Origin of the sequence: Pseudofrankia asymbiotica, from assembly GCF_001983105.1 — a bacterium.
GTDB classification, from domain to species: Bacteria; Actinomycetota; Actinomycetes; order Frankiales; family Frankiaceae; genus Pseudofrankia; species Pseudofrankia asymbiotica.
Genome location: NZ_MOMC01000047.1, coordinates 57,672 through 114,566 on the forward strand (window position 1 = coordinate 57,672; position 56,895 = coordinate 114,566).

Annotated in this window: 48 protein-coding genes, 23 tRNA genes and 1 other RNA gene (2 of these 72 running past the window's edge); 30 read left to right on the forward strand and 42 right to left on the reverse strand. The window is 71.7% G+C overall.

The window, feature by feature from the left end; translation table 11 throughout:
- Together BL253_RS23100 and BL253_RS23105 are read left to right on the forward strand one after the other, a co-directional pair.
- Positions 1–324: the 3' portion of a CoA transferase gene (locus BL253_RS23100; protein ID WP_076819224.1), read on the forward strand. It extends 957 nt beyond the left edge of the window; the window shows 324 of its 1,281 coding nt (coding positions 958–1,281); its start codon lies off the left edge, out of view; it ends in the stop codon at positions 322–324.
- Entirely contained in the window at positions 321–1,358 is a 1,038-nt protein-coding gene (locus BL253_RS23105; RefSeq protein ID WP_076819225.1) for a MaoC family dehydratase, read from the forward strand. The genes BL253_RS23100 and BL253_RS23105 overlap by 4 nt, the downstream gene beginning before the upstream one ends.
- A 616-nt stretch (positions 1,359–1,974) precedes the next feature.
- Here the strand turns inward: BL253_RS23105 and BL253_RS23110 are convergent.
- Entirely contained in the window at positions 1,975–2,931 is a 957-nt protein-coding gene (locus BL253_RS23110) for an NAD-dependent epimerase/dehydratase family protein (RefSeq protein ID WP_241835037.1), read from the reverse strand.
- Positions 2,932–3,239: 308 nt separating this feature from the next.
- Between BL253_RS23110 and BL253_RS23115 the strand changes: the two genes are divergently transcribed.
- Positions 3,240–3,743: a nuclear transport factor 2 family protein gene (locus BL253_RS23115; RefSeq protein ID WP_076819227.1), complete on the forward strand. Its 504-nt coding sequence runs from the start codon at positions 3,240–3,242 to the stop codon at positions 3,741–3,743.
- A gap of 76 nt (positions 3,744–3,819) precedes the next feature.
- Here BL253_RS23115 and BL253_RS23120 read toward each other — a convergent pair whose 3' ends face one another.
- From BL253_RS23120 to BL253_RS23130, 3 genes are read right to left on the reverse strand one after another with little or no spacing between them, the layout of a single operon-like run.
- The gene (locus tag BL253_RS23120) at positions 3,820–5,763 is read right to left on the reverse strand and encodes a branched-chain amino acid ABC transporter ATP-binding protein/permease (RefSeq protein WP_076819228.1); all 1,944 of its coding nucleotides are present in this window, start codon (positions 5,761–5,763) and stop codon (positions 3,820–3,822) included.
- Positions 5,756–6,631: a branched-chain amino acid ABC transporter permease gene (locus BL253_RS23125; protein WP_076819229.1), complete on the reverse strand. Its 876-nt coding sequence runs from the start codon at positions 6,629–6,631 to the stop codon at positions 5,756–5,758. Before BL253_RS23125 ends, BL253_RS23120 begins: the two co-directional genes overlap by 8 nt.
- 48 nt (positions 6,632–6,679) lie before the next feature.
- Entirely contained in the window at positions 6,680–7,747 is a 1,068-nt protein-coding gene (locus BL253_RS23130; protein ID WP_076819230.1) for an ABC transporter substrate-binding protein, read from the reverse strand.
- Here BL253_RS23130 and BL253_RS23135 point away from each other — a divergent pair.
- Both BL253_RS23135 and BL253_RS23140 read left to right on the forward strand, forming a co-directional pair.
- On the forward strand, positions 7,719–8,066 hold the full coding sequence (locus BL253_RS23135) for a hypothetical protein (RefSeq protein ID WP_131831552.1): 348 nt from the start codon (positions 7,719–7,721) through the stop codon (positions 8,064–8,066). The genes BL253_RS23130 and BL253_RS23135 overlap by 29 nt on opposite strands.
- A 193-nt stretch (positions 8,067–8,259) precedes the next feature.
- Positions 8,260–10,278, forward strand: coding sequence for a phosphocholine-specific phospholipase C (locus tag BL253_RS23140; protein ID WP_076819232.1), 2,019 nt, complete (start codon positions 8,260–8,262; stop codon positions 10,276–10,278).
- A 212-nt stretch (positions 10,279–10,490) separates the two neighbouring features.
- On the opposite strand, the gene BL253_RS23145 is transcribed toward BL253_RS23140, so the two are convergent.
- The 24 genes from BL253_RS23145 to BL253_RS23260 form a co-directional block, all read right to left on the reverse strand.
- A tRNA-Ser gene (locus BL253_RS23145) sits at positions 10,491–10,578 on the reverse strand.
- Between the two features lie 13 nt (positions 10,579–10,591).
- Positions 10,592–10,668 (reverse strand) — tRNA-Leu (locus BL253_RS23150).
- A gap of 151 nt (positions 10,669–10,819) precedes the next feature.
- Positions 10,820–10,899: transfer RNA gene (locus tag BL253_RS23155), tRNA-Tyr, on the reverse strand.
- A 56-nt stretch (positions 10,900–10,955) separates the two neighbouring features.
- A tRNA-Arg gene (locus BL253_RS23160) sits at positions 10,956–11,028 on the reverse strand.
- 62 nt (positions 11,029–11,090) lie between these two features.
- A tRNA-Val gene (locus tag BL253_RS23165) sits at positions 11,091–11,163 on the reverse strand.
- A gap of 1 nt (position 11,164) precedes the next feature.
- Positions 11,165–11,240, reverse strand: a tRNA-Asp gene (locus BL253_RS23170).
- 27 nt (positions 11,241–11,267) lie between these two features.
- Positions 11,268–11,339 (reverse strand) — tRNA-Ala (locus BL253_RS23175).
- 6 nt (positions 11,340–11,345) lie between these two features.
- Positions 11,346–11,423, reverse strand: a tRNA-His gene (locus tag BL253_RS23180).
- Between the two features lie 11 nt (positions 11,424–11,434).
- A tRNA-Ala gene (locus BL253_RS23185) sits at positions 11,435–11,507 on the reverse strand.
- A 34-nt stretch (positions 11,508–11,541) separates the two neighbouring features.
- Positions 11,542–11,617: transfer RNA gene (locus BL253_RS23190), tRNA-Met, on the reverse strand.
- A gap of 1 nt (position 11,618) precedes the next feature.
- A tRNA-Lys gene (locus tag BL253_RS23195) sits at positions 11,619–11,691 on the reverse strand.
- 198 nt (positions 11,692–11,889) lie between these two features.
- Positions 11,890–11,964, reverse strand: a tRNA-Glu gene (locus BL253_RS23200).
- A gap of 4 nt (positions 11,965–11,968) precedes the next feature.
- Positions 11,969–12,042: transfer RNA gene (locus BL253_RS23205), tRNA-Leu, on the reverse strand.
- 102 nt (positions 12,043–12,144) lie between these two features.
- Positions 12,145–12,218: transfer RNA gene (locus BL253_RS23210), tRNA-Ile, on the reverse strand.
- Positions 12,219–12,240: 22 nt separating this feature from the next.
- Positions 12,241–12,311 (reverse strand) — tRNA-Gln (locus BL253_RS23215).
- A 14-nt stretch (positions 12,312–12,325) separates the two neighbouring features.
- Positions 12,326–12,397 (reverse strand) — tRNA-Phe (locus BL253_RS23220).
- A gap of 1 nt (position 12,398) precedes the next feature.
- Positions 12,399–12,474: transfer RNA gene (locus tag BL253_RS23225), tRNA-Gly, on the reverse strand.
- 11 nt (positions 12,475–12,485) lie between these two features.
- Positions 12,486–12,557 (reverse strand) — tRNA-Thr (locus BL253_RS23230).
- Between the two features lie 64 nt (positions 12,558–12,621).
- Positions 12,622–12,697 (reverse strand) — tRNA-Thr (locus BL253_RS23235).
- A gap of 104 nt (positions 12,698–12,801) precedes the next feature.
- Positions 12,802–12,872, reverse strand: a tRNA-Gly gene (locus BL253_RS23240).
- A gap of 24 nt (positions 12,873–12,896) precedes the next feature.
- Positions 12,897–12,972: transfer RNA gene (locus BL253_RS23245), tRNA-Arg, on the reverse strand.
- A gap of 54 nt (positions 12,973–13,026) precedes the next feature.
- Positions 13,027–13,098 (reverse strand) — tRNA-Pro (locus BL253_RS23250).
- A 119-nt stretch (positions 13,099–13,217) separates the two neighbouring features.
- Positions 13,218–13,289: transfer RNA gene (locus tag BL253_RS23255), tRNA-Trp, on the reverse strand.
- Between the two features lie 456 nt (positions 13,290–13,745).
- On the reverse strand, positions 13,746–14,306 hold the full coding sequence (locus tag BL253_RS23260) for a MarR family winged helix-turn-helix transcriptional regulator (protein ID WP_076819233.1): 561 nt from the start codon (positions 14,304–14,306) through the stop codon (positions 13,746–13,748).
- A gap of 649 nt (positions 14,307–14,955) precedes the next feature.
- Here BL253_RS23260 and BL253_RS42400 point away from each other — a divergent pair.
- Both BL253_RS42400 and BL253_RS23265 read left to right on the forward strand, forming a co-directional pair.
- Positions 14,956–15,117 carry a hypothetical protein gene (locus BL253_RS42400; RefSeq protein WP_158230401.1) on the forward strand — a complete coding sequence of 54 codons (162 nt, stop codon included), beginning with the start codon at positions 14,956–14,958 and terminating at the stop codon, positions 15,115–15,117.
- Positions 15,114–16,004: an undecaprenyl-diphosphate phosphatase gene (locus BL253_RS23265; RefSeq protein ID WP_076819234.1), complete on the forward strand. Its 891-nt coding sequence runs from the start codon at positions 15,114–15,116 to the stop codon at positions 16,002–16,004. Before BL253_RS42400 ends, BL253_RS23265 begins: the two co-directional genes overlap by 4 nt.
- A gap of 79 nt (positions 16,005–16,083) precedes the next feature.
- On the opposite strand, the gene BL253_RS23270 is transcribed toward BL253_RS23265, so the two are convergent.
- The 4 genes from BL253_RS23270 to BL253_RS23285 all read right to left on the reverse strand — a co-directional run bounded on the left by BL253_RS23270 (position 16,084) and on the right by BL253_RS23285 (position 20,326).
- Positions 16,084–17,244, reverse strand: a complete 1,161-nt coding sequence (locus tag BL253_RS23270) for a serine/threonine-protein kinase (RefSeq protein ID WP_076819235.1) — start codon at positions 17,242–17,244, stop codon at positions 16,084–16,086.
- 174 nt (positions 17,245–17,418) lie between these two features.
- Positions 17,419–18,474, reverse strand: a complete 1,056-nt coding sequence (locus BL253_RS23275; protein WP_338013741.1) for a helix-turn-helix transcriptional regulator — start codon at positions 18,472–18,474, stop codon at positions 17,419–17,421.
- A 268-nt stretch (positions 18,475–18,742) separates the two neighbouring features.
- The gene (locus BL253_RS23280; RefSeq protein ID WP_076819237.1) at positions 18,743–19,420 is read right to left on the reverse strand and encodes a TetR/AcrR family transcriptional regulator; all 678 of its coding nucleotides are present in this window, start codon (positions 19,418–19,420) and stop codon (positions 18,743–18,745) included.
- Positions 19,421–19,549: 129 nt separating this feature from the next.
- Positions 19,550–20,326 carry a pirin family protein gene (locus BL253_RS23285; RefSeq protein ID WP_076819238.1) on the reverse strand — a complete coding sequence of 259 codons (777 nt, stop codon included), beginning with the start codon at positions 20,324–20,326 and terminating at the stop codon, positions 19,550–19,552.
- Positions 20,327–20,559: 233 nt separating this feature from the next.
- Here BL253_RS23285 and BL253_RS23290 point away from each other — a divergent pair, with 233 nt between their 5' ends.
- Entirely contained in the window at positions 20,560–21,435 is an 876-nt protein-coding gene (locus tag BL253_RS23290; RefSeq protein WP_096336067.1) for a TIGR02452 family protein, read from the forward strand.
- Between the two features lie 28 nt (positions 21,436–21,463).
- Here BL253_RS23290 and BL253_RS23295 read toward each other — a convergent pair whose 3' ends face one another.
- The 4 genes from BL253_RS23295 to BL253_RS23310 all read right to left on the reverse strand — a co-directional run bounded on the left by BL253_RS23295 (position 21,464) and on the right by BL253_RS23310 (position 25,335).
- Positions 21,464–22,606 (reverse strand): hypothetical protein, encoded by a 1,143-nt coding sequence (locus BL253_RS23295; RefSeq protein WP_076819240.1) that lies wholly within the window; start codon positions 22,604–22,606, stop codon positions 21,464–21,466.
- A complete protein-coding gene (locus BL253_RS23300; RefSeq protein ID WP_076819272.1) occupies positions 22,603–23,430 on the reverse strand; it encodes a DUF6084 family protein in 828 nt (275 codons plus the stop codon). The genes BL253_RS23295 and BL253_RS23300 overlap by 4 nt, the downstream gene beginning before the upstream one ends.
- Before the next feature lie 103 nt (positions 23,431–23,533).
- Positions 23,534–24,199 (reverse strand): GNAT family N-acetyltransferase, encoded by a 666-nt coding sequence (locus BL253_RS23305; RefSeq protein ID WP_241835038.1) that lies wholly within the window; start codon positions 24,197–24,199, stop codon positions 23,534–23,536.
- A gap of 134 nt (positions 24,200–24,333) precedes the next feature.
- Positions 24,334–25,335: a Sir2 family NAD-dependent protein deacetylase gene (locus tag BL253_RS23310; protein ID WP_241835041.1), complete on the reverse strand. Its 1,002-nt coding sequence runs from the start codon at positions 25,333–25,335 to the stop codon at positions 24,334–24,336.
- Positions 25,336–26,092: 757 nt separating this feature from the next.
- Here BL253_RS23310 and BL253_RS23315 point away from each other — a divergent pair.
- From BL253_RS23315 to BL253_RS23375, 12 genes are all read left to right on the forward strand, one after another.
- Positions 26,093–28,729 (forward strand): cation-translocating P-type ATPase, encoded by a 2,637-nt coding sequence (locus tag BL253_RS23315; RefSeq protein WP_081438596.1) that lies wholly within the window; start codon positions 26,093–26,095, stop codon positions 28,727–28,729.
- 144 nt (positions 28,730–28,873) lie between these two features.
- A complete protein-coding gene (locus tag BL253_RS23320; RefSeq protein WP_076819273.1) occupies positions 28,874–29,227 on the forward strand; it encodes a hypothetical protein in 354 nt (117 codons plus the stop codon).
- A 115-nt stretch (positions 29,228–29,342) separates the two neighbouring features.
- Positions 29,343–29,822, forward strand: coding sequence for a hypothetical protein (locus BL253_RS23325; protein WP_076819243.1), 480 nt, complete (start codon positions 29,343–29,345; stop codon positions 29,820–29,822).
- Positions 29,823–30,134: 312 nt separating this feature from the next.
- A complete protein-coding gene (locus BL253_RS23335) occupies positions 30,135–31,052 on the forward strand; it encodes a fumarylacetoacetate hydrolase family protein (protein WP_076819245.1) in 918 nt (305 codons plus the stop codon).
- Between the two features lie 647 nt (positions 31,053–31,699).
- Entirely contained in the window at positions 31,700–32,002 is a 303-nt protein-coding gene (locus BL253_RS23340) for a hypothetical protein (protein WP_076819246.1), read from the forward strand.
- A gap of 526 nt (positions 32,003–32,528) precedes the next feature.
- Positions 32,529–33,650 carry a thiamine pyrophosphate-dependent enzyme gene (locus BL253_RS23345; protein ID WP_076819274.1) on the forward strand — a complete coding sequence of 374 codons (1,122 nt, stop codon included), beginning with the start codon at positions 32,529–32,531 and terminating at the stop codon, positions 33,648–33,650.
- Positions 33,647–34,696 (forward strand): alpha-ketoacid dehydrogenase subunit beta, encoded by a 1,050-nt coding sequence (locus tag BL253_RS23350; protein WP_076819247.1) that lies wholly within the window; start codon positions 33,647–33,649, stop codon positions 34,694–34,696. The genes BL253_RS23345 and BL253_RS23350 overlap by 4 nt, the downstream gene beginning before the upstream one ends.
- 63 nt (positions 34,697–34,759) lie before the next feature.
- Positions 34,760–36,250 (forward strand): dihydrolipoamide acetyltransferase family protein, encoded by a 1,491-nt coding sequence (locus tag BL253_RS23355; RefSeq protein WP_076819248.1) that lies wholly within the window; start codon positions 34,760–34,762, stop codon positions 36,248–36,250.
- Between the two features lie 554 nt (positions 36,251–36,804).
- Positions 36,805–37,752 (forward strand): hypothetical protein, encoded by a 948-nt coding sequence (locus tag BL253_RS23360; protein WP_076819249.1) that lies wholly within the window; start codon positions 36,805–36,807, stop codon positions 37,750–37,752.
- A gap of 206 nt (positions 37,753–37,958) precedes the next feature.
- Positions 37,959–38,375: RNase P RNA component class A (gene rnpB, locus BL253_RS23365), an RNA gene on the forward strand.
- A 527-nt stretch (positions 38,376–38,902) separates the two neighbouring features.
- Positions 38,903–39,061 carry a hypothetical protein gene (locus tag BL253_RS23370; RefSeq protein WP_338013740.1) on the forward strand — a complete coding sequence of 53 codons (159 nt, stop codon included), beginning with the start codon at positions 38,903–38,905 and terminating at the stop codon, positions 39,059–39,061.
- A 79-nt stretch (positions 39,062–39,140) separates the two neighbouring features.
- Positions 39,141–39,716, forward strand: coding sequence for a TetR/AcrR family transcriptional regulator (locus BL253_RS23375; RefSeq protein ID WP_076819275.1), 576 nt, complete (start codon positions 39,141–39,143; stop codon positions 39,714–39,716).
- 5 nt (positions 39,717–39,721) lie between these two features.
- Here BL253_RS23375 and BL253_RS23380 read toward each other — a convergent pair whose 3' ends face one another.
- The 4 genes from BL253_RS23380 to BL253_RS23395 all read right to left on the reverse strand — a co-directional run bounded on the left by BL253_RS23380 (position 39,722) and on the right by BL253_RS23395 (position 45,759).
- Positions 39,722–41,017, reverse strand: coding sequence for a GDSL-type esterase/lipase family protein (locus BL253_RS23380; protein ID WP_241835039.1), 1,296 nt, complete (start codon positions 41,015–41,017; stop codon positions 39,722–39,724).
- Positions 41,018–41,523: 506 nt separating this feature from the next.
- Positions 41,524–43,089, reverse strand: a complete 1,566-nt coding sequence (locus BL253_RS23385; RefSeq protein WP_076819252.1) for an alpha/beta hydrolase domain-containing protein — start codon at positions 43,087–43,089, stop codon at positions 41,524–41,526.
- Positions 43,090–43,617: 528 nt separating this feature from the next.
- Positions 43,618–44,418 (reverse strand): class II aldolase/adducin family protein, encoded by an 801-nt coding sequence (locus tag BL253_RS23390; protein ID WP_076819253.1) that lies wholly within the window; start codon positions 44,416–44,418, stop codon positions 43,618–43,620.
- 138 nt (positions 44,419–44,556) lie between these two features.
- Positions 44,557–45,759 carry a cytochrome P450 gene (locus BL253_RS23395; protein WP_076819254.1) on the reverse strand — a complete coding sequence of 401 codons (1,203 nt, stop codon included), beginning with the start codon at positions 45,757–45,759 and terminating at the stop codon, positions 44,557–44,559.
- 181 nt (positions 45,760–45,940) lie between these two features.
- Between BL253_RS23395 and BL253_RS42405 the strand changes: the two genes are divergently transcribed.
- On the forward strand, positions 45,941–46,318 hold the full coding sequence (locus BL253_RS42405) for a VOC family protein (RefSeq protein ID WP_076819255.1): 378 nt from the start codon (positions 45,941–45,943) through the stop codon (positions 46,316–46,318).
- Between the two features lie 121 nt (positions 46,319–46,439).
- On the opposite strand, the gene BL253_RS44845 is transcribed toward BL253_RS42405, so the two are convergent.
- Entirely contained in the window at positions 46,440–47,069 is a 630-nt protein-coding gene (locus BL253_RS44845; protein WP_076819256.1) for an acyl-CoA-like ligand-binding transcription factor, read from the reverse strand.
- A 277-nt stretch (positions 47,070–47,346) separates the two neighbouring features.
- Between BL253_RS44845 and BL253_RS23410 the strand changes: the two genes are divergently transcribed.
- The 9 genes from BL253_RS23410 (at position 47,347) to BL253_RS23450 (ending at position 55,907) form a co-directional block, all read left to right on the forward strand.
- Positions 47,347–48,717, forward strand: a complete 1,371-nt coding sequence (locus BL253_RS23410; protein WP_076819257.1) for an amidohydrolase family protein — start codon at positions 47,347–47,349, stop codon at positions 48,715–48,717.
- 25 nt (positions 48,718–48,742) lie between these two features.
- Positions 48,743–49,600 (forward strand): phytanoyl-CoA dioxygenase family protein, encoded by an 858-nt coding sequence (locus tag BL253_RS23415; RefSeq protein ID WP_076819258.1) that lies wholly within the window; start codon positions 48,743–48,745, stop codon positions 49,598–49,600.
- An 11-nt stretch (positions 49,601–49,611) separates the two neighbouring features.
- Entirely contained in the window at positions 49,612–50,145 is a 534-nt protein-coding gene (locus BL253_RS23420) for a VOC family protein (RefSeq protein WP_081438597.1), read from the forward strand.
- Positions 50,146–50,170: 25 nt separating this feature from the next.
- Positions 50,171–51,841 (forward strand): class I adenylate-forming enzyme family protein, encoded by a 1,671-nt coding sequence (locus BL253_RS23425; RefSeq protein ID WP_081438598.1) that lies wholly within the window; start codon positions 50,171–50,173, stop codon positions 51,839–51,841.
- Between the two features lie 27 nt (positions 51,842–51,868).
- Positions 51,869–52,855: an enoyl-CoA hydratase/isomerase family protein gene (locus tag BL253_RS23430; protein ID WP_076819259.1), complete on the forward strand. Its 987-nt coding sequence runs from the start codon at positions 51,869–51,871 to the stop codon at positions 52,853–52,855.
- A 1-nt stretch (position 52,856) separates the two neighbouring features.
- Positions 52,857–54,173 carry an amidohydrolase family protein gene (locus tag BL253_RS23435; RefSeq protein WP_076819260.1) on the forward strand — a complete coding sequence of 439 codons (1,317 nt, stop codon included), beginning with the start codon at positions 52,857–52,859 and terminating at the stop codon, positions 54,171–54,173.
- A 5-nt stretch (positions 54,174–54,178) separates the two neighbouring features.
- Positions 54,179–54,931 carry an SDR family oxidoreductase gene (locus BL253_RS23440; RefSeq protein WP_076819261.1) on the forward strand — a complete coding sequence of 251 codons (753 nt, stop codon included), beginning with the start codon at positions 54,179–54,181 and terminating at the stop codon, positions 54,929–54,931.
- A 123-nt stretch (positions 54,932–55,054) separates the two neighbouring features.
- Positions 55,055–55,468 carry a VOC family protein gene (locus BL253_RS23445; protein ID WP_076819262.1) on the forward strand — a complete coding sequence of 138 codons (414 nt, stop codon included), beginning with the start codon at positions 55,055–55,057 and terminating at the stop codon, positions 55,466–55,468.
- Positions 55,469–55,472: 4 nt separating this feature from the next.
- The gene (locus tag BL253_RS23450; RefSeq protein WP_198946369.1) at positions 55,473–55,907 is read left to right on the forward strand and encodes a nuclear transport factor 2 family protein; all 435 of its coding nucleotides are present in this window, start codon (positions 55,473–55,475) and stop codon (positions 55,905–55,907) included.
- Between the two features lie 92 nt (positions 55,908–55,999).
- On the opposite strand, the gene BL253_RS23455 is transcribed toward BL253_RS23450, so the two are convergent.
- Positions 56,000–56,895, reverse strand: partial view of an aromatic ring-hydroxylating oxygenase subunit alpha gene (locus BL253_RS23455; protein WP_081438599.1) — the 3' portion only. The gene runs 475 nt beyond the window's last position; 896 of the gene's 1,371 nt are visible here — the last part of the coding sequence; its start codon lies off the right edge, out of view — the gene reads right to left on this strand; the stop codon is at positions 56,000–56,002.

Here is a 56,895-nt window from a genome sequence, read left to right on the forward strand (position 1 = left end):
CTGTGGGGCCGCTACCGGGGGATGACCGACGTCGTCGCCGCGCATGCCCGCGGGGTTCACCCGGTGCTCGCCCACGTGCTGGTGCCGGCGGACGACGCGCCGCGGCGCGAGGTGCCCTCGCAGGGCGTGCCGTCGATCACCGCGCGTTCGCCGATGCGCTGGGACGGCACCTACGGCGCGCCCGGCGAGGCGCCCAGGCTAGGCGCGGACACGGCGGCCGTGCTCGCCGAGGTGCTCGGGCTGAGCGACACCGAGATCGGCGGGCTCGCCCAGAAGGGCGTCATCGCCGCGACCGGCGGCGCGAATGGCGGGGAGGGCCGATGACGACCGGGACGGCGCTGGGGACGCAGGTCGCCGAGGGGCCGTACTTCGACGAGCTGACGGTGGGTCAGGTGTTCCGCTCGGCGCCGGGGGTGACGCTGACCAGCGGGCTGGTCGACGCGCACCGGGCGATCGTCGGCGGCCGGCTCGCGCTCGCGCTGGACGCGGCGCTGTGCGCGGGCGTCACCGGCACCGCCGCGGCCGCGACGCCGCTCGTGCCGCCGAACGTCGTCTGGGACGTCGCCATCGGCCAGTCCACGGTGGTCACCCACCACGTCAAGGCCAACCTGTTCTACCGGGGGCTGGTGTTCCGGCGCACGCCCCGGGTCGGCGACACGCTGCGCACCACCACCGAGGTCGTGGCGCTGCGGCAGAACAAACCGCGTCCCGGCCGGCGGCCGACGGGCCTCGCGGTCCTGCGGATCACGACCGTCGACCAGCACGGCGACGGCGTGCTCGACTTCTGGCGCTGCGCGATGCTGCCCCTGCGGGACCCGGACCGGGCCACCGGCCACCGTGACGACACCGAGACCGTCGGCGCCCAGCCGACCCCGGCCGAGCTCGCCGCGGTCGTCGACGGCTGGGACCTGGGGCCCTTCGCCGGCCTGGTCGCCGGCCCGCGGTTCGCGGACCTCACCGTCGGGCAGGCCTGGCGCGTCGGCGGCGGCGACGTCGTCTCCAGCGCCCCGGAGCTGGCCCGGCTCACCCTCAACGTCGCCCAGGTGCACCACGACAGCGCCGCCGCCGGCGGGCGTCGCCTCGTCTACGGCGGCCACACCATCGGCATCGCGTTCGCCCAGGTCACCCGCGCCCTGCCGTCCCTGGTCACGGTCGCCGGCTGGGAGGGCTGCGACCACACCGGGCCGGTCCACGAGGGCGACACGCTGCGCGGCGAGGTCACCGTCGAGGCGCTCACCCCGCTCGCCGCCGGCGGCGGCCTGGCCCGGCTGCGCTGCCTGGTCCGTGCCGACGCCGATGACGCCGAAGCTCCCGCCCGCGACGTCCTCGACTGGCGCTTCTTCGCCGTCTTCCCCTGACACGGGCCGGGGACGGCGTTCCTCCGGAGACGCCGGTGAATCCCGGCGAGACTGAGGTGGTGGTCATCGCGGGAGGCGGATAGCCTGCCGGAGGAAGATATCCGCTCGCACTTCAGCTCGGTCTGGAGGAACGGTGGGAAAATCCGTTCGACGGGCGATCCGCGGAAGCTGCGAATACCTTGCCGGTGTTCTGGTCGCCGCGCTCTACCACGGCCGTCCTCGGTCATATACCGCGACGCGGGCTCAATACGGGTCGAGCGGGCGGGTGCCGCCGTCGGCGAGAAAGCCCCATGACGGCCCGGTGGCGCCGCGCCGTGAAGTGGACGAGATGACCCATATCTGAGCGGACGACCACGCATGGGGAACGAGAGAGATCGCTCCCGCTCCCGGCGGCGAGGCCACCACCGCCTCCCGCGGACGTTCGTCCGGCGATCCGTGAGAGCTGGATCATCATTTTCGTGTTGTCGTCGTCGTGGATCGGGCCAGATCGCGACGACGACAACACGGTCGTGGTGATCATGTGTGGCTGTGGTTGGGGAACGCGGCGCCGCGCCGATGAACCTGCGCCATCGAACCGGCGGTGGTCAAGCGCTGGTGGTCAAGCGCTGGTGGCGAGTCAGAGGCCGGTCTCGACGATTGTTCGGCGAATTCCCTCCGGCAGGGGGGTGGGAAGCCAGCCGAGTTCCTTCTGCGCCTTGGACGAGTCGGGCGTGGCGTTCCACAGCAGGTACTGGAGCTGGCAGCGGGCGATCGGCGGCGGCCTGCGGGTGATTCTCGCGACCRCCTCACCCGCCGCGGCCATCACGGCCATCACCGGCGCGGGGATGGCGCCTATCGGCGCCCGACCGCGGCCGCCGACCTCGACCACCGTCCGGGTGAGGCGGGCCACGGTCGCGTGCTCGTCGCAGAAGATATACCGCTCACCCGGCCTTCCGTGTTCCGCGGCGAGCAGGTGCCCCTGCGCGAGGCCCTCGGTGAAGACGACTCCGAACCCTCCGGGCGGGACGGCCGGAAGCAGACCGCGAAGCACCGGCCGGAACATCTGCGTCTCCATCGAGGCGTATCCGGTCGGGCCCAGGCCRTACACGGTCGCCGAATTGGCGAAGACGACCTCCATCCCGCCAGCCGCCGCCAGCACCGCCTGTTCGGCCCGCTGCTTCGAGCGCTGGTAGGGCGTTCCCTTGTCCCGGGTCGCGAGGTCCGTCTCGTCGAAGACGCCGTCTCGCGGCGCGTCGAACACGTTGATCGTGCTGGTGTGCACCATGCGCGGAACCCCGGCCGACGCGGCGGCTCGGGCGAGATTCGCCGATCCCTCGACGTTGACCCGGTCGAAGAGTGACGGATCCGCCAGCCACTGTTCAGGAACACCCATCGCGTTGTATATGACCTCGCGGCCGGCGCATGCGTCCRCCAACGTGGACGGGTCCGACACATCCCCTGGGACCAGCTCGATTCCAGAAGGAAGCTCCGCGCTGGCGCGGACGACGTCCCGGACGAGCGCACGTACGTCATGACCGGCGGCCAGCGCGGCCCTGGCCACGGCGCCGCCGACCTTGCCCGTGGCTCCGGTCACCAGTACTCGCACGCCGGCGACTCTATAGCGGGACCGGTGACCCGGCGGCACGCCTCGCGCGCAGGGTAATCGGCCGGTCTGGCAGGCCTCTTCGGCAACGGCTACCGTGGCTGCCGAGCGGTGCCAGCGAGATCGTTTCGTGGGAAGAGCGCATTCGCGAGAAGAACACGGATGGTTCGTGAGAAGAACGCAGAACTGTCGTCCGACAGTGACGCAGTGGTCTCATCGGCGGTCGTTCCCGCGGCCGGTCCTCATGCCCCGGTCCCGGTGGCTGGTGAGCCACCGAAGCCGACCATGAGGGAGAAGGCATGGACATCCATACTCTGGGTGAGATCGAGCAGATCAAGCAGCTCAAGGCGCGCTACCTGCGGCTGGTCGACGAGAAGAGATGGGACGAGTGGGCCGACGTCTTCACGGAGGACTTCCACGGACGGCTGGGTGACGTTCCCGAGGTGGAGCTCAACAGCCGCGACGAGTTCATCGCCTTCATCCGGCGGGCGATCGGGGCCGCGGTCACCGTTCACCACGGCCATATGCCGGAGATCGAGGTCGTAGGGCCGGAAAAGGCCCGCGGGATCTGGGCGATGTACGACTACGTGAAGTTCGTCGGCCCGGAGGGAGATCTCGAGCTGGACGGCTACGGGCACTACCACGAGGAATACCGGAAGTGCGAGGACGGCCGGTGGCGGATCTCCTCGCTGCGTCTCACCCGCATCATCGGAATGGTCGAGCAGCTGGAGCGGAAGCTGCCGGGGCCCGCCATCCCGGCCAGCCGGGACGCGTCGGGCAGGCAGGAGCTCGCCCGTTCCTGACGGCGCCGCGACGCCGTTCCTGACGGCGCGGCCGCACCGCCCCTGACGGCGCGGCCACGCCGGCCCGGTGGCTCGCTCAGGTGAGGTACGCGGCGACGAGCTCGGGGGTGCCGCGGAGGTCGGCGGCGGTGCCGGTGAGCGCGAGCCGGCCGGAACGCAGGACGTAGGCCCGGTCGCACAGCTCGAAGGCCCGGGCGGAGTCCTGCTCGACGAGCAGCAGCGGCACGCGCTCCCGGATCCGGGCGAGTGCCGCGTAGACCGCGTCGACGACCATCGGGGCCAGGCCCAGCGACGGCTCGTCGAGCAGCACCACCCGGGGCTCGGCCACGAGCACCCGGGCGAGCTCCAGCCGCCGGCGCCAGCCGTAGGCGAGCTGGTCGGCCGGTGTGTCCGCGAGCGCCGCGAGGCCCACCCGGGCCAGGGCCGCCCCGGCCTGTCCGGCGCGGGCCCGCTCGGTCCGCAGCATCGCGGGGCGGCGGGTGAGCGCGCCGCCGAGGCCGCACAGGCGCCGGTCCGCGACCGCCAGCATCACGTTCTCCACGCAGGTCAGGCCGTCGACGACCTGCGGGGTCTGGAAGGTGCGCCCGACCCCGGCGGCGCGGACCCGGTCCGGGCTGCGCCAGGCGACCGGCTCGCCGCCCACCGACAGGCCGCCGGCCGCCGGGACGAGCCCGGTCAGGGCGTTGAGCAGCGTCGACTTGCCGGAGCCGTTCGGCCCGACAAGCCCGACGATCTCCCCGGGGCGCACGTCGAGCCGGGCCCCGGCGACGGCCCGGACCCCGCCGAACCGGACATCTACGTCCCGGGCCGCCAGGGCGGCGGGGACCGGCGCCAGGGCCCCGGACACGGCGGTGGGCGCCGGGACCGGTGGCGGCCCAGGCAAGCCGGGCGGGTCCGGCGGGTCCGGCGGGTCCGGCGGGTCCGGCGGGTCCGGCGGGTCCGGCGGGACGGCCGTGGCCGCGTCGAGAGCGCGGGTCGTGCCGCCGCCGCGACCGCGGCCGCGGCGGCGGGCATGGGCGCGTGCCGCGTGGGTGAGGCGGCCGGCGACCCCGATGAGGCCGTCGGGCACGGCGATGATGATGACGACGAGCAGTGCGCCGTAGACGAGGTCCTGGTAGCGGCCGACGAAGCGGAGCCGCTCCGGGACCTGGACGACGAACAGGGCACCGACCAGCGGCCCCCACATCGACCCCATCCCGCCGAACAGCAGCGCCAGGAACAGGTTGATCGCCAGCTGCAGCGAGAACGTCTCCGGGAAGATCGCCGCCGACCGGTGCGCGAGCAGCGCCCCGGCCACCCCGGCGAACGCGGAGCCGACGGTGAACAGCAGCACCCGTCGCCGCGTGACCGAGACCCCGGACATCGTCGCCACGACCGGGTTGTCCCGCACCGCGATCGCCTCGCGCCGCAGCGGCGAGCGTTCCACCAGCGCGACGACGACCAGCGCGATCGTGAGCGCCGCGACCAGCAGAGGCAGGAGCTGCCCGTCGGTCGCCAACGTGTGGCCGAAGACCTCCGGGCGGGCGATGTTGAGCCGCTCACCGCCCTGGCCGCCGACCGCCGACCACTGGCGGAAGACGACGGTGACCAGGTAGCCGATGGCGAGCGTCGCGATCGCGTAGGCGAACTTCTCCGTGCGGCTGATCAGCAGCGCCAGCGCGGCGGCGCACAGGGCGGACACGACCACGGCGGCGCCGATGCCCGCGAGGAACCCGGCGTGGATCGCCACGGCCACCGACGTGTACCCGCCGATCGCCATGAACGCGGCCTGCGAGAACGCGAACTGGCCGGAGAGGCCGAAGACCAGGTAGAAGCCGAGTGTCGAGACGGCTAGCACGCACCAGGCGCCGAGCAGACCGTAGCCGTACTGCCCGCGGGTCAGCAGCCCGGCGAGGGTGGTCGCGGCGATGACCGCGGCGACGGTGCCCAGTTGGTGTCGCCGGTACGGCACCGGCAGCCCGCCACCGGCCCCGCCGGAGCCCGCACCCTCAGTCGCGGCGGTCGCGGTCGGTTCAGACACGGCGGCCCACCTGCTCTCCGAACAGGCCGCGAGGCCGGATCGCCAGCACCGCGAGCATCAGGACGAAGGGGTAGGCCTCCCGGTAGCCGGGGGCTACGTAGCGGCCGACGACGTACTGGGCGAACCCGATCGCGACCGCGCCGAGCAGCACCGCCCCGATCCGGCCGAGCCCGACGAGCACGGCCGCGGCGAACGCGAACAGCATCGGGCCGAAGCCGAGATCGACCGTCAGCGCCTGCGTTGGGGCGACGAGCACCCCGGCAAGGCCCGCGAGCGCGGCCGACAGGCCGAAGGCCAGCATCGAGGTGCGCGTGACCCGCACGCCGACGAGCGAGGCCGCGGCCCGGTCGGCGGCCAGCGCCCGCACCGAACGGCCGAACGGCGAGTGGCCGACGAGCAGCAGGACCGCCGCGACGACCACGACCGTCGTCCCGATGACCAGCAGGTTCTGGTATGGGACGCGGGCACCGGCGAGCCGCCAGACGTCGCCGTGGAACGGGTCCGGGGCGAACTTGGGACTGGTGTCCTGCCAGATCGCGAGTGTCGCGCGAATGACCAGCGCGGCGCCGAGCGTCGCGATGACCACCGTGTGCTCCGAGCGCTGCCGGATCGGCGCGTAGGCGAACCGTTCCAGGACGATGCCGATCGCGAACATCGCCACGACGGCGATCAGCCAGCTGGACAGCAGCGTCAGCTCCAGGTCGTGGTACGCCCAGTAGGAGAGGTAGGCGCCCAGGGTGACCAGGTCACCCTGGGCGAAGTTGACCACCCCGGTCGCCCGGTAGATCAACAGGAAGCCGAGCGCGATCAGCGCGATGACGGACCCCTGCGTCAGCGCACTCGCGACAGCCGTGACGAACCCGCTCACCGTCCGCGCCTCTCTCTCCTCCGGTCCCTCTCCTGCGGCCGGGGCGGATCAGTCCGCGTAGACCTTCTGGGTCTTGAAGACGCCGTTCTGGTAACGGCCCATCACGACCTGGCTGGTCAGGAAGCCGTCCTTGTTGGCGTAGCTGGCGTCGCAGATGCCGGCGAAGCCGGACAGCGACTTCAGACCGTCACGGATCGCCGCCGGGTCGGCGGAGCCGGCCTTCTCGATCACCTCGCGCAGGAGGAGCACCGAGTCGTAGAGCTCGGCGGAGCCGTACGACGGCGCGTAGCCGTACTTCGCCTTGAAACGGTCGAACCAGGCGCCCACCTGCGGCCGGCTCGGGTCGTCCTGCGGGTTGCAGTCGACGGCGCCGTAGACGTTGTCCAGCAGCGCCGGGTCGCCGACACCTGTCGCGAACGACGAGAAGCCGACGCTGCCGGGGCCGATGTGCGGGACGTCGCGCAGGCCCTGCTGGGCGAACGTCTTCACGGTCAGCGCCAGCGTGTTCGGCGTGCCCCAGTCGATGACGGCCTGCGCCCCCGCCTGCGCCATCGAGGACACCTCGCCGGTGAGGTCGGTGGCGTTGTAGGCGAAGCTCTTGTCCGACACCAGCGGGGTGGCGGCGAGGCCCGCCTTCACCCCGGTCGAGCCCTGCTGGCCGAACGCGGTGTCGACCCGCAGCAGGCCGAGCTTCTTCGCGCCCAGCACCGAGGTCGCGAACTCGGTGGCCCGCCGCGCGGAGGTGTCGTTGCGCGGCCGGGTGCCGAACATCCAGGGGCTGCCGCTCGGCCCGTCGGTGGCCAGGCGCCCGTCGGTGGAGTTCTGCAGGATCGGGACGCCGGCCTGGTTGATCCGGGCGAGCAGCGCCAGCGCCGTCGTCGACGACACCGGGCCGAGCAGCGCGGTCGGCTTCCGCTCCAGCGCCAGGTTGAACGAGTTGTCGACGTCCTGTCCGGTGGGGGAGGTGTCGACCGCGGCGAACTCGACCGGGTGCCCGCCGATCCCGCCGACCGTGTTGATGTCCTCGACGGCCATCCGGGCGCCGTCGTTGAAGTCGTTGATCGCGTTCGGGTCCCTGGAGTTCGTCTTGTCCCCGATCAGCGCGACCAGCTTCACCGGCGCCGGGAGCGTGAACTCCTTCGACGGCGCGATCGCCGCCGCGGTGCTCCCGGGCGAGGCGGACGACGCCGGGGCGTTGTCGTCGTCCCCGGTGTCGCGCGAGCAGCCGACGGCGACGAGCAGCGTGGCCGCGGTCGCCAGCGAGACCGCCGTCAGGCGGCGCGCCCGCGGCGTGGGCCGTAAGGACGGCTCGGATCTGGTCGTGGCGGGCGTAACAGCCGTCCAGCCCGGCCCGCGGGCCGGGCTCGGCCGGTCGAGCGGCGGAGTTCTGACATGTCGCCTCCGAGCATCGGCGGTGGACCGAATATCCGGTTAGGCGGCGAATCTAGCGCCAACCTGACGACTCGTCAGGTTTTTCGCTCGGCGGCGGCGGCTGACCTGCGGCTGCCGGCACGCGCCGACAGGTCGTGGATGCACCTCAGGTCTTCGTTTGTTCGTCATCTGTCGGATGCCGGCCGTGGGGAGAGGCGCGCCAGTCTGGGGCACCCCACCCTCGACAAGGAGCATCCGTGGTAGACATCGATCGCCGCAGGTTCCTGAGCCTGGCCGGCGGGACGGCCGCCCTGGTCGCGCTCGACCAGAGCATCGCGCGCGCGGCCGCGATCCCCGCGAACCGCCGGACCGGAACCATCAAGGACGTCGAGCACATCGTCGTCCTGATGCAGGAGAACCGGTCCTTCGATCACTACTTCGGCGCGCTGCGCGGCGTCCGCGGCTTCGGCGAGCCGCACCCCGCGATCCTCCCCGGCGGCAAGCCGGTCTGGAACCAGCCCAACGGCACGGGCGAGCTGCTCCCGTTCCACCCGGACGCCGACGACCTCGGCGCCGCCTTCCTCACCGGCCTCCCGCACGCCTGGAGTGACGGCCACCAGGCCCTCAACAACGGCGTCTACAACCAGTGGGTTCCGGCCAAGGGCACGGCCACCATGGCCTACCTGCAGCGCCAGGACGCGGCCTTCCACTACGCGCTCGCGGACGCCTTCACCATCTGCGACGCCTACTACTGCTCGTTCGTCGGCAACACCGACCCGAACCGCTACTACATGTGGACGGGCTGGACCGGCAACGACGGCAAGGGCGGCGGCCCGGTCCTCTACAACGACGAGCTCGGCTACGACTGGAAGACCTACCCGGAGCGGCTCGAGGCCGCCAGGATCAGCTGGAAGGTCTACCAGGACGAGGGCAACGGCCTCGACGCCGCCGGCTTCTGGGGCTGGACCAGCGACCCCTACATCGGCAACTACGGCGACACGTCGCTGCTCTACTTCAACGCCTACCGCAACGCCCAGCCCGGCAGCCCGCTCTACGAGAAGGCGCGCGTCGGCACCAGGGCCGCGGCCGGCCAGGACTACTTCGAGCTGCTGCGCGCCGACGTCAAGGCGAACAAGCTCCCCAGCATCAGCTACGTCACCGCGCCCGAGGCGTTCAGCRAGCACTCGAACTGGCCGTCGAACTACGGTGCCTGGTACATCGCCAAGGTCCTCGACGCGCTGACCAGCAACCCCGACGTGTGGAGCAAGACCGTCCTGCTCGTCACCTACGACGAGAACGACGGCTTCTTCGACCACCTCGTCCCGCCGCACCCGAACAGCGAGCTGATCCCGGGCGCGAGCACCGTGAAGACGGACAACGAGATCTACCGCGGCCCGCTCGGCAACGGCCACTACGGCCTCGGCCCGCGGGTCCCGATGTACGTCGTCTCACCGTGGAGCGTCGGCGGCTGGGTGTCCTCGGAGACGTTCGACCACACGTCGATCATCCAGTTCATGGAGAAGCGCTTCGGCGTCAGGGAGCCAAACATCACCCCGTGGCGGCGGGCGATCTGCGGCGACCTGACCTCCGCCTTCGACTTCTCGAAGGACCAGACCAGCAAGCCGAAGCTCCCCGACACCAGCTCGTGGGCGCCGAAGGACCGCGACCGGCACCCCACCTACAACCCGGCGGTGCCGGCGACCGGCACCATGCCGAAGCAGGAGCGCGGGCACAAGCCGGCCCGGCCGACGCCGTACGACCTCTCCGTCCACGAGACCTCGAAGGCGGGCGCTCCCACTCTCGAGATCGAGTTCGAGAACGACGGCCGCCTCGGCGCGCACTTCCAGGCCCGCCTGCTCGCGCCCGCCGGCGTGCCGCACAGCTACACCGTCGGCGCGGGCGACAAGCTCAGGGCGTCGTGGCCGGTCGCCGGTGACTACGACGTCCACATCCACGGCCCCAACGGCTTCTTCCGCCGCTTCGCGGGCACCGTGGGCAAGGACAAGGTCTACGTCGAGGTGCGCCAGGTGGGCAACACCCCCGTCCTGCAGGTGTCCGTCGACGCGCCGAAGGACGTCACCGTCGACGTGCGCAGCGTCTACGACGACCAGGGCGCACGCGGCACCGGGAACCGGAAGGTCAAGATCGACACCAAGGACTTCGGCGGCTGGTACGACGTCACGGTGACCGTGTCGGGCACGAAGTGGGTGCGCACCTTCGCCGGCCACCTGGAGACCACCAAGCCGTCGACGAGCGACCCGCAGCTGGGCGGCTGAACCGGATAGCCGAAACGCGACAGCCGAGACCGGGTGGCTCCGAGGCCGGGGTCGTTGAACCCGGTGGCTGGGAGACCTGGTAACCGGGAGAAACCGGTAGGCGGGACAGCGGCCGTGGGGCCCGCGTGCGTGCGCGCGGGCCCCGCGACACGTGGTACGGGACAACCCCACAGCGGACACGGCGCGGCCAGCCCGGGCGGGCCGGGCGGGCATGGCGGAGGGTGGAGGATTCGAACCTCCGCGGGCAGAACCCGACCTGCGCTTAGCGGGCGCGTCCCTTACCGACTCGGGCAACCCTCCATCGTTCGGAAACTGGTACCCACGGAGGGAATCGAACCCCCAACAATCCGGCTCTGAACCGGACGCCTCTTCCAGTTGGGCTACGTGGGCATGAAAACGGGCGTGCGCGGCCGGCGGCCCCTCGTCGGCCGGCGGCGTGAATGTGGTGCCTGGTGGGGCCTGGGGCTCGGCCCGGGGTGACATGGCGCGGGAGTCCGGGAGCAAACCCGAAGGGTCCGCGACCGGGAAGATCCAGATCGTGTGCTGGCGGAGAGATTTGAACTCCCACAGCCGAGGCGGCGGCTTTACAGGCCGTTGGGCTCACCAGTGCCCAGCGCCAGCGGGATGCCGCGGGACCGCGCCCCGCGTTTTCACCGGGTATACGGCCCGGGCCGTMGTCCGCGCAGTAGGACTCGAACCTACAACCTCAGCCGTCGGAGGGCTGCGTTCTCTCCTTTGAACTATGCGCGGTCGGACCGTGCGCGGTTGGGCCGTGCACGGTCGGTAGCGCCTGGCCGTCGTGGCCGGYACGGTGCCCAGGGAGGGGATCGAACCCCCGACCTTCTGCTTGTAAGGCAGCCGCTCTCCCTGCTGAGCTACCCGGGCGTGGCGCTGGTGAGGGGACTCGAACCCCCGATGTCCTCCCTGACAAGGAGGTGCCCTGGCCGCTGGGCGACACCAGCATCGTGGAACTCACCACCGTGGAACCGTGGAACTGGGGAGATTCGAACTCCCGGCCCGCGGTCTGCCGAACCGCCGCTCTACCACTGAGCTACAGCCCCGAGAAATGGTGTGACCGGAGGGACTCGAACCCTCTCATGRCCAGGTTCACAACCTGGTGCCTCGACCGCTTCGGCATCGGTCACCATGCGCCGAGTGGAGCCTCGGGGATTCGAACCCCGCGCCTTCTCCGTGCGAAGGAGACGCTCTGCCCAATGAGCTAAGACCCCTTGATGCGCCGCCGCGCGAACCGCGTGCGGCCAGTAGCGGGGGTGGGATTCGAACCCACGATTCCGGGATTATGAGCCCCGTGAGGACGGCCGAACTCCTCTACCCCGCCGTGCCCGTGGAAGGCCTCGGACCTTCGCCATGCCGCTTAAGAGGCGGCCGCTCTGCCGACTGAGCTACACGGGCGACACAGCCGTTCCTGGTGCCGCGTGCCCGGCCTGTGGCCGCCACGAGGCGGGCTGGCCGGCCGGGTCGCGCGGAAGGCCGGGTCGCGCGGAAGACGGAGGACTCGAACCCCAACGGCTTTCGCCGCCCATCCGTTTTCGGGACGGTGGCCACCCCGACGGTGACTTCATCTTCCAGAGGGCCGCGGGTGCGGCCCAGTGCTCCGTGCGGGACTTGAACCCGCAGTCTCCGGATTGAGAGTCCGGCGAGTTGATCCGCTTACTCCAACGGAGCAGAGTGCCGCTCGGAGGAGTCGAACCTCCACTGGCCGCGATCTCGGCGCGGTGCCTCTGCCCGTTGGGCTAGAGCGGCGTGATGGCCCGTGGGCTGGTACCAGAGCCCTTGACCCTGCCTGCCGGTAGCGAGCGGGTGCAGGGGCGCCGCGGGCCGCGACGCGTCGGAAAGTATTACAGGTGGTCGCCCGAGGACTTGAACCTCGCGCCTTCCGCGTATCAGGCGGATGCTCTGACCTGATGAGCTAGACGACCGCGCGGAGCGGATGTGAGAAGGCTGAGGTGAAAGGACTCGAACCTGTATTTCCGGGTCCAGAGYCCGGCGGCCTGCCATTGGCCGACACCTCATCGCGCGTACCTCGTGGGTCCGGAAGGTATCGAGCCTTCCTCTCCCGCTCTTCAGGCGGGCGCTGATCCCTCTCAGCTACAGACCCCTGGAGTGGACGGCCGGGTTCGAACCGGCGACCTTCACCATGGCAAGGTGATGTGCTRCCAACTGCACCACGCCCACACGAACAACCGAGCCCAAGGGCGGATTCGAACCGCCGACCTTCCCCGTACCAGGGGGACGCACTACCGCTGTGCAACAAGGGCGCGCCATGCCACCGCGAGGGCCGGGGAGAGGCGAAAAGAGTACCTTCGCCTCTCGGCCCGGGCCTGGAGCCGCCGGGCGGATTCGAACCGCCGACCTGCCGCTTACGAGGCGGCCGCTCTGCCAGCTGAGCTACGGAGGCACACCGCGGGGGTCCGGACATCGGCCTCCGGCCCTCACCGGCCCGATCGCCTGGGTCCCCCGACAGCCTGGGGAGCGGGTCCTGTCACCAGGCCCCGCTCCTCGAGCGGTCACGGAGAATCGAACTCCGGTCTCATGCTTGGAAGGCACTCGCTCTGCCACTGAGCTACGACCGCGTGCCGCGGAGCCGATGGCCCCGCTGGTACCCCTCACAGGAGTCGAACCTGTGACCTCCCGGGTCGCGACCGGGCGCTCTCTCCTCTGAGCTAGAGGGGTGTGTCGCCGGGTGCCCGGAGGACCGCGATGGCGGCCTCGGGCGCGGCGGCGTCGTCGGGACGGCCGGACTCGAACCGACGTGGGCCTGATCCCAAATCAGGTGGGCAACCTCTACCCCACGTCCCGTTTCGGTGGCCCGAGGCGAGGCGCCTCGGGCCACCGGTATGCCAGGGATGGCGCCCTGGCGTGTGTGTCCGCTGTGGAGTTGTCAATCTTGCGAGCGCTTCCCGAAAAGGGCGCGCGAGCAGGGACGGAGGGACTCGAACCCCCAACGAACGGTTTTGGAGGCCGCCGCTCTACCTTTGAGCTACATCCCCGGGGAATGGCGAGGCAGGACTTGTCTGACGGAAAAGAGAAGACCGCCTCGCGGGCGGCTGCCCGGGGCGGTCGGAGTCCAGTGACCTGTCAGGTCAGGACGTCCGTCCCGGGCTTTCGCCGCTGTGCCACAGGAGCGTGGCCGAATATGAGCGATGACCTCGGAAAATATCGGCCTGGGAGAGCTGGGACGTGCGTGTCGGTCGCATGTCGCGGGCCTCCTCTGCTCGGTTCTTCCGTTTGTCGATCGTCGCTCGCCGTGATGCTGTTGCTGGGTGCCGCGCTGTTCGGTGCTCCGGCGCCCCGTTCGAGCGCCTGGAACCAGGATGCCGTGCGAGCGGAATTGTCTCAAGGGGTTTTTCGCGCGGGTACTAGCAAGGGGGAAGGGCCGCTCGGTCTCGTGGGGCCCAGCCCGCCGAGACGCGGGAGACCTGGCCTGGGGCAGCGGGTCCAGCGGGTCAGCGGCCGGCCGGGGGCGGTGGCGGGCCGTCAAGGCCGGCGACGAGGCGCCCGAGCGCGGGGAGGGCGGCGCGGATGCGGCCCTGGTCGACGTCGGTGAGGCGCGCGAGCACGTCGACGACGGCGGTGTGCAGGTCGCGCTCGACGCCCTCGACCTCCGCACGGGCCGTCTCGGACAGGTGGAGGCGGGCGACGCGGCGGTCGTGCGGGTCACCGCGCCGCTCCACCAGGCCGGCGCCGACCAGGTCCGTGATCAGGGTGCTCAGGTTGTGCGGGCGCATCGACAGCGCCTCGGCGGCCTGCCGCACCGACATGCCAGGCTGGCCGGCGAGCAGGCGCAGCAGCTGGACGTGGCGCGGGCGCAGCTTCTCGAACACCGTCGGGGTCGCGGTCGGCTTCTCGGCGCCGACGACCCGCCACAGCAGCCGCGCGGCCTCGACGACCTCGCCGGCGAGCTCCTCGGTGCGCCCGTCGCGGGCCGCGGTGACCGACAGGACGGTCTCGCGCGCGACCCGGTACCGGCCGTTGGACGTGGCCCCGCGCGCGGTCGAGGCGGTCATGTCGGTCGCCCGTGGTCGGGCCGGCTCGGGGCCGCGGGGCGCGGGGACCCGGACGAACGGTGTGTTCTGGACAAGCGGGAGTGTCGCGCGCGGCCTCGTCGGGCCGCCGTCGGCCGGTGGGGAGCCGGGCAGGGGGGCGGTGGCGCCGGAGCCGGGACGGGCGCCGGACCCGGGAGCACCGGACCCGGGAATGCCAGGCATGGGAGCGTGGGAAGGCTGGGGGTGGCGACGGGCGGGAAGGTGGACTGCTCGTCCCGGAGAGGTTCCTTGAGGAGTCCGCACATCACGAAGCCTGTTCTACCGGAGTTTCCTCATCGTTCAGCCCAAGTTTCCTGAACGTACCGAGAGTCATAGGTCCTACCGGTGAGGCACCGACACCAGCCGCTACCGCCCGGTCGGCGGCGGCACAGCCTGGTGCCGCGCCCAAAAGCCCGGGTACGACGGTAGTCGCCAGCGCCGCGACGCGCGATGCCAGGCCGGGACGGGCCGCAGCCGAGGTAGCTCCGTTGAGGCTCAGACTAGCTCTTCCAGGGCAACAGGTCTGAAACAAGACTCATCTCCGGCGTGGTGGAGCGGACGGGTGTGCCCGTCATGGGCGGGCGTGGGCTGAGTGCCGGCCGGTCGGTGACGTCGGCTACTGTGAGGCGTCGTGACCAGGTACGGAACACCTCTGGGCGGCCTGCCCGAGGGCCACGGCGCCCTTGCCACAGACGCCATCCACGTCGGTACCTTCGGCGACGTCCCCGCCCCGCCCGCCCGCGAGGCCGGCCGGCCGGGCGCGGCCCGCCACTCCAGCGTGGCGGCCGCGTGAACTGGTTCCAGGGGGGCGTCCTCGGCCTGGTCCAGGGGCTCACCGAGTTCCTGCCCGTCTCGTCCAGTGCGCACCTGCGCATCCTGCCGGCGCTGGCGGGCTGGCCGGACCCGGGCGCGGCGTTCACCGCGGTGAGTCAGATCGGCACCGAGACCGCGGTCATGCTGTACTTCCGCAAGGACATCGCGAAGATCGTCTCGAGCTGGGCGCGGTCCCTGCGGAACCCGAAGTACCGCGGCACCCAGGAAGCCCGGATGGGCTGGCTGATCATCATCGGGTCGATCCCGATCTCCGTCCTCGGCGTGACGCTGAAGGACACGATCGAGGGCCCCTTCCGGGACCTGCGGCTGATCGCGACGACGCTCATCGTGCTCGGCCTCGTCCTCGGCGCCGCCGACTGGTACGCGGCGCAGGCGGGCAGGCAGGGCCGGCACGCCTTCCCCCGCCGGCGCAAGACCGTCGAGGACCTGACCACCCGGGACGGCCTGATCTACGGGCTGGCCCAGTCGCTGGCGCTGGTGCCCGGCGTGTCCCGCTCGGGCGCGACGGTCAGCGGCGGCCTGTTCCTCGGCTACACCCGGGAGGCGGCGGCCCGCTACTCCTTCCTGCTCGCGATCCCGGCGGTGCTGGCCTCCGGGCTGTTCGAGCTGAAGTCGGTCGCGGACGGCTCCGACGGCGACGTGGCCTGGGGGCCGACGATCCTCGCCACCGTGATCGCCTTCGTCGTCGGCTACGCGGCGATCGCCTGGTTCCTGCGTTACATCTCGACGAAGAGCTTCGCCCCGTTCGTCGTCTACCGCATCGCCCTCGGCGTGCTCCTGATCGCCCTGATCGCCTCCGGCCACCTCGACGCCCACGCCGGCGCCGACGCGGCCACGTCCGGCTGACCTCTCGGGTACCGCTGGGCCCGGGCTCGGGCTCGAACTCGGACGGCGCTGAGGCCCGACGCGGTTCTCCGTGACGGGCTCAGGCCCTGGGTGGCCACAGGCCGCGCAGCAGCCGGGTCCAGGGCCGAGCACCGGGCTCGGGCGGCGGGGGCGTGCGCGGAACGCGGACCGGCGGGCCCGACGGCGGCATCTGGTAACCATGGGGCGGTGCCGGGTACCTGTTAGCCGGTGCCGGTGCCGGTGCCGGTGCCGGTGCCGGTGGGACGGCCGGCGTTGGTGTCGGGAAGGGGTTCGGGGGAAGTGGGAGAAGCGCGGAGCCCGCGGGCAGGCGCAGCGTGGCCTCGCCGGTCGGGGCGGGCGCGGTGGCGTCGGTCAGCCAGAGGAGGAGCTCGCGGGCGGTGGGGCGGTCGGCCGGGTTCTTCGCCATCGCGCGGGCGACGACCTGGCGCAACGCGGGGGGCAGGCCAGCCAGGTCGGGCGCCTCGCACACGACCCGGCGCAGCAGCTCGGTGATGCCCGGCTCCCCGAACGGGAGGCGGCCGGAGGCGGCGTAGATGACGTTGCCGCCCCAGGCGTGCACGTCCGTGGCGGTGGTGGACGGCTGGTCGAGGGCCTGCTCGGGCGACATGAACACCGGCGTGCCCAGTTTGCCGACGGTGATGGCGGTGGCGTCCGTCAGCGGGCGGCAGACCCCGAAGTCGATGACCCGCGCCCCGGACGAGGAGAGCATGATGTTGCCGGGCTTGAGGTCCCGGTGGATGACCCCGGCGGCGTGGATCGCCGTCAGCGCCGAGGCGACCGCGACGGCGAACCGCTCCAGTTCCGCCGGCGCCAGCGGCCCCCATCCGGTCACCGCGGTGGCGAGGGTCGGGCCGTCGATGAACTCCGTCACCAGGTAGGGCCGCGGGCCCGAGACGTCGACGTCGAGCACCTCCGCCGTGCAGAACCGGGCGACCTTGCGCGCGGCGTGCGCCTCCCGCCGGAACCGTTCCCGGAACGCCGGCACCCGCGCCAGGTCCTCGTCGATGACCTTCACGGCGACCAGCGGCGCGGCCTCCCAGCCGGCGCCGCCGCCGCGGCCGTAAGCCGGGCCGCTCGAGCCCGGCTCGGCGCCGCCGACGCGACGGGCGAGGTAGACCGTGCCCATGCCGCCCTTGCCGAGCACGCCGAGCACGCGGTACGGCCCGACCTGGCCCGGGTCGTCCGGGCCTGGCGGCGCCACGTCCGGCAGGCCCACCACGCACACTCCTACCCGAGGGCGCGGCGCGGTCCCATCCCGCCGCGACCCGCGTCGCGAATCTCCCCGTAGGGCAGGCTATCCCGAGGGCCATCCCGGGGCCGGTCCAGCCCGCCGCTCACCACGGCCGCGTCCGCCGGGCACCGACGGCTCTCGTCCGCGCAGGCCCCGCACCGGTCACCGCGGCGGCGGCTCGGAGGTGAAGAGACGGCCGGCGGCGCGGACGTGCTCGGCGAGCTCCGGCGGGCCGAGCACCTCGAACGGCGCGCCGATGCGGGCGAGCAGCAGCATCGCCCAGGCGGGGTCGTCGGCGCCCATCCGCAGCCGGCACGGGCCCGCGTCGTGCCGTTCCCCGCCGGCTTCCTGGTCGCCGCTCCCACGCCCGGCGACGGCGTCCCGCTCGAGGCGGCCCCGCCCGGAGGTGCCTGCCGGCTCGGTGGCCGCTGCCCGCCGCGCGGGATCCCAGGGCTCGACGACGGCCCAGCGGCCGGCCACCCGGGCCACCTCGTCGACGGGCGCCCAGACCAGCACCTCCGCCTGCTGGCGCGCCGGGGCCGACCGGACCGCGGCGCGCACGAACGCGGCGGCGTCGCCGCCGGGCAGCGGGCGCGGGCGGAACCGGGCACCGGAGACCAGCGGCTCGGCGATCCGGTCGAGCCGGAACGTGCGCCAGTCTGACCGGTCGACGTCGAAGCCGACCAGGTACCAGCGCCCGGACAGCGAGACCATCCGGTGCGGCTCGACGTGGCGGTGGGTCGCGGCGCCCTCGCGGTCGATGTAGCCGAAGCGCAGCCGCTCCTCCGCCCGCGCCGCCAGCGCGATCGCGGTCAGCATCCCGGCGTCGACGGGCGGCCCGCCGACCGGCACCGGCACCGTGTACGCGCCGAGCGCGTCGGCCCGGTGCCGCAGCCGGCGCGGGATCACCTGCGCCACCTTGGCCAGCGCCCGAACCGCCGCCTCCTCGATCCCCGCGACCGGCCCGGCGACGGCGGCCCGAAGCCCGACGACGATCGCGACCGCCTCGTCGTCGTCGAGCAGCAGCGGCGGCACCGCGGCGCCGGCCCGCAGCTGGTAGCCGCCGGCGACGCCCCGGCTGGCGAGCACGGGGTAGCCCAACTCCCGCAGCCGGTCGACGTCGCGGCGCAGCGTCCGGGCGCTCACCTGGAGCCGGTCGGCCAGCTCCACCCCCGCCCAGTACCGGTGGGTCTGCAGCAGCGAGAGCAGCCGCAGCATCCGCGCGCTCGGTGAGGCCCGCTCGCCGGGGCTCCCGCCGCGGCCGCCCGCCGCGGCTTCAGCCTCAGCCTCGGCCTCGTCGAAGGCGTCACCGATGACCTCGTCGGGCAGCTCGCTCGCCATGCCCACCAGAATGCCCCTGGTTGCGGCCAGATCCTGGCCGCAAAGGGCCGCTCCTGCCCGGGAGGCGCCGCTGGGCGGCAGGGGGCACCACCCTGCAGGGTGGCTGGATGGGCGACGCGGGCTGGCCGGAGACGGTCCGGGCAGGTCAGCGGCCGTGCAGGCGGTCGCAGGCCATGACCTGCGTGATCTGGCCCGGGGCGAGCGCGGGCCGCGGCAGCTGGCTCGGCGCCTCGCGGGCGGTGCGCAGGCCGTCGACCACGAGCGCGAGGAAACGGCGCCACGACTCGGGGGCGACGTCGCGGGTGAAGTCGGCGACGGCGGTCAGCATGAGCTGGATCAGGGCGACGTCGGTGCCGGCGACGTCGGGGCGCAGCGCGCCGGCGTCCTGCGCCCGTTCCACCAGAGCCATGAACACCGGGCCGATGCGGTCGCGGTCCGCCGCGATGCGGGCCCGCCCGTGCGCGGTGCTGAAGACCAGCTCCTTCAGCCCCCGGTCGGCGACCTGGYGGGCGGTCGCCTGGTCGAGGAAGGCGACCAGGCCCAGCCACGGGTCCTCGGCGCGCAGGCACTCCTCGGCGAGCTCGACCAGCTTGCCGATCCGGTCCTCGAACAGGGCGTCGATGAGCAGTTCCTTGGTCGGGAACCGCCGGTAGAACGTGCCGATACCGACGCCCGCGCGCCGGGCGATCTCGTCGGTGGTGACATCGAGGCCCTGCTCGGCGAACGCCGTGGCCGCGCCCTCGAGGATCCGCCGCCGGTTGCGCTCGGCGTCGCGCCGCAGCGGCCGGTCGGTGGCCGTCGCCCGCGTCGCCTGCTCCGTCACGTACTGATCGTAGACGCCGGCCCGTCGCGGGGCCCAGGAACCGACGGGCTCGCCTTCCGGCGGAAAGCGGGCCGGAAGGCGAGCCCGCCCGACGTGGCGGGCCGCGGCCGGGTCCGCATCGAGCCGTGATCAGCCGCGGACGGTGGCGTGCATCTCCCAGACGAGGATCTCGCTGGGCTCGGTCGCGGTGACCGTGTTGCCGCCCGTGGCCGTGAAGCGGGCCGCGTCGCCGGTGGCCAGCGCGCCCTCGCCCTCCAGCGTCACCGAGCCGCGGGGCACGAACAGGTGCAGGTACGGCGCGTCGGGCAGGGTGACCGACCCGCCGGGCGCCAGGCGCGCCGCGTGCAGCGCGGCGTACCGGTTGCCGATCCGGATGGCGGCGGCGTCCTTGTCCCGCTCCATGCCGGAGGCCACCGGTACCAGGCCGCCGGCGAGCAGCTCACCGTCGATCTCCAGCTGCTCGTAGCCGGGCTCGATCCCCGCCGTGTCCGGGACGACCCACATCTGGACGAAGTGCACCGGGTCGGTGTGCTCACCCTCGCCGGTGAGGCGCCAGGAGTCGTTCTTCTCCGAGTGCAGGATCCCGGTGCCGGCGCTCATCCGCTGGGCCAGGCCCGGGTAGATGACGCCCGAGTGCCCGGTCGAGTCCTGGTGGACGAGGCCACCGTCCAGCACCCAGGTGACGATCTCCATGTCCCGGTGGGGGTGGGTGTCGAAGCCGGTGCCCGGGGCGACGACGTCGTCGTTGTTCACGAGCAGCAGGCCGTGGTGGGTGTTGTCCGGCGCGTAGTGGTGGCCGAAGGAGAAGGAGTGCTTCGAGTCGAGCCACGACATCCTCGTGGCGTACCGGTCCGGTGCGCGCCGGATGTCGACGCTCGCCTCGCGGGTCGTGGTCACAGCGGCCATGGTGGCCTGTCCTCTCTTGGCCCGGTCTCCCGGCCTGTTCTCCGGTGCGGCCGGCCCAGATAGTTGCTTGTGCAACCATCAAGCGTCGGCCCCGGTCCGTCATTCCCGCGAGCCCGGGCCGGTGGCGGCGACCTAAGCTTCCCGGCATCCGTATCTCTTCGCGCAAGCCTGGACAACGGCCACCGGGCTGGCGGGCTGGCCGGATGGACAGACTGGACCGACAGGGGCGGCGCGTGCGGGAGCGGTTGCGGAAGATCGCGGCGGAGACGGTCGGGATCGTCGACGCCGGCGGGTACACGGCGAGCGACGGGCGACGGGTCGACATCTCCCAGCGGGTGTCGCGGGCCGTCGAGGGCACCGTCCTGTACGGGCCAGAGCCGGTCGACGTCGTCCCGCCCGCGGGCGGGACGACGCCAGACCCGGCGCCGAGGCCGGCGTCAGGCCGGACACGACCGCCGGGCCGCGTCGAGGTCACGGGGGAGACCACCTTCGGGGCGGCCCGGCGGATGGTGGCCGCCGGCCCCGGGCCGGTGGCGGCGCTGAACTTCGCCTCGGCCCGCTGGCCGGGCGGAGGCTTCCTCACGGGTGCCAGGGCTCAGGAGGAGTACCTGTGCCGGCTGTCCGCGTTGTACGCCTGCCTGGTCGGCGTCGACGACTACTACCAGCCGCACAACGCCGCCGGCACGTCGCTCTACAGCGACCGGGTGCTGCACTCGCCGGCCGTCCCAGTCTTCCGCGCCGACGACTTCAGCCTGCTCCCGGAGCCGGTCGACGTCGGCATCCTCACCGCGGCGGCGCCGTACGCGACGGGGATCGCCCGCGACGAGCCGCACCTGCTGCCGCTGCTTCCCCAGACCTTCCGGTCCCGCTGCCGGCAGGTCCTCGCGGTCGCCGCGCGCCATGGATACCGCCGGCTGGTCCTCGGCGCGTGGGGCTGTGGCGCCTTCGGGAACGACCCCGGCGTCGTGGCCGCCGCCTTCGCCGAGCTGCTGCTGCCCGGCGGCACGTTCGCGGAGCACTTCGACGAGATCGTCTTCGCGATCCTCCGGCAGTACGACTCCGAGTCCGCCACCAGCGACATCTTCGCCTCGGCCCTGCGCCTGACCTGACCGTGCCGCCTGGGCCGCGCCCCCGCCGTCACACCCGCGGCGACGGGCCAGGCGGGCGCGCGGCCAGTGGCCCACCGAGCCTGGTGGTGTCGATGGACGGCGTGAGGGGATCGGGGCGTGGGTGGTCGGGGAGCACGACCGGGGCCGCCAGGACCGTGTCGTCGTGGCAGGGACCGTCGCCGATCAGGACCGGCCAGGCGCCCTCGTTGTGGCAGCACGCGGCGTAGGTCACGGCCCACCAGGGCGGGTCGGTCAGCGAGAGAAACCGCCAGCCCGGCGCGCAGAACACCAGGTGCGCGGCGATCAGCGACCGCCGCAGCGCCTGGCCTCGCGCGGCGGCGCGGTCGGTCACGCCGGGCGCCGTGAGGCCGTCGGCCGCGGTGCCCGGTGACCATCTCGAGGTGTTCCGGAGCTCGGCGGACAGTCGGGCCGCCCGGAACGGGCCCGGGAGCCACCGGGCGGACAGGCGCAGCTCGGCGTCGAGCCGAGGCCAGGCGCGGACCACCCGTCCCCGCGCGATGGGCGGCTCCTCCGCCGAAGGCGGCGCGGACGGCCCGGACGGCCCGGACGGCCCGGACGGCCTGGACGGCGTGGACGGCGTGGACAGGGCGCCGGCGCGCCACTGCCCACCGGGCGGCGGCGCCCCGGACGGGGCCGCGGTGGGCTGGACCTCCCGGCCCGCCGGCGCCACCACCGGGATCGTCCACAGCGCCGGATCGGGGTCCGGGTCCGCGGACCCGACCAGCAGGTCGGCCAGCGGGATGAGCGCGTCCTCCTCGCAGGCCGCCGCCTCCTGCGAGGCCCCCGGCTCGTCGTGCGGGTCGCGGACGGTGTCCACCGGGGCGAGGCCACCGCGTCGGCTGACCCACTCCGACCGGTCGACGAGCCGCAGGAACCGGACCCGCACCCGCAGGACGCCCAGGTCGGTCTGGCGGTCCGGATCGGTGATCAGGCCGGCACCGCCGCCGGGCTCGTGCTCCAGCAGGCACTCCGCGTGGCAGGAGGAGTGCTCACCGCCGCCGGCGGCGAACGCGGGCGGGACGAGGACACCGAACGGGCCGCACGCCTGGTGCGCCATCACCCCCGAGAGGCGCGGGTAGAGCTGGTGGCCCCGGTAGAGCACGGCGTCGGCCACCGCGCGGGCCATCTCGACGCCGGTCCGCGCGTTCATGACCGCACCGTCCCTCGGCCCATCGCCACAGCTGGATCCAGGGCGGCCGACGCCGACGCCGATGCCGGCATCGGCGCCGTCCTCGCCCTCGCGCCGTCGGCCGCGTGACCCCGCCGGCCAGCCGTGGGCGCCGTGCCGGTGGCCGGGCCTGGCGAGTCGGCGATCACCTGGTCGCCGGGGCCCGGACCCGTCGTGGCACCGGCGGCGGCGAGCAGGGCGAGGATCGCGTCGTCCCAGGAGGAGAGGGCGTTCGTCACCTTGTAGCGGGCGACGGCGTCGACGGTGTCGCGACGCAGCCGCATCCAGGCCTCGCCGGGGAAGTACGCGTCCATCAGCTGCCGCCAGACCGCCACCGGCAGCCGGTAGCGCGCCTCGAGGTGCCAGGGCACGGGCTCGACCCGCGGCCCCGCCAGCGTCGAGTGGAACACCGTGCCGCTGAACAGCAACGACAGCGGGATCACCCCGTCCCGCAGCGTGTGGAAGTACTTCCCGGCGGCGACCTCCAGGTCATAGCTCACCGGTATGTGCAGCTCGGCCCCGACACTGCCGACGAACGAGCCGACCGTGGCCGACACCGTCGCGACCGGGAACGTGCGCATCGAGCGCGACCACCGCGGCAGGCCGCCGAAGACGGCCCACAGCTGCTCCCGCTCGTCGTCGCGGTAGCCACGCCCCGCCGGCTCGACCCGGACCTGGCAGCGCAGCGCGATCGCCTGGATCGAGGCTCCGGTCGTCTCGGCGATCCGCAGCCTGGCCACCAGGGTCGGGCTCGCCCCGCAGGGCATCGGCGCGATGTCCATACAGTTGAACGCGAACTCGGCCACTTCCGTCACCCCTACCAGGTGATGCCCGGCCTGGCCGCCGATAACGTCCCGGTCCTGGCCGGCCCCCGGCGGCCGTCCCGCGCGAGCTCAACCGGTGACGGGCTCAGCCGGTGGGCTCTCCCGCGGCGGTGACCGGCTGGGAGGCGGTGAGTGGCTTGCGCAGGACGGTGAAGGCGAGGTCGTCGCGGCGGGGGAGGCCGAAGCGCTCGTCGCCGTAGGGGAAAGGCTTCGTGTCGCCGGTCGGCCGGTAGCCGCGGCGGACGTACCAGGCGATCAGCTCGGTGCGCTGGGAGATCACGTACATCTCCATCCGGTCGGCGTCCCAGACCTCGCGGGCGCGCCGCTCCGCCTCGGCGAGCACCGCCGAGCCGAGCCCGCCGGCCTGCCTGGTCGGGCGCACGGCGAACATGCCGAAGTAGCCGGTCGAGCCATGCCGTTCCAGCTGGCAACAGGCGATGATCCGCAGGCCGGACTCCGCCCCGGCGTGGTTCCCGTCGCCGTCGCCGTCCGCGACGGCATGGACGCCTTCGGCGTCGCCCGGGGCCTCCTCCGCCACCAGGATCATCCCGTCGGCTCCCGCCACGATCTCGACGATCGCCTCGGCGTCGGTGCGCTGGCCGCCGAGCAGGTCGGCCTCGGTGGTCCACCCCGCCCGGCTGGGCTCCCCCCGGTAGGCCGACGTGATGAGTGCCAGCAGCTCCGGCACGTCATCGAGCGTCGCCGCCCGGAACCGCACGTCAGCCCGCCCCGCCGCTCCATTCGTCCGCACGCCCCTCATCCTCGCAGTGCCCGCCGGCTCTCCGGCGGGATCGGGGTCGGCCGGGGTCGGCCGGGGCGGCGGTGTCGGGCGGGGCGGCGGTGTCGGGCGGTGGCGGGCCCGTGTGTGGCCGCGGGCGACGGCCCTCAGGCGGAGACGGCGAGTTCGGCGGCCAGGGGCGGGAGGATGTCGCCGAGGGGGGCGTCGACGAGGAGAGCGGCGCGGGTGTCGGCGCGGGTGGGGCCCTGGTTGACGATGGCGACCGGAATGCCCAGCTGGCCGGCCCGCAGCACGAAGCGATAGCCGGACATCACGGTCAGCGACGATCCAAGTACCAAAAGGAGTCGGGAGCGCTCGACGACGTCCATCGCGGCCGTCACCCGGTCGCGCGGGACCGTCGCGCCGAAGAAGACGACGTCGGGCTCCAGCCTGCCGACGCCGCAGTGCCGGCAGCCGACCATGACAAACCGGGCGATCTCGGCCTCGGCCAGGGCGACGTCACCGTCCGGGTTGACCCGCCCCGCTGGCGTGAGCGCCGCACCGGGCGCGGCAGGCGCCTCGACGCCCTCCGCGGCGATCGCCGGCAGGCCGTCTCCGCCGTCCGTGCCGCCGTCCGTGCCGCCGTCCGTGCCGTCGGTCGGGTCGGGCTCCTCGGCGCCGGACACGCCGGCGTCGACGGCCTCGGGGCGGAAGTCGGGGTTGGCGGCGGCGAGGCGCGCCTCAAGCTCGGCCCGCGGGCTGACGTCGCCGCAGTCGGAGCAGAGCACCCGGGCGAGGCTGCCGTGCAGCTCGATGACGGAGCGCGCGCCGCCGGCCTGGTGCAGACCGTCGACGTTCTGGGTGACGAGGCCGGCGAGGAGGCCGGCCTCCTCGAGCGCCGCGACCGCGGTGTGCCCGGCGTTGGGGCGCGCGTCGACGATGTGCCGCCAGCCGGCGTGGCCCCGGGCCCAGTACCGCCGCCGGGCCGCCGGGTCACCGGTGAACTGCTGGTAGGTCATCGGGCTGTGGTTGCGTCGCAACGCCCCGCTCGGGCCGCGATAGTCCGGGATCCCCGACTCGGTCGACATGCCGGCGCCCGTCAGCACGGCGAGGCCGCCACCTCCGTCGCTGGCACCGCGGGCGTCCCCCGTGCCACCGGCGGCGGAGATGGCGTCCAGGAGAGCCGCCACGCCGGCCGCCGCGTCCCTGATCACCGGCAGGTCCGGCGGCCGCGGGCCGAGATCGGCGGTGCGTGCGAACGGCTTGACTCGATAGGCCAGTGGGGCCTCGCTCACGGCCAGCCCTTCGGTTGCCATGGTCCTATGGTGCCGGCACGAAGGACAGTCGCACCCTGCTGGCGGCTTGTGGCGCTGACATCAGGCCAGCATCACGGTAACTATGACGGTACGGAAGCTATGACGGCTCGGACCGAGCGAGCTCCGGCGACGCCACGCCGGGCCCGCCGCCGTGAGCACCGTCGAGGATGTGCCCGGCGACGCCATCGCCGGGCACCTCGCCGCCACCGCCGTGGCACGGACGGCGGTGGCGGCGAGTTCTGATGGATCGCGGCCGACGCGGAGCAGGGCTCCAGGATCATGCGCGTCTCCGGTGGGGGGCGGCGGCATGGATCCCCGGTGGCATGGATCCCGGGTGCGCGACCTTGGGGGCGCGGCCTTCCGGGTGAGACCTACCTCACGGCGGGGCGCCGGTACCGCCCGCGTCCCGCGCGGCGCGTCGGCCTCTCGTCCTCCATTGCGCGCCCGGCGGGCGTGCCATGGGCGCCCGCCGGGCGGAGACGCCCAGGGGCCAGGGCTGCGTCACCGGCCGGTCGAACTCCTCGCATACGGTTGGCGATGTACACGCAGAGTGCCGGTCGCTCCGCCGCGCCGCGGCCACGCGTCCGACCGAGCGAGGGGAAAGCGAAGCATGGAGCAGCGGGTCGACGCCGACCCGGCGACGCCCGGTCCGGCCGGTGCCGACGCCGGTGCCGACGCCCCCGCGCACACCCCGGCTGGCGGCGTCCTCGTGTTCTCCTCGGGCGGGCTGACCGCCGCGGAGGTCGCGAGCCGGGTCGCCGCCGGCCAGGTCAACGACGTGCCGACCAGGACGAGCCGAACCGTCCGCGAGATCCTCGTCGCGAACGTGTTCACCCGGATCAACCTGATCATCGGTGTGCTGTTCGCGCTGATCTGCGTCGTCGGGCCCATCCAGGACGGCCTGTTCGCCGGGGTGATCCTCGCGAACTCGGTCATCGGCATCATCCAGGAGCTGCGCGCCAAGCGGACCCTCGACCGGCTCGCCGTCATCGGCGAGGCCCGCACCATGGTCCGCCGCGACGGCCAGGCCAGGGAGCTCCCTCCCGGCGAGATCGTCCTCGACGACGTGATCGAGGTCGGGCCAGGCGACAAGGTGGTCGTCGACGGCACGGTCGCCGAGGCCGACGGCCTGGAGGTCGATGAGTCGCTGCTCACAGGCGAGGCCGACCCGGTCCACAAGCGCCCCGGCGACCCGGTGATGTCCGGAAGCTTCGTGGTCGCCGGCTCCGGCGCGTTCGTCGCGGCGAAGGTCGGCGCCGAGGCCTACGCCGCGCAGCTCGCCGCCGAGGCCAGCCGGTTCACGCTGGTGAACTCCGAGCTGCGCAACGGCATCAACAGGATCCTGCGGATCGTCACCTACCTGATCATCCCGGCCGGGATCGCGCTGGTCATCAGCCAGCTCACGATCGACGACAACGACCTGGCCGAGGCGATCCGGCGGATGGTGGCCGGACTGGTCAGCATGGTGCCGGAAGGGCTGGTGCTGCTGACGTCGCTGGCGTTCGCGGCCGGCGTCGTGCGGCTCGGGTCGCGCAACTGCCTGGTGCAGGAGCTGCCCGCGATCGAGGGGCTCGCCCGGGTCAGCGTCGTCTGCCTGGACAAGACCGGCACCCTGACCGAGCCGGCGATGGACGTCCTCGAGGTCCGCCTCCTGGACGCGTACGCGGCCGACACGTCCGCGGACGGCGACGGCGATGGCGACAGCGATGGCGAGGCCGGTGCCGGTGGGCGGGTGCCCGCGGTGCTCGGCGCGCTGGGCGCGGCCGACCGGCGGCCGAACGCGAGCCTGCAGGCCATCATCGACGCCTACCCGGCACCCGAGGGCTGGCGGCCGGTGGACGCCGCGCCGTTCTCGTCCGCCCGCAAGTGGTCCGGGGCGAGCTTCGTCGAACCGGACGGCACGGAGTCGACCTGGCTGCTCGGCGCGCCCGACGTGCTGCTCGAGGCCGGCCACCCCGCGCTCGCGGACGCCGACGCGTTCGGCGAGCGCGGCCTGCGGGTGCTGCTGCTCGCCCGCTCCGACCGTTCCCTCGTGGACGCGCTCGCCGGCGGCGTGGGCGGTGCAAACGGTGCGGGCGGCCTCGCCGGCGCGGTGGAGCCGGCCGCGCTGGTCGTCATCGCCCAGCGGCTGCGCGCCGACGCGCCTGACACGCTGCGTTACTTCGCGGAGCAGAACGTCGCCACCAAGGTCATCTCCGGCGACAACGCGCTGTCGGTCGGCGCGGTGGCCCGCGAGCTCGGCCTGCCGGGCGCCGAGAATCCCGTCGACGCCCGCACCCTGCCCGAAGACCGGGCCGAGCTCGGCGCCGAGCTCGAGACGCACACCATCTTCGGCCGGGTCACCCCGCACCAGAAGCGCGAGATGGTCGGCGCGCTGCAGGCCCGAGGCCATGCGGTCGCGATGACCGGCGACGGCGTCAACGACGTCCTCGCCCTCAAGGACGCGGACATCGGCGTCGCGATGGGCTCCGGCAGCCCCGCGACCCGCGCCGTCGCCCAGATCGTCCTGCTCGACAACAGCTTCGCGGCGCTTCCGTCCGTCGTCGCCGAAGGCCGCCGCGTCATCGGCAACATCGAGCGGGTCGCGAACATCTTCCTGGACAAGACGGTGTACTCGGTGCTGCTGGCGATCGTCGTCGTCGCGGCCCAGGTTCCGTACCCGTTCCTGCCTCGGCACCTGACGCTGATCAGCTCGCTGACGATCGGCATCCCGTCGTTCTTCCTGGCGCTGGCGCCGAACCACGAGCGGGCCCGGCCGGGCTTCGTCTCCCGGGTGCTGCGCTTCGCCATCCCCGTCGGCGTGCTGTCGGGCCTGGCGACCATCGCGACGTACTTCCTGGCGCGCGAGGTCTTCTACGATCACGACCTGCGGGCCGAGACCTCCCTGTCGACGTTCACACTGTTCCTCGTCTCGATCTGGGCGCTCGCCATGATCGCCCGGCCTTACACCTGGTGGCGGATCCTGCTGGTCGCCGCCATGGGCGCGCTGTTCGGCGTGGTGCTGGTCGTCCCCTACCTGCAGGACTTCTTCCAGCTCTCCCTGGTCGGTACCACCGGCCCGCTGATCGCCCTCGGCATCGCCGCGGCGACGGCCGTCCTCATGGAGATCGCCTGGTTCCTCTTCCGACCCCCGCACGGCTCGGACCCGATGGCCGCCACCGGTGCCGAGGCCGTCCCGTCCGCCGGATCCAGGAGGATTCCGTCTCCGTCGACCAGTGAGCCAGCCGGCTCGCCGCCGGTCAGCTGAGCCGTTGGGCCCTCGGTGGCGCTGGCCGCCAGGCGGGCTCCACTGGAGAGCCTCCATGCCCGGCGTGCCCGAGGGCGCGTGCCGGGGCGCGGCGTGGGTGGATAGGATCGCGTTCTACGGCATGTAGTAGAGATGGGCGGCACGATGGTCAGGGTCATCGCGGTGGCGGTCGCGGTCGCGGCGCTGCTGCTCGCGGCCTGGGTGTTCCTCCTCGCCTGGCGCAGCCGCCCGATCGGACGGGCGGTGCTCGCCGGGGCCGGGGTCGTCGAGGCGCTGATCCTCGCGCAGGTGATCGGCGCGATCGCGCTGGTCGCCCGGGGTGAACGCGCGGACGAGCCGCTGACGTTCGTGCTGTACTTGATCGCGTCCGTGGTGGCGCTGCCTCTCGGGGCCTGGTGGGCCGTGGGGGAGCGCTCCCGGTCCGGGACGGCGGTGCTCGGGGTCGCGGCGCTGGTGGTCGCGGTGATGGTGCAGCGCCTGCAGCAGACCTGGTCCTGACGGAGACGACGACGGGCACCCGGACCGGGCCGTGGGGCGCGCGAGGCCTCGCCGGCGCCGGGCGTCCTTCGGCCGGAGACCCGGGCGGGCCAGACAGGTACGGCGGGAGGACAGGATGACCACCGAGACGGCGGCGGCGGCGGCCACGGCGGGCGGTACGCCCCCGGAGGGCACGCCGGGCGCGCGGCGGACGGCGAGCGGGCCGGGCCGGCTGCTGGTCGCCGTGTACGCGGTGTTCGCGGTCGCGGCGACGTCACGAGCGCTCGTACAGATCATCACGAAGTTCCACGAGGCACCGGTCGCCTACCTGCTGTCCGCGCTCGCGGGCGTCGTGTACATCCTGGCGACGATCGGGCTCACCCGCTCCTCGGCCGTCGGCCGGCGCCTGGCGACCGCCGCCTGCGCCACGGAGCTCGTCGGCGTGCTCACCGTCGGCACGCTGAGCGTCGTCGACCGCGACCTGTTCCCCGACGAGGCGGTCTGGTCGGTCTACGGCCAGGGCTACTTCTTCCTGCCGGTCGTGCTGCCGGCGCTCGGCCTGTGGTGGCTACGCCGCACCGCCCGTCCCACGCCCCCGGCCGGCCGACCTGCCTGAAGGCGAGCCCGGGCGACCGCGTGGCCTCGTCGACGCCGCCGMCCGCGGTCCCGCAAGGCCATCCCGTCTGGCGTGATCGCCGGTTGTGCCTTCTGGTGGTCGTGGAACGCCGAGCAGCTGCACCACCGGAGGGACGACCACCGGAGGGACGACCACCGGAGGGACGACCACCGGAGGGCCGACCACCGGAGGGCCGAGGTCGCGATCATGCGCGCGGCGTGACGGGGGCAGCCTCGCGTGTGGCGGCGTCGCGTCGGTCGGGTCGTCGTCGGTCGGGTTGTGTGACGGGGTTCGTGAAGTGAGGGGGTCGCGATGCGGTTCGTGGGGTTCCGGGAGGGCGGCAGGGCACTCGTCGGCGTCCTGACCCAGACCAGCGGCGGCGCGCCAGGGGCGGCGACGCCGGCGGCGGGCGTGCCGGCGGTGATCGGGCTCGCGCCGGTCGAGGAGTTCTACGCCGATCTGGCCCGCTGGCGGGACCGGGCCGCGGAGGCGCTCGCGCTGCCGGGGACCGCGGCGCGGCCCGCGCGTGAGCTGACGCTGGTCCCGCCGGTCCCACCGGCGGCGCGGGTGCTGTGCGTCGGGCTGAACTACCGGGCGCACGCGGCCGAGACGGGCCTGCCGCTGCCGAAGTACCCGGCCATCTTCGGCCGGTGGACGGTGTCGCTCACCGTCGACGGGACGCCGGCTCCGGTGCCGGCGGGGGAGCGCGGGCTGGACTGGGAGGGGGAGCTGGGCGTCGTCGTCGGCGCGACGCTCGCCGACGCCGACGAGGCGACCGCGCTCGCCGGCGTGCTCGGCTACGCCGCGTTCAACGACCTGTCCGCCCGGCGGGCCCAGGGGCGTTCGCCGCAGTGGACTCTCGGCAAGAACTCCGACCACAGCGGGCCCCTCGGCCCGGTCGTCACCGCCGACGAGGTCGGCGACCCTGCCGACGGGCTGCGGGTCGTCACCCGGATGCGCACCCGCGCGGACGACGGCTCGGTGGTCGAGGAGGTCGTCCAGGACGGCGACACCAGTGACATGATCTTCAGTGTCGGTCAGGTGCTGTCCTTCATCAGCCAGACGATCACCCTGCACCCCGGCGACCTGCTGGTCACCGGCACCCCCGCCGGCGTCGGGTACATCCGCAGGCCGGCCCGCTACCTGGTACCCGGCGACTGGGTGGAGGTCGAGATCGAGCGGGTCGGCCGGGTCGCCACCCCGATCGTCGACGCCACCGGTCGCGGCTGACAGCCGCGCCGACGTGTCCCGGCTGACCGGGGCGGCTGACCGGGGCGCCGATCGGCCCGGTTGATCGGCTCGGTTGATCGGCTCGGTTGGCTTCCGCGGGCGGTCGCGCGCGGTTGTCGAGCGCGTCCGGTCACCGTGGTCCCGTTCGCCCGCCCCCCGGCCGCCCCGGTTTCCCGTGGGCGTGCCTCGTGACTATGACCGCGGTCGGGTACCTGATGACCCGAAGTCCGGGCGGTGGCGACCCGCCCGACGGCGCCCGCGGGCATGGCGGACGGCCGTGAAGACCGGGTACTTGTTCCCGGGAATGCTGTCAAGCACCGGTGCCCGCCGATTCCGTGTCGCCTCCCGGCCGCCTCCGCCGTCATTTGTGGGCGCATTTTCTTCGGAGGATCGGGTGGTATGGGGGATATATTCCAGGGCCCTCGCGCCTTTCGCCCCGATGTAGGAATGAATCGGCCGCAAATCCGGCCGCGGACCGTACATGGCGAAACGGTGGGACGCTCCCTGATCCTTTTTTCGACTCGACGAAATCTAGCTACGCTGCGTCACGCAGTCATTCCGATGTCGTATTCCGCGGCTGGCCGAAGACCGTGCGAGAGATATCCCGCGCGGCTGGAGGCCGCCAGGTGATTTGGGGGACCGGTTAGATGAAGAAGTCGATTGGTCGACGCGCGGCCACCATCGCCGTCACCGGGGCTGTCGCCGTGGTTCTTGGTTTCGGTCCGGGAGTCGCTGCAGCGCAGGCCTGCGACTGGGGCTGGGGCGACAAGAAGGACGGCGGCTGGGACAGGGGCAAGGACGGCGGCTGGGGCAAGGACGGCGGCTGGGGCAAGGACCGTAAGGACGGTTGGGGTAAGGACGGTAAGGACGGCTGGGGCAAGGACGGTTGGGGCAAGGACCGCAAGGACGGCGGCTGGGGCAAGGACGGCAAGGACGACTGGGGTTGGTAGTCGCCCGCTGTCCGGCTCACTGGCCGGCTCCTGCCGGGACCATGCCGAAAAGCTGATGCTCCGGCGGTCCTGAAAGGCTGGGGCGGCGCTCCCTGTCCGGGCGCCGCCCCTCTTTCGCGTGTCGCGGATTCGCGTGTGGCTCCGGGCCTCGCGCGACTATGCCCGGTTCCGCCCCGCACGCCGGCCAACATCCACGCGGGACCCGTCCTTCCTCGACAGGCTGTCGCGAGTGGCCAGCGGTCGGTTACCGAGTCATGGGTGACAAGTGATCGGTAACGGTGAAGGGTGGGGCGGTGAGGTCGGGTGGCGGGCCGGGCGCGGCACGGCGACCTGGTCGCGGACCACGCGGGCGCCCGAGCCTCCCACCAGCCGCCGCCTCCCGGTAATAACGTAGCGTATCCAGGCGGACCCCTACAGTAGTTATCGGGCGTACAACTATATCGGTATTCGATTACCGAAAGTGGTCGAAATATGGTGAGGCTGTAATTGCGGTGGTCACGGTCAGCTCTGAGAGGGAGTGCGCTACGTGAGTTCGGGTGATTCGTCCGACGACTACGGCGTACGGCTGCTGAATCCCGACGGGTCAGCATGTGAGCATGTGGATTTCCCCGCACTGCTCGGCGTCGAGGAGCTGAAAGGCTGCTATGGGGCGATGCTGCGGACCCGCCACCTAGACGAGGCGGCGACCGCGCTGCAGCGCCAGGGTGAGCTCGCGCTGTGGATCCCGCTGCGCGGCCAGGAGGCGGCCCAGATCGGCTCCGTGCGCGCGGCCACGCCCACCGACTTCATCTTCCCGAGCTACCGGGAGCACGCCGTCGCCTGGGACCGGGGCCTGCCCGCGGTCGAGGTGATGCGGCTGCTGCGCGGGATCACCCACGGCGGCTGGGACCCGGCCGCCCACAACCTGGCCAACTACGCGCTCGTGCTCGCCTCGCAGACGCTGCACGCCGTCGGCTATGCCCTCGGCCTCCAGCTCGACGCCCGGCTTGACCCCCGGTACGACGCCCAGGCCGGCGCGCCGGCCGGGCCGGAGCCGGCGGCGGTGATCGCGTACCTCGGCGACGGCGCGATGAGCCAGGGCGACGCCAACGAGGCGTTCGTCTGGGCCGCGAGCTTCAACGCCCCGGTGGTCTTCTTCTGCCAGAACAACCAGTGGGCGATCTCCACCCCGGCGGCGCGCCAGTCGAGGGTGCCGCTGGCCGCCCGGGCCGCCGGGTTCGGTTTCCCGGGCGTGCGGGTCGACGGCAACGACGTCGTCGCCGTGCATTCGGTCACGTCGTCCGCGCTGGCGCGGGCTCGCGCGGGCGAGGGCCCCACACTGATCGAGGCCTATACCTACCGGATGGGACCGCACACCACCTCCGACGACCCGACCCGATACCAGCCGACCGGCGAGGTCGACCACTGGCGGGCGCTCGATCCGATCGACCGGGTCGAGCGGGCGCTGGCCCCGGTCTGCGACGCCGCCTGGTTCGACGGGCAGCGGGCCGAGGCCGCGGCCGCGGCCGCCCGGCTGCGGACCGCGACGCTCGCGCTGCCGGACCCGGCGCCGGACGCGTTCTTCGACGAGGTGCTGGTGACCGAGACGGAGGAGGCCCGCGCCCAGCGCGCCAGCTTCCGCGAGTACCGGGAGTCGTTCCAGGTATGACGACCACGCACACGCCGCGGCCAAGCACGCTCCTGGTTCCCGAGGCCAGGCCCGCCGCCGAGCCGGCGCCGGCGTCCGTCCCGCTGGCCAGGGCGCTCGGCGCCGGGCTGCGGGACGCGATGGCGGCGGACCCGAAGGTGGTCCTGCTGGGCGAGGACGTCGGCCGGCTCGGCGGCGTCTTCAGAGTCACCGACGGGCTGCAGGAGGAGTTCGGCGAGGCGCGGGTGATCGACAGCCCGCTCTCGGAGAGCGGCATCGTCGGCGCCGCGATCGGGCTCGCGATGCGCGGCTACCGGCCCGTCTGCGAGATCCAGTTCGACGGCTTCGTCTACCCCGCGTTCGACCAGATCGTCACCCAGCTCTCCCGGCTGCACCAGCGTTCCGCCGGCCACCTGCGGATGGCGGTGACGATCAGGATTCCCTACGGCGGCGGGATCCACGCCGTCGAGCACCACAGCGAGTCCCCGGAGGCGTACTTCGCGCACACCCCGGGGCTGCGGCTGCTGACCCCGTCGACGTCCGCCGACGCCTACCTGCTGCTGCGCCAGGCGATCGCCTGCGACGACCCGGTGATCTTCTTCGAGCCGAAGCGGCGTTACTGGGAGCGCGGCCCGCTGACCGCCCCCGAGGACCCGCCGCCACCGATGGAACGCGCCCGGGTCGCCCGGCCCGGCACCGACGTCACGCTCATCGCCTACGGGCCGACGGTGCGCACCTGCCTGGACGCGGCGAGCGCCGCCGCGGCCGACGGCCGCTCCGTCGAGGTCGTCGACCTGCGCTCGCTCGCCCCGCTGGACTGGCCGACGCTGGCCGACTCGGTGCGCCGCACCGGCCGGGCCGTCGTCGTGCACGAGGCGGTGGTGACGGCGGGGCTCGGCGCCGAGATCGCGGCGCGGCTGACCGAGGAGTGCTTCTACCACCTGGAGGCGCCGGTCGGCCGGGTCGGCGGGTACCACGCCCCGTACCCGGCCGCCCGGCTGGAGCAGGAGTACCTGCCCGACCTCGACCGGGTGCTCGACGCGGTGGACCGGGCCTTCAGGTACTGACCCGCGCGCGGGCGCGTTCAGGCGCCTGACGCACGCGACCGCCCGACAGGTGAAAGAGGCCAGATGTACGACCAGTTCCACCTGCCAGACCTCGGCGAGGGCCTCGCCGAGGCGGAGATCGTGCACTGGCTGGTGCGGCCCGGGCAGACCGTGGAGCTCAACCAGCCCCTCGTCGAGGTGGAGACGGCCAAGGCCGCGGTGGAGATCCCGTCGCCGTTCGCGGGCGTGGTCCACGCCCTGCACTGCGCCGAGGGTGACCTGGTGCCCGTCGGCTCGGCGCTGCTCACCGTGGCCACGGCCGAGGCCCCGGCCCCGGCGGGGATCGAGCCTGACGACGCGCCGCCGGCACTGGTCGTCGGCCACGCGCCGGTCGAGCCCGCCGCGGGCGAGTCCCCGCGCCGCCGCCCGCGCCGACCGCTTCACCAGCCGCCCGCCACGGTCGCCGCCGCGGCCCCCGGGACCACCGCCGACCAGCCGCCGTCCTGGCCCGTCGCCACATCCAGCGCCGCGCTGTCGGACCTCGCGCCGCTGGTGAGGGCCCGGCCCGCGCCGGCGCTGAGCACGGCGCCGGCGGCGAACGGGTCGGCGGCTCCGGCGCGGGCGCGGGTGCTGGCCACCCCGCCCGTCCGCAAGCTCGCCCGCGACCTCGGCGTCGACCTCGCCGCCGTCCGGCCGACCGGCCCCGCCGGGACGATCGCCCGCGCCGACGTCACCGCGGCCGCCCGGCTCGGCGCGCCGGCGAGCCGCCCGGGTGCCGGCGAGGCACCGCCCCAGCGGGCGGGCCACGGCGGGGCCGAGCGGCCCTTGGCCAGGCCTGGTGAGCGGATCCCGGTGCGCGGCGTCGCCCGGCAGATGGCGCTCGCCATGGAACGCAGCGCCTTCACGGTTCCGCAGGCGACCGTGCACCGCACCGTCGACGTCACCGCGATGCTCGCGCTGGTCGCCCGGTGGCGGGCGGAGAACGAGGCGGCCGCGCGTCCTGGCGTGGCTCTCACGGCACCGGCCGTACCAAGGGTGACGGCGTTGGCGTTCATCGCGCGCGCCGTCGTCGCGGCGCTCGCGGCGCACCCACTGGCGAACGCGCGCTGGCTGACGTCCGCCGACGGGTCCAGCGAGATCGAGGTGTTCGCGACCGTCAACCTCGGGGTGGCCGTGGCCTCCGACCGCGGACTGATCGTGCCGATCATCCCGGACGCGGGCAGGCTCTCGCTGCCCGCGCTCGCGGGCGAGCTCGCCGAGCTCGTCTCCCAGGCACGCGCCGGCCAGACCCCGCCGGCCAGGATGGTCGGCGCCACGATCACCGTGTCCAACGTCGGCGTCTTCGGCGTCGACTCCGCCGCCGGGCTGGTCCGCGAGGGCGAGGCGGCGCTCGTCGTGCTGGGCGCCATCCGGGAGACCCCGGCCGTCTGGGAGGGCCAGGTCCAGGTCCGCCAGGTGATGACGATCTCGGTGTCGTTCGACCACCGGATCCTGGACGGTGAGGCGGCCTCCCGGTACCTCGGCGAGATCGCCGCCGCGCTCGCCGACCCGCCGCGTCTGCTCCTGCTCGGCTAGTCCGCACGTTCGGCCGGGTCCGAGTGGCGAAAATCTCGTCCCGGCCGGACCGGGCGCGCCGCGGGCTCGCGCGACGTCGTCGCGCGGCGCGCCCACCCGGGCAGGCGCGCGGGCCCCGGTGCGGGCTGACCGCGAGCGCCCGGCGGGCCCCCCGATGGCCCTTCCGGGGGTGCGCTCACCTGGGACTGGCTAGGACGTATAGGCATTTCTCGGCGGTCCAGGCCGGGCAACGCCCGGCCTGGCTGTCGCGTCCAACGTGGCATCGGTCGTGACATGGGTCATGACATCGGTGCGCGGGCCATGCGACTCGCGGCGCTGACCCAGACGGCCCGCGTCGGCGCGGACCGTGGGGGAGTGGGCTCGCGGTGGGCTGCGATGGTTAACCCCGTGGATCTGCCCAGGTTGGTCCCGCCTAGGATCGCCCCGGGCGAGTCGACCTGAGTCGTCCCCGGCGGCGGGCTGTCCCCGCCCGGCACCGGCCTCGCTGCCGGCGTGGGCGCTCCGAGCGACCGGGCGGCACGCGGCGCGGGACCCGACATACGGAGGAACACCAGGTGGACGTGTTGCCGGACATCCTGCTCACGGTCGCGATCTCGCTTGCGGCGGGCGCGCTCGGGGCGTTGGCCATCCGGCTGTGGGAACGGCCCGGCGGCGCGCCGATGACGCGGCCCCGCCAGTCGACGCTTTTCGGGCTCGCGGCCGACGACGAGATCCTCCTCGCGGTCGCCTCGCTCGCGCCCAACGGGATGATCGCCCGCGACGACGTGCTCGCGGTCGCCGAGATCTCCTCGATCATCTACGGGGCGGACGCCCGGCCCAAGGTCACCCCCGGCGGCGCGGTGCAGGACAGCATCGGCCGGCGCACCGAGTTCTGCGTCGGCGACCCGCGCTCGAACCCGCGGATGGCCGCCCACCTGTCCCGCTACCTGCCCGGAGTGACGTTCTCCCCGCCCACGCCGCCGGCCCCGCCGCGGCAGGCCCCGGCGCTCGCCAGCGTCGGCGCCTCGGCGTCCGCCTCCTCCTCATCCGCCTCCTCCGCCGCCGCTCCCGAAGGCGCCGCCAACGGGACGGCGCAGGACGCGACCAACCCGTCAGGCCCGATGATCGTGCCCGCCCGCCCGCCGCGGGAGAGCCGGGTCATCGCGGTCACCGTGCCGAACGGGCGGGAAGGCCGGCGGCTGCGCGGCGAGAAGGGCGACGGGGCCGAGAAGACGACCAGGGAGTTCGCCGGCCGGCCGGGCGAGCACGAGTTCGCGCTGCTCGCCCGGGTCGCCGCCGGTCCTGCGCGCCGGCCGCTGTTCATCCTCGCCGGGCAGACGGCCACCGCGAACCTCGCCGCGGCCTACTACCTGCGCAGCCGCGCCGAGGAGCTCACCACCGAGTTCTCCAACAGGCCGTCGTTCTGCCTGATCCTGCGCGTCGACGCGGCCACCGTCTACGGACACGAACTGGTCGAGCGCGAGGCCGACATCAGCGCCGCGATCGTCCCCCCGACGTTCTAGTACGGCCGCGGCCCGCGGCAGGAAAGGTCGGCCCGCCGCGGCGCGGGTTCCGGGACGCCAGTTCCGGCGGTCAGGGGCCACATTCGCGACGCCGTCCAGACGACGGTGCCCCGAGGCGGCGCTGGGCTCGTCCGCCCGAGCCGGGCGGCCGTTTGGGCAAGATCCGTTTGGGCAAGATCCGTCGAGCGGGTAGAGTCCGGTACGGACGAGTCGGCCGGGCGGTCGCGTCGGGGCCGGTGCGAGCCGGTACCCGCCGAGGAAAGTCCGGACTCCACAGGGCGGGGTGGTGGGTAACACCCACCCGGGGTGACCCGCGGGACAGTGCCACAGAAAACAGACCGCCGGTACCGGGGCCGCGAGGCGCCGGGCACCGGTAAGGGTGAAACGGTGCGGTAAGAGCGCACCAGCGCCCGGGGTGACCCGGGCGGCTTGGTAAACCCCACCCGGAGCAAGGCCAAAAGGTGGGTGGCCGCGAGGCCTCCCGCTGCGCGTGCGTTCGAGGGCGGCCCGCCCGAGCACGCGGGTAGACCGCACGAGGCCGTCGGCAACGGCGGCCCTAGAGAGATGACCGCCGACCGGCCACGCGCCGGTCACAAAATCCGGCTTACAGGCCGACTCGTCCCCAAAACCCTTGCAGCGCAGCAACTCCGCTCTCGTGATCATGGCCCTGGCCTGTTCTGGCCTGTTCTGGAAACGATCACTCTTCTGTGGATCTTGTTTTCGGAAGCTCCTGGAGACCGTTGGCGCTGGATCGACGGTGACTTTTTGCAGCCAAAGCCGTGGTTGCACTCTGTAGCCGGTTGGTCGTGCGGGTGATCTTGGCGTGTCGGGCTCGCGTGGGTCGGAGGGCTCGCTTAGAGGTGCTGGCGCATCCGAGGGCCGGCCTGCTGTGCACTCATCGGCCCCGCCCTGGCGGAGGTGCCACCTCGCTGCGGTCTCGGCCGCAGCGAGTGCCTGGCGTGCTCTCAGCGGCCTTCCTGGCTCGCTTCCCATGGAACGGGCGAACCGGCTTCCGGTACGCGGCGCCCGCCGTGGCCCGGGCGTTGGCGGGCGGCGGTCGGTCCCTTGCTCGACGACATGGCCTGTCACGAGGCGGGACGGTGTCCCGTTGGACATCGGCGGCCCCGCCACCAATGCCTACCCGCGGGYGATGACTGAATACGCCCCTGAGCTGYGGCCCCCGGACCAGGAGCTCGCCTTCGTCACCTACATCCTCACCGGCCTGGTTCTCTACGGCCTGAACAGGGCGGGCGACTGCCCGACCCGCGCTCAGTTCATCGATACCCGCAGCTGGCGGCTGAAGAGGTGAACCAGTAACGGACAGGTGCGACAAACCATGTCGAGACCTATCATAGTGAAACGTTACGAAGGGATGGCGGCCGGTGTCGATGTCACGGCGTACCGACGCCCAGCGCAACAGGGAGGCCCTCCTCAGGGCAGCGGACGTCGCGTTCACCGACGATTCCGCGCGGTYGGTGCAGCTCCAGGAAGTCGCGCAGCGGGCTGGGCTCGGGCGGGCGACCGTGTACCGCCACTTCCGCGATCAGCGGGCGATGGCTGTTGCCGTCGCCGAGGATTACTTCGAACTCCTCAGACGTACCGTCCACGCGTCAGAGCAGGAAAGCGGCTCCTTTCGGGATGTTCTCCACCTGGTGCTGGTGACGCAGACGTCCATGCGCCCGCTYGTCGCGCAGTTCCGCAGGCTGCCGGACCACGAACAGCGGCGCTACTTCGAGCGGCTGACCGCGATCCTGGCCCCGCCGTTCCTGCGCGCGCAGGCTGCGGGCCAGCTCCGTCCGGACCTTGAGCTGGCTGACCTCGAGCTCATCCTCACCGTGGTCGACTCCGCCGCCAACGCGGATCTCGGCGACGCCGACCATGGCATGGCGCTGCGGCGGCTGGTCGCGGTTCTCCTCGACGGCCTGTTCAGGGAATGTAGCTCTCCGGCTGGGTCGGAACAGTAGTCCGGTCAGTCGCAGGTGGTGGCCGCGAGCAGGTCGAGAGGGATGGTGTCGGCCATCTTCTGGTAGCCGGCGAGGCTGGGGTGGAGGTTGTCCGGCGAGGCATAGGCGGGCAGGAGCTGGGATGGGTGCGCGGGGTCGCGTAGGGCGGTGTCGAAGTCGACGATGCCGTCGRCGAGCGTCTGGCCCCGGATCCAGGTGTTGACCTGCTGGCGGTATCTCTCGCTGTTGGGGGCGACGAGTGTTCCGTCGACGATGGCGTTCGCCGCGGGTGTGATCGTTCCCAGCCAGATCCTGAGGCCGGCGTCGTGTGCCTTGGTGATCAGCTGGGTGTAGCCGTTCTGGAGTTGCTGGGGTGTGACGTTGATGCCGAGGCCGAGGTCGTTGATGCCCTCGAGGACGAGGATGCCCTTGACGCCGGGGATGTTCAGGGCGTCGGTCTGGAAGCGTGACACGCCGCTGGGTCCGGTGATGAGTCCGAGGCTTCCGAGCAGCTGGTTGGAACCGATGCCGGCGTTGACCACCGAGATGGCCAGTCCGGATGTGGCGACTCTGCGTTGCAGGTCGTCGGGGTAGCGGGCGTTCTTGTCGGCGACGGTCCGGTCCGCCGGGATGCTCAGGGGGCTTCCGCCGACGAAGCCGTCGGTGATGGAGTCGCCGAAGGCGACCACCGATCGGGCTTTGGCCATGACGTCGAGTCCGTTGACGTAGAACCAGCTGAGCGTGGTCTGGGTGAATCCGGAGGCGCTGGTCTGGGTGGTGAGGTCGCCGGCGTTCGGTTTGGTGTAGTAGGAGGTCGCGTTCGCGTTCCAGTGCCTGGTCGGCGGGCTGGTGGTCGCCGGCAGGTACATGCTGATCGACAGCGGTGTGAACGCGTCGAAGGTCAGCGCGACGGGGTCGCTGACGGCGTCCTGGCCGGTGGGCACCGTGACGGAGGTGGCGCCGCCGAAGGTCACCGTCGCCGGGGTGCCGGTCGAGGCGGCGCTCTGTTGGGGTGCGGCCGTGACGTGGGCGAAGGTCAGCGGGCTGGTGCCGAAGCGGTTGCTCAGGTGGATCCGTGCGGATGATCCGCCCAGATGCGGTGTGATCACCGTCCGCAGGGTCTGTTTGGCCAGTTTTTCGGGGATGGTTCCGAGGGACGGGTCGAAGAACGACGATCCGTCGGTGGGACTGGCGGTCCAGCTGGCCACCCACCGGTCGGTCGCGCAGATGTTCGTCTCGGCGGCGGCCGCCGAGACGGCGCCGAGGACCGAGGAGACCACCGCCAGTCCCGTGCCCGCCGCCGCCAGAACCACGGCCGCCACGCAGGCCGCCGCCTTTCGTGACTTCACACGCATTGTCCGGTCTCCTTCTCGCGCATGCCGTGTTCATGGCCGAGGGCGCGCCGAAAGCCGTGCGGAGATGCAATCCGGCTAGCTGTGGGACGTGGGCGTCGGAAGGATGGGTCCGAGGTCGCCCGMAGCGCATCGCGTATATCCGCATGGTCCGTAGATTGTACGGTTCGGGACGGTATCTCCCAATCGGAGTTCCGGTCAAGTAGACCGTCTTTCCAACGTTCCAAGAAACGAGACCTGGCGGTTCCAGGAATCTCGGAACGGGGTCAGGGGAAATCGCGAACCCAAGAATCTCCGCGTGCCGCGCCAACCACCAGCCGCCGCGGCGGCTGTCCGCGGGCGTGACAATGCTGGCCGTCAGCCCGGTGCCGTCCCGCGCGGTAATCCTCAGCTCGGACGGAGACCCGGTGGACCGTGGCGGTGGACCGCGCCACGGTCCACCGCCACGACGCCCACCCACGGGCCGGCGAGATGGGTCAGTTCTGGATCGCGGATGGTTCGGCGTAGGCGGTCATCGCCGCGCGGTCCTCGGGCAGGACGAAGCCGGCCTTGATCGCGGCGGTGGTCGCGGCGTCGTAACGCCGTTGGTAGTCGGCCTTGTTCGGGTAGAGCTGGGTGAGCCGGCTGGCGGACAGCGCCCTGGTCGAGCCGAGAAGCAGGCAGATCACCGACGAGTTCGGCCCAGGGGCGCCCGACAGCACCGCGATGGGGACCTCCACCGGTGGTGTGCGGATGCCGCCGAGGGCGATGCCGTCGGCGTCCCGGCGGATCTGTGGCGTGCCGGTCGTGTCGACCTCGAAACGTGGCGCGACGACCGGTGCCGTCCCGGTCGAGACCCAGCGCAGGAGCGCGCGCAGCGCCGCCTTCGCGACGACGTGCATCGGACCGTCGTTGACCGGCAGGCCGCAGTCCATCGCGCCGGCGTTCGGGCCGAGCAGGTGCGCGTCGGCGTGCGCGGTGCCGGCGACCTCCCAGTCCCGGAAACGGTCGCTGTCGGGCTGCCGGGCGGGGAAGGCGTCGAGGATCCCGGTGATGTCGGACTCGGTCTGGATGTTCATCACCGGCGCGTCCTGGTCGGTGCGCAGGATGGCCGGGACACCGCCCAGCGATCCCGCGAGGTCGGCATGCTCGCCCGGCGCGGCCAGCGGCAGGCCCGCTTTGCCCCGGCTGTGTATCAGGAAGCCATCGAACTCGTGGGTCAGCGGCTGGACCCCGTTGTAGTAGGTGACCATCGCGAAGGCGGACTGCGACTCGCCCGCCGCGACCAGCCGCTTCGGCTTCTCACCGCCAGTCCCCGCGCCCGCGCCGACGGCGCGGGCGACCTGGGTGAAGATGTCGAACGCGAAGCCGTCGCCCGGGTGCTCCAGCGACCCGTACCGCGCCGGGTCGATCGTCTTCAGGCCCTTGCCGGCGGTTCCCTCACCGCCGGGCGCCACGACGGCGACCGGGCCGCCCGAAACACCGATCGACTGTGCGGACACCCCCACCCAGATGTCGCCGGCCCGCATGATCTCCTCGTGGAGGGTGGTCCACTCCGGGTCGGCGTCGACGCCGCCGCTGACGTTCAGCCATTCAAGGATGACCGTGCCGCTGAACCTCTTCGGGTCGGCCGGCCGGCGGACCAGCGCCCTGGTCCGGTAAGGAGCGCTCCCGTCGGACACGAACGACCACCGGCCGTCTCCGGTGAGCGGTCCGTCGGGCTGGTAGGACGTCGCGGTCCCCGCCGCCGCGAACTCCTGCTCGACGTATCCGCCGGCGCCCACGTTCTCGGGCACCCCCGCGGCCACGAAGACGCCCTTCCCACCCGTCAGCGGGGAGAAGGACGCCACCGGGCCGGCCACCCGCGGCACCGTCCTGGTGACCGCCGCCGGGCCGGTCGCCGTCGGCGTCGACCTGGCGTCGCCGCCTCCGCCGCCGCAGGCGGAGACCAGCCCGACCACGGCGACACAGGCCAGTGCGGCCAGGCTCGTCCCGCGTCGCCCGCGTAATCTCCAGCCCGCCGGGGGTTCGCCAGGTCGCCAGCGCGGTCGGGAAATGCCCATGGCTGTTCTCCTCATGGTTCGGGTGCGTAGGCCGAACTCCGCAGTGTCCGGACCATTCTGGGAGATCCACGCCACAGAAGCGTCGAATTCGGCATGCCGGCGACCAACTGGGACATTCCTGCGCCTTCGGTCTCGGAAGCCGTCCGTGTTGACCGAGACGGAAAACTCTCCCAGGCCGGGACGCCCACCGCTGGGCTGGTCCTCGCGCGGTCCGCCGACGTGTCCGGCAGGGTGGCCGGCGCGCCGCGCCACGGCCCGGACGGTGAGGTTCCGCCAGTCCCGGTTCGGCGGCTCCTGGACCAGGCCGGCAGCGGCGGCGACAATGCGTTCGCGGGTCGCCATCGCATGTCGATACCGTTGCGAGTGCTCATAGGAGCGCGGTTTCGGTGCGTCGTCGCCGGTGTCAGCCAGACTGTCCGGTCGCTCTTTCTCGCCAGATTCACCCACGACCACGGACCCTCCGTCATGTGTCGCGGCCGCCGTCGCCGTGGCGACGGGCGGTTTTTCTGCCTGGCATCTGAGTGGGGGCTAGTCGAGGAGATCCGGCTGTTCCTCGACGACAATCTGGTAGAGCGCTTCGAACCCCCATCGAGCCAAGGTCTCGCCGCCGATCTGCCGAGCTGTGCGCTCTGCCGTCACGTCGTCAAGCGGCCGCGGCCTGCCGCCTGCCTGCGCGATGAGCTGAGTCTGCGCGGCGCGCTCGGCCGTGATGAACCAGTAGGCCGCCGACTCCACGGTGGTGCCGACGGTCAGGAGCCCGTGGTTGGCGAGGATCGCCAGCTTGCCCCGGCCGAGGGCCTCGGCGATACGCCTGCCCTCGTCGGTGCTGAGGACAACGCCCGTGTAGTCGTCGAAGATCGCGTGGTCCTGATAGAACGCGCACGCGTCCTGCGTGATCGGGTACAGGGGCTCGCCGAGCGTGGACAGGGCCTTGCCGTAGAGGGAGTGGGTATGCGCGGCGGCGACCACGTCCGGCCGGGCGGCGTGGACCTCCGAGTGGATCGCGAACGCCGCCTTGTTCAACGGCGGCTGGCCTTCGACGATCTCGCCGCCGGAGTCGACCAGCAGCAGGTTCGACACGGTGACACGACGGAAGTCCACGCCGAACCGGTTGACCCAGAAGTGATCGGTCAGCTCCGGGTCGCGTGCGGTGATGTGTCCCGCGATGCCCTCGCCGTACCCCAGCTGACCGAAGATCCGGTACGCGCCCGCGAGCCGCTGTTTGCGGTGTAGGCGCTCCTGCTCGAGGGTGCGCTCCGGCTCGGCGCGAGGCCACGGGCCGGCGATCGCCGGTGCGGCGCTCGTGGCGCGGAGTGGGACTGCCGTCATGACGGGTACCTCCCCGTGGCTCGGTTGCGTGGAGACGGCCTGGCCGTGACGGCTGGGAGAACGGCTTGACCCGTTTCCGCCTTACGGCGTCCAGCCGTCAGGCCGTGCCGTCGTCACAGCGCTCGCGCGGGTGCGCTCCTACCGGGAGACGATGGTGGGCAGGCTCTTCCAGCCTCGGACGGTGGACGAGTCCATCTGGGCGTTGTCGACGTCGACCTGCCATTCGGGGAACCGGTTCAGGATCTCGTCGAGCGCGACGCGGGCCTCGAGGCGGGCGAGCGACGCCCCCAGGCAGAAGTGGATGCCACGTCCGAAGGTCAGGTGGTGGTCGATGACTCGCCTGACGTCGAACACGTCACCGTCAGGCGGGAACGCCCGGTGGTCGCGGTTGGCGGCGGCGAGCAGGAGGAGCATCGTGCTGCCCGCCGGGACTGTCTGGCCGTGGAGCTCGACGTCGCGGGTGACATAGCGAGCCGCCTGGTGCGCCGGTGGCTCGCAGCGAAGGATCTCCTCGACGGCCGGCGAGATCAACGAGCGGTCCTCGCGGACGAGCCGGCGCTGGTCGGGATGCTCGGCCAGGATCTTGCCAGACCATCCGAGGACACGGTTCGTCGTCTCGTTGCCGGCGGTGGCCAGGATGTTGATGAAGATCAGGATCTCGTCCGTGGTCAGCCGACGCACCGTGCCGTCCGGGTCCTCGAACTCGGCCTGGATCAGTTCGGTCATCAGGTCGTCGGACGGGTGGGACGCCCGCCAGTTGATGTAGTCCGCGAAGAAGGACCCGTCGGCGAAGTTGTGCAGTGTGGGGTCGGTGGGCATGCCGGGCGCGTGCCGGAGCTTCTTGTCGCCCTTCTCCCGGACCGCCTGCTGGTCCTCCACGGGAATGCCGAGGAGCATGCCGATCACCCGCATCGGCATGATGGCGCCGAGGTCCTCGACGAAGTCGAACCGCTCGGTCCCGACGAGCGGGTCGAGCACCTGTGCGCAGAACTGCCGGATCTGAGGCTCGAGCGCCATCATCTTCCGCGGCGTGAACACCTTGGACAGCACGCTGCGGTGCGCGCGGTGCATCGGCGGGTCCTCGAAGATGAACACGCCGGAAGGAATCTCGATGTTCGCGTTGACGACCTCGAGCATGTTGCCACGCGCCGAACTGTAGGTCTCGAAGTCGCCTAGCCCGCGCTCGACGTCGTCGAAACGGCTCAGCGCGAAGAAGTTGTACTGCTCGTTGTAGTAGAGCGGTGCTTCTTCGCGGAGGCGGGCGAAGATCGGGTAAGGGTTGGCGCAGATGTCGGCGTCGTATGGGTCGTACGTGATCGAGCTGTCGATCGAGGTCGTCACGGATCCGGCTCCCTGCGTTGGTGGCGGCAGCGCGGCACTGCGTGCCATGCTTCGCGTCAGGCTCCCGGTCGCTGGGTATGCCTGGCGCCCGGAAGGTACGGCCAGGGCGCGGTCGCGAACCGTCAGCAACGATGGCACGGAGTGCCACCCGTTGTCCAGAGTTGATCGAGAGAGGTCCCCAATGCCCGCGTACATCGTCCTCGACAGCCAGGATCCTGAGCGCCTCGCCAAGTTCTACGGCGAACTCCAGGGCGTCGAGACGCTGCTGAGCTACGACGAGGGTCGGTATCACGCGATGGCGCCGAACCGCGAAGGTCTGATGATCGTTCTGCAGCGGGTTCCGGAGCCCAAGACCGGAAAGAACCGAGCGCACTTCGACGTCGTCGTCGACGACCTCGAGGCCGAGACGGATCGAGTCCTCGCGTTGGGCGGGACGTGGATCGAGCCCGGGAAGACCCACGAGCTCGAGACGTTCTCCTGGCGGTGCATGGCCGACCCGGAAGGCAACGAGTTCTGCCTGTACCTCCTTCCCCCGGGCATGACCAACGATGCCGCCTAGCCGCCTAGGAGACCGCTGAACAACTGGCGCCGACGGCCCGACTCATCCGGTTTTAGGCTCATATGTCGATCTGGGCAAACTGGGACGATCCCGGCGCGGTCTCGAGTTATTCAGCAGTCTCCTAGCCGCCTGTCCAGGTCCTCCGGTTCAGCTGCCAGCTGGACTGCGTCGTCGCCGTGTCCAGCTCCGCGAGAGTGCGCGCCATGCGGAAGGCCCGGCGCACGAGTTCGGTCAGGTCATACGAGGCGTCGCGTAGCCACTGCTCGTAGGCGGCGTTCGCGGCGCCCAGCGAGACATGGCCGATGAGCTGTGGCCCCAGGGCATCCTCGGGTTCGCCGAGCCGCCGCGCCGCGAACCGGGCGATCACGGCGAGCCATTCGGCATGGCGGAGTGACGCGTTCGCCTTCAGCGCGGGCGTGAGAATGATCAGCTCCATGCGCTGCCGGTGGGCGACTGGGCCGTCGGTGTGTGCGCGGTTGAAGCGCATCGCGCCTTCGGCTATCGCCTCGAACATGGGCCGGTCGTCGGGCACCGATCCGAACCAGTCGTCGAGTTCCTTCAGGAGCTCGTCGAAGTTGCCGAACAGGATGTCGTTCTTGGATGCGAAGTACCGGAAGAAGGTTCGCCGCGAGACGCCCGCCGCGCTGGCGATCTCCTCGACCGTGACGTCCTGGAAGCCGCGCGCGGCGATCAGCTCGAGAGCGGCCCGCTCGATGGCCTCGGCCGACGTCAGTTGGGGTGCGTTGGTCACAGTGAACTTCCGTCTCGCGTCACGGGCGTGGGGTGCTCGCCACATGAGCGAGATCGGTCCGTGAGYAGGGTCCTCCATCATCCCGCAACGGCCGCCGCTGCTCGCTCGCCGCGCGTCGTGGCGAGGCTCGGCAGGCCAGAAGGGTGGCACTGGGTGTCACGGCTGGCTATGGTGCACGTGAGTTGGTTGTGTCGAATGCCGCTTCCGATGGGTGAGGTGCGATGGCACTGAGTGTCATCGGAGGGCTGCGTGCTCCCAACGGGTTAGGAGGGATGTCATGACGCATGTTGCGTCCGACCGGAGCGAGCGCTACATCGTGGTGTCGACCGACAGTCACGTYGGGCCATCGGTCGCGAGGCAGCTGCGGGACTACTGCGAGGCGAAGCACCTCGACGACTTCGATCGCTTCGTCGCGGAGATGGAAGGCCACGGTCTGCTCTCGTGGCGGTCGTCGGAGGCGACGAAGCCGGGCGAGGACGAGAGCTGGTCCTTCGGCAGGTCCCGCGCGGAGCTGGRCAAGGACCAGGCCGCCGAGTTCGGGAAGGTCGCGGGGATCCGCAACGCGGACCAGGTGGACCCTGGCTTTCTTCAGCGCAGCTACGAGGCGAGCCTGGTACCCGGTCTGCAGGACCACGCGGCGCGACTCGCCGACATGGACCGGGCTGGCGTCGCCGCGGCTGTGATCTTCCACGGGGGTCTCAACGGCCAGTCCATTCCCTTCTCGACCACTGGCCTGATCGCCTGGGGGGATTCCACCTACAACCACCTTGAGCCCGCCGGCGTGCGGATCTACAACCGGTGGCTGGCGGACTTCGTGTCGGAAGCCCCGGAACGCCATGCCGGTATCGCGCACATCCCGGTCTCCGACCCCGAGGCATGCGTCCGTGAGGCCACGTGGGCCGCCGAGGCAGGCCTGAAGGGAATCAACCTCCCGGCACCGCGTAGTGACCTCGCGATGCTCAACGACCCTGCCTGGGAGCCGCTCTGGGCGGTGTGTGCGGAGGCGGGCCTGTCGCTCAACACCCATGGCGGCGGCGGGGAGCATTACCCCTACAAGGGGCCTGGTGCCCAGGCGATGTACATGATGGAGACCACGTGGCGCACGCGCCGCGGGGTCTGGGTGATGATCCTGTCTGGCGTGTTCGCCCGGCACCCCGCACTGAAGCTCGTGCTGACCGAGCAGTGGATGGACTGGGCGCCGCCGGTCATGGACGACATGGACGGTCTCTACACAGGGCCTGGCGGGTCCGCCCTGCGTGTGACGTTGCCTGAGAAGCCCTCCACGTACTTCCGCCGCAACTGCTTCATCGGGGCGAGCTTCATGGCGAACTGGGAGGCCAAGTTCGGCATCGAACACGATCTTGTGAAAAACACAATGTGGGGAGATGACTACCCACATGCCGAAGGCACCTGGCCTCATACCCGGGAAGCTGTGCGGGCGACATTCTGGGACATCGACCAGCGGCATACCCGGCGCTACCTCGGAGACACGGCCATCGAGGTCTACGGACTCGACCGGGCCAAGCTGCAGGCGGTCGCGGACCGCATCGGCCCCGCCCCCGACGAGGTCGCCAGCCCGTTCGCACCCCCCGAGAACGAGGTCGTCGGCCTCTACGCATTCCGCAACGGCCCGGGAATCTTCGCCTAGGCGCGTCTCACCTGAGGAGATCGAGATGACTGCCAACCCGACGGTCTTACCGTCGAAGCCATGCCGGCGGGTGACGGATGAGGAGATCGAGCACCTCCACGAGTTCGGCTGGGTCAAACTGACACGTTTCGTCGATCCGGAGCGGCTGCGGTCGATGCTCGACCTCGCGCGCGAGAAGATGGGTGAGGACGCCGACAGCAACCCCATCTCCCCGGTCCTCACGGCCGCCGTCGACGAGGGCAAGCCCGGTCTCGGTTATTTCAACGCCCAGCGCGGCGCTGGCATCTCGGACCCCGTCCTGCGGCCGTTGATCTTCGAGGTCGGCAGGAGCGCGAAGCTGTTGCAGCGACGGGCGAGCGCGGACGGGTCAGGTGTCGACGCCCGCTACTACTCGGATTTCTTCGTGCCCAAGCTGCCCTCGGGGAAGGCGTCGAGGCACGGTGGCAACGGTCCGACCGCCTATCACCAGGACTTCATCACCTTCGCCGCCGACCGATCCGGTGGCATGACCTTCTGGATCCCGCTGGAGCCCTGTGGACCGGCCGCGGGAACGATGTCGTTCGTCAGCGGCTCCCACCGTGAAGGCGTGCTGGGCGACTACACCTGCTATGGCGACGGCGACGCGCTGGACGTGTTCCCCGAGCTTCGTCAGCTCGACATGTCCGATCGCATGACCTATGAGCTCGGCGACATCACCGTCCATACACACCTGACCATCCATGGTGCCGGGCCCAACCTGACCGATCACCCACGGTGGGCCTACATCCTCGTCACCCAGCCCGCTGACGCCTGTTGGAACGGCTCGCCCTGCCCGAACTTCGACCACAGCGCCATGACGCCCTGGCAGCAGTTCGGCGGCGACCGTTTCCCGATCATCAGCTGAAGGGGCGCCCGGTGATCCTTCCCTCCTTTGCCGACCACGGTTTCATGCAGGTGTGCTGGGTCGTGCCCGACCTTCGCGCGGCTGTCGAGGCGTGGGCCGGAACCGCCGGTGTCGGCCCGTTCTTCTGGTTCGACGGGGTGACCTTCACGGACGGCCGCCACCGCGGGGAGCCGGCCGCCTTTCCCGAGGTCAGCGCCGCGATCGCCTACGCAGGCGACCTGCAGGTCGAGCTCGTGTGCCAGGACAACGACGACCCGGGCGTGTTCCGGGACGTCTTCCGCCAGGGCGAGTCCGGCCTGCATCACCTGGCGGTCACCTGCACCGACTACCAGGCCGAACGAGATGCCTACCTCGCGAAAGGAGCCGCCCTGGCGTTCGAAGGGGTCACCGGCACGAGCCGCACCTGCTGGGTCGACACCACCCCGACCCTGGGATTCATGATCGAGTTGCTGGAACCGAGCGAGACGCGAGAGGCCTGGTTCTCGAACATGCGCGCGGCCGCGCGCGCATGGGACGGGACCGACCCCATCGTCGGCCTCGGCTGAGCAGCCGCGAGGACCGGGCGACGCCATGAATCCGACCGAGAACCCGACGACATTCCCCATGCTCCTGGCCGAGACCGTCGCATCGCGAAGCGATCATCCTGCTCTGGTCCACGGCGACGAGACGCTCACCTACCGGGAGCTGGAGCACCGGTCAGCCGAGATGGCGCGGGCGCTGCTGGCCAGCGGCGCCGGTAAAGGCGCGAGGATCGCCCTGCTCGCGCCCGACGGCGCGCTGTGGCTGACCACCTTCTACGCGGCCTTACGGATCGGGGCGCTCATTACTCCGATCAGCACCCTGACCACACCTCCCGAGCTGGCGCACATCGTCCGGACCAGCGACGCGCAGATCCTGATCGGCGCCCGCAGGTTCCTGCGACGCGAGTTCGCCGAGAACCTGACCGCGGCACTGCCGGGGCTGGCGAGCGGTAGCGCCGGCGCGCTCCGGCTGCCGTGTGCCCCGCACCTGCGCTCCGTGTGGCTGGACGACGCCGACGGACTGTCGTGGGCGCGGCCGGTCGGCGACCTGCTCGCGCGCGCCGCCGGGCCCGACGCGCCCGACAGTGATCTGCTCGCGGCCGTGGAACGTGAGGTGTCGCCCGCTGACGACGCGTTCGTCGTCTACACGTCAGGGAGCACGGCGGCCCCCAAGGCGGTGGTTCACGGGCAGTGGTCGGTGGCCCGGCAGCCGCGGGCGCTGGCGCGGTACTTCCTGCTGACCGAGGCGGACCGCACCCTGTGCCTGCTGCCGGTGTTCTGGATGGGCGGCATCGCCGCCGCGCTGGAGGTCCTGAGCACCGGCGGCACGCTGATCTATCCGCGCTCGCCCGACATCGCGGACGCCGTGGAGATGATCGAGCGGTACGGCGTCACCTACGTCGTCGTCTGGCACGCGCTGCCGAAGCTGCGCATGGCCGCGATCTCCCGGGGAATCGACGTCGACGCGATCCGCGGCATGGGAGCCCCCCCACGTGGGGAGGACGGCGAGCTCATCCCGCCGGGCCTGCGCGCCAATCTGCTCGGGATGTCCGAGAGCTTCTCGATGCACAGCGCCGAACCCATCAACCATCGCATGCCAGACGACAAAGCCGGTTCCTCCGGCCGCGCTGTGAACGGGATGGAGAGGCGCGTCGTCGACCCGGACACGGGCATCGAGGTCGCTCCCGGCGAGGTCGGCGAGCTGCAGCTTCGCGGGGGGGCGCTGATGACCGGTTTCTACAAGGTCGACCGGCGCACCGTGTTCACCGCCGACGGCTTCTATCCGACCCGGGACCTCGTTCGTATCGACGCGGACGGCTACGTCTACTTCGTCGGCCGCACCGGAGACATGATCAAAACCAGCTCCGCCAACGTGTCACGCCTCGAGGTGGAGGCCGCGCTGCAGGCCCTGCCCGAGGTGAGTCTGGCACTGGTCGCGGGCCTTCCGGACCCGGAGTTCGGAGAGATCGTCGTGGCGGCGGTGGTCCTGTCACCAGGCACGAGCCCGACGCCCGAGGGCATAAGGGCGGGGCTGCGCGAGCGGCTGTCGAGCTTCAAGATCCCGCGGCGGATCGTTTTCATCACCCAGGACGATGTGCCCCGTACCGAGACCGGGAAGGTGCGGCTGATCGACCTCGAGGGGCTCTTCACGTCGCGGCTCGCGGCGTCGCGGGCAGTGGGCCGAGGCGCACGACCGGTCGACAGTCCATTACCGACCTGAGTTCCCACCAGCCATAGGAGCGAGCACATGGCAGAGGCATCGCGGCGCCCGTCCGCCGAGGAGATCGTGCTGTACGAGAAGGACCCGGACACACGTATCGCCACGATCACCCTGGACCGCGCCGACGAGCTCAACGCCATGACGGTCGAAGCCCAGCACCGCTACGCCGACCTGGTCCGTCAGGCCAGCGTCGACGACGACGTCAAGGTACTGGTGATMCGGGCGAACGGGCCCAACCTGGGCAGCGGAGCCGACCTGCCGGAGCTGATGGACATCATGGCCCGGCGCGGCGACACCACGATGAAGCACATCGTCCGCATCCCCGAGGACGCCGACGTCGAATACCCACGGACGGGCACGTATCGCTACGGGGCGACGAACGTGCAGTTCTACACCGACCCGAGCGCCGGGATGCGAAGTCTCCAGGACTTCAAGAAGATCAGCATCCTCGAGGTTCGCGGTTACTGCTACGGCTGGCACTTCTACCAGGCGGCCGACGCTGACATCGTCATCTCCTCCGAGGACGCGCTGTTCGGTCACGCCGCGTTCCGCTACGCCGGCTTCGCGGCGCGTCAGTGGCAGTGGTGCTCGATGATGGGCGTCCGGAAGTTCATGGAGATGGTCTTCACCGGCCGACCGTTCACCGCCAGGGAGATGTACGACTGCGACTTCGTCAACGCCGTCGTGCCGTTCGACGAACTGGAGGCGATGACCGCGAAGTACGCGCTCGCGTGCGCATGTTCGCGGCCGACCGACACGGTGTTCGTCCAGAAGACCTTCTTCGAGATCTTCAAGCAGGCCCAGGGCGAGTACATGGGCAGCATCCTCTCCGGGCTGCTCGAGTCGACCGGCCGCCTGCTGCGGCCCGACGGCGACGAGCTCGAGATCAACCGGGAAACCCTCGACCGGGGGCTGACGGGCGCGGTCCGCGACAACGACGACCGCTTCCCACCCGAGTGGCGCCTCAGCCGCCGCGGCCGCGACGGCGACGGCGACGGCGCCGGGGAGGCGTGAGATGGTCGTCCTCTCGAACGCTCGCGTCTTCGACGGCCACGCGATGCTCCCGGGCAGGGGCTCGGTCACGTTGTCCGGCAACCTCGTCGCGTCGGTCGATCTCGTCGCGTCGGTCGATGAGAGTACCGGCCGGCCTGGCGACGACGCTGTCGACGTTGACGGCCTGACCGTCATGCCCGGCCTGATCACCTCTCACCTGCACCCGGACTTCTACAGGTTCGACATCTTCTCCGGCGAGAAGCCCGGCAAKGAGCTTCCGCCCGGCGTCATGATGGCAATCGGCGTTCGCACCTGCCGGGTACTGCTGGAGAGTGGTTTCACCGGGTACTCGGGCGCCGGGTGTGCCCATGACATCGACGCGCAGCTCAAGATGGCGATCACCCAGGACATCATCCCGGGCCCCCGCATCCGAGCCTGCGGGCACCACGTCGGCACGACCGGCGACATGAACAACCGCAGCCGCTGGTGGAAGCCCTACGAGACGCCCGGCATCGACCTGTGCGACGACGGGCCCGTGGCGATGCGCAAGATGGTCCGCCTGGAGGTCAGCCGCGGCGTGGAGACCATCAAGGTCTTCGCCAGCGCTGGACACGGCATTCCAAATGTCACGTCACGGAACATCTCCCGAGACGAACTCGCTTCCATCGTGAACACGGCCCACGAACGCGGCGCCAAGGTCCGCGCGCACGTGTGTGACAAGCCGATGATTCTCGAATGCCTCGACCTCGGCGTCGACATCATCGACCACGGGGACGAGATCGACCAGGAGTGCATCGACAGGATGGTGGCGGCCGGCACCTTCTGGGTCCCCAGCCTCGTCTATCTGTGGAGTCTGTTCGAGATCGGCTATGCGGAAAAGTTCGGTGTCACCCGCGGGATCTACGACCACATGTGCAAGATGCTCCCGGTCGCCCAGGAGGCCGGGGTGCGAATCCTCATCGGAGACGACTACAGCGGCGTGTTCCGAACTATGATCAAGAACGACCCGCTCGACCACCAGGTGGGCAACTACGGCCGGGAGTTCGCGTTCTACTCGGCGATCGACGGYCTGTCGCCGGCGGAGGTGCTCTCCTGGGGGAYGAGCAACGCCGGGCAGCTTCTGGTCGATCCGCCCGCGCGGGTTGGTGTCATCGAGCCCGGAGCACTCGCCGATCTGATCATCGTCGACGGTGATCCGCTCGCCGACCCGGCCCTGCTGTCCCGGCCCGACGAGGCCCTGAAGGCCGTGATCCGCGACGGCGTCCTGGTCATCGATCGCCTTTCGGTGACGTCGAGGGCTCCGGCGGCGGGCCCGGCGACGTCGAGGCGGGAGGGCTGAGAGCGATGGTCGACGCAGCGTCGAGGAGAGTCGCCTTCGTCACCGGTGCTGGCTCGGGCATCGGCCGGGCCGCGGCCGAGGCGTTCCTGCGCCGTGGGTACGCCACCGTGCTCGCCGACCTGAACGAGCGGGCCGGCCGGGAGGCGCAGAGCGAGCTCGGCGCACTGGGGGAGTGCGTCTATGTCAGCTGTGACGTCACGGACGACGACACCGTGCGAACCGCTGTCGCCACCACCGTCGCCGCCTACGGCCGGCTCGACGCCGCCTTCAACGCCGCGGGCATCGACGGCGAGCAGGGCAGACTCCTCGCCGAGTCGAGCATGGAGAACTGGAACCGCGTCCTCGCGGTCGACCTCACGGGCATCTGGTCCTGCATGCGCCACGAGCTGCCCGCGCTGGTGGCGTCGGGTGGTGGCGCGATCGTGAACTGCGCCTCGGTCGCGGGGATCCGCGCGGCGCCGACGGTCTCCGCCTACACCGCGGCCAAGCACGGGGTCGTCGGGCTCACGCGGGTGGCGGCGCGCGAATACGCCTCCCACCGGGTGCGGGTGAACGCGCTGTGCCCGGGCACCGTGGACACGCCGATGTTCCGGGCGTCGATGCCGAAGGAGACGGTCGAACGTCTCGTCCGCGCCAACCCGTCCGGCCGCGTCGCCGAAGCGAGCGAGATCGCCGACACCGCGGTCTGGCTGTGCGCCGACGCGCCGGGCTACCTCACCGGTCAGGCCATCGCCATCGACGGCGGCGCCGGTGCCTGACCGGCCACGGCACCCACGTCAGGAGACGACCCGGCGGCCTCCGGCGCCGGCACGCGGGCCGGGTGCTCGCGACCACGCCCTCGCCGGACGCCGAGGCCAGCCAACGAGTACGAGAGGACCGCGATGCATCGCAACCTGCTGAGCACCTTCGTCATCGACGCTCCCACGGAGGTCCGCGACCGGACCGTGACCTTCTGGGCCGCCGCGCTGGGAGCGGAGGCCAGGGCCACCAAGTTGCCGGCGTACACCATTCTCGAGGACGCGGCCGAGCCGAACCGGGTCGTCGTGCAGGACGTCGGCCCCGGCTCGGCCGGCGTCCACTTCGACATCCACACCGACGACCTGAAGGCCGAGGTCAGACGCCTTGTCGACTGCGGCGCCACCGTCGTGGACGACTCGTGGGCCAACCACCCGGGCCGCTGGGTGATCATGCGGGACCCGGCCGGCATGGAGTTCTGTGTGGTGTTCGCGCTGAACGAGCTGCGGCCACAGGCGGACCGTGACGACTTCGAGCGTCGCGCCAAGGTCGTGGGCTGAGACCGTGACACCGCCTACGGACGACGCCGCCGAACTCATCCACCTGAGCGCCGTGTACGCGCTGAAGATGTCACAGGGCGACGTGCACCACATCATGGAGCACGTCTTCACGCCCGACGGTTCCTACTCCGCGTTCGGTGACACGTACGGGCTCGCGGACTGGCCGCGGCTGGTCGAGGCCGCGCCGAAGGGCCTGTTCCTCACCGGGGCTCCGGTGCTCGATATCGATGGTGATTCGGGGACGGGTGAGGTGCCCCTGCTGTTCATCGACCAGACCAACCACAGAATGCGCATGGGCTGGTACAGCGACACCTACCGCCGGACCGAGGCCGGCTGGCGCCTCGTCACCCGGAAGATGACCTTTCTTCGTCGTCACGGCGGCGCCGACTCGGGCATACCCCACGACCCGAACCGGCCGGCCCCGACCGTGCGGGGATAGCCCGCCCAGGAAGCAGCGAGTTCGGGCTGACAGAACTGTAGGGCCCCGCCGCTGAGCCCCGCCGCCAGGCCCAGCAGAGTAGCCGTCCGCGGTCACGCCAGGTAGGCGTCGAGCGCGGCGTGGAAGTGCCGGATCCGGCTTTCCTGGTAGAGCGCCAGCGTGGTGCTGGTAGCGACCGAGGCACGCAGCCCGCGCTGGATGCGGCCCATCGTCGCGCCGTCCTGGTTGAAGACGCGGCCKAACACGCCGAGTTCGGGCACGCTGGTCCAGCTCTCGTCGTCGCCCAGCACGCGTGTCGGCCTGGGGCGCGGTCGGGTGCCATCCGTGGGGAGTGGCTCCAGGACCATGACGTCGATAATGCAGGATTCGGGATCGTTGCCATGGGGACGGAACCTGTACGCGAACGACGTGAGGAGACCTGCCCATGGCATGAAGTTGGGAAACAGGAGGTACTCGATGCCGTCGAGAAGCTCCGCGTCACTCGCGGTGGAATAATCGCGTCCGGTGCGGGAGGTCAATGACCTCCGCACGCGCTCGGCAAGGGTGGTCCGCGCGTTCGCCCCCGGCTCCAGGGTGACTTCCGCGTCACGCGAGCCCAGCATCCTGCGCACGATGGCGACGTCGTCGGGCTGGTCCTCAAGGTGATCGCTGCTGATACCCACAGCCGTGATCATTCGGCTTACGTGCCGGCCATAGACGTCGTACTCGCTGAGCGAGTCGGMGGCCGTGGGAAGCAGCTGGGGGTGCGTCGCCATCGTGTGGTAGGCCTCGATGAACGCTTCCAGCGCCACCTTCCAGTTGCAGGGCATGACCCGCACGACGTGGGCCTTGAGATAACGGTCCTCCAACGGCCAGTGCGCGAAGTGCCGTGGAAGGTCCTCGAGGTATTCCTCAAGCGGGGGGGCCGCGCGATCGATGTTGACGAACACGAATCCGCCCCACGTCGCGACCTGTGCCTGAGGAAGACAGAACGTGGCCCGGTCGAGGT

Bases quoted from the DNA above. Each gene is read 5' to 3' on its own strand.
- BL253_RS23105 (WP_076819225.1), top strand. From the start codon at position 321: ATGACGACCGGGACGGCGCTGGGGACGCAGGTCGCCGAGGGGCCGTAC.
- BL253_RS23115 (WP_076819227.1), top strand. From the start codon at position 3,240: ATGGACATCCATACTCTGGGTGAGATCGAGCAGATCAAGCAGCTCAAG.
- BL253_RS23260 (WP_076819233.1), bottom strand. From the start codon at position 14,306: ATGACCGCCTCGACCGCGCGCGGGGCCACGTCCAACGGCCGGTACCGG.
- BL253_RS23275 (WP_338013741.1), bottom strand. From the start codon at position 18,474: ATGCTGCGGCTGCTCTCGCTGCTGCAGACCCACCGGTACTGGGCGGGG.
- BL253_RS23285 (WP_076819238.1), bottom strand. From the start codon at position 20,326: ATGGCCGCTGTGACCACGACCCGCGAGGCGAGCGTCGACATCCGGCGC.
- BL253_RS23295 (WP_076819240.1), bottom strand. From the start codon at position 22,606: ATGAACGCGCGGACCGGCGTCGAGATGGCCCGCGCGGTGGCCGACGCC.
- BL253_RS23315 (WP_081438596.1), top strand. From the start codon at position 26,093: ATGGAGCAGCGGGTCGACGCCGACCCGGCGACGCCCGGTCCGGCCGGT.
- BL253_RS23320 (WP_076819273.1), top strand. From the start codon at position 28,874: ATGGTCAGGGTCATCGCGGTGGCGGTCGCGGTCGCGGCGCTGCTGCTC.
- BL253_RS23325 (WP_076819243.1), top strand. From the start codon at position 29,343: ATGACCACCGAGACGGCGGCGGCGGCGGCCACGGCGGGCGGTACGCCC.
- BL253_RS23335 (WP_076819245.1), top strand. From the start codon at position 30,135: ATGCGGTTCGTGGGGTTCCGGGAGGGCGGCAGGGCACTCGTCGGCGTC.
- BL253_RS23340 (WP_076819246.1), top strand. From the start codon at position 31,700: ATGAAGAAGTCGATTGGTCGACGCGCGGCCACCATCGCCGTCACCGGG.
- BL253_RS23350 (WP_076819247.1), top strand. From the start codon at position 33,647: ATGACGACCACGCACACGCCGCGGCCAAGCACGCTCCTGGTTCCCGAG.
- BL253_RS23355 (WP_076819248.1), top strand. From the start codon at position 34,760: ATGTACGACCAGTTCCACCTGCCAGACCTCGGCGAGGGCCTCGCCGAG.
- BL253_RS23385 (WP_076819252.1), bottom strand. From the start codon at position 43,089: ATGGGCATTTCCCGACCGCGCTGGCGACCTGGCGAACCCCCGGCGGGC.
- BL253_RS23390 (WP_076819253.1), bottom strand. From the start codon at position 44,418: ATGACGGCAGTCCCACTCCGCGCCACGAGCGCCGCACCGGCGATCGCC.
- BL253_RS42405 (WP_076819255.1), top strand. From the start codon at position 45,941: ATGCCCGCGTACATCGTCCTCGACAGCCAGGATCCTGAGCGCCTCGCC.
- BL253_RS23415 (WP_076819258.1), top strand. From the start codon at position 48,743: ATGACTGCCAACCCGACGGTCTTACCGTCGAAGCCATGCCGGCGGGTG.
- BL253_RS23425 (WP_081438598.1), top strand. From the start codon at position 50,171: ATGAATCCGACCGAGAACCCGACGACATTCCCCATGCTCCTGGCCGAG.
- BL253_RS23440 (WP_076819261.1), top strand. From the start codon at position 54,179: ATGGTCGACGCAGCGTCGAGGAGAGTCGCCTTCGTCACCGGTGCTGGC.
- BL253_RS23445 (WP_076819262.1), top strand. From the start codon at position 55,055: ATGCATCGCAACCTGCTGAGCACCTTCGTCATCGACGCTCCCACGGAG.